This window comes from Clostridium sp. CAG:221, assembly GCA_000435835.1.
Lineage (GTDB): Bacteria > Bacillota > Clostridia > Clostridiales > Clostridiaceae > Clostridium.
The window spans coordinates 821-45,799 of record FR883428.1 but is presented as its reverse complement, the minus strand read 5'-3'; the positions used below and the strand labels follow the sequence as shown (position 1 = coordinate 45,799).

The following is a 44,979-nucleotide window of genomic DNA, read 5'->3' as shown; positions in this document are numbered from 1 at the left end:
TTACTATTACCTTAGCCATAATCTTTTCTCCTTTATGTTAAAAATTAAAGGAATTAACTTTTGCTAATTCCTTTAGTACTACAATCACAATATTTGTTTAAAATTCATCATCATTATTATGATTATAAGAATATACATTATATTCTTTCCAAATTTCTTCTAGACTGTTGAATGTAGTGGATACACTTTCCTTCTGTCTTAATCCTACTGCAATTATTAATGCATTAATAACAGACAACGGTGCTACTAATGAATCAACAAATGAAGCCATATTGCTTTGAGCAATTAAAGCATAATCTGCTCTTTGTGCAAGCGGGGATACGATGCTATCAGTTAAAGCAACAACTGTAGCTCCTCTATCTTGTGCAAAACTTAATACATCAATAGTTCTATTAGCATATCTTGGGAATCCTATACCTATTACAAGATCACCTTCGCCTACATTTATCATTTCTTCAAAAATATCAGAAATACCGTAACCTACAGTTTTTACATTTTGTAGTATTACATTTAAATAGAATCCTAAAAATTCTGCAAGAGCCATTGAACTTCTAAGTCCAACAATATAAATCCTTTTTGCTTCAAAGATATTATTTACAACATCTTCAAAGGTTGAGTAATTTATTTTTTCCATGGTTGCTCTGATATTTTCCATATCAGCTTTTAAAACCCCTTTAAGTGTATATCCATTACAAATATAGTCGTTAGATAAATCAAGTCTTTGAACAGTTGTAAGCTTATTTTTAATTAGCTCCTGTAAAGATTTTTGTAAACTTGGATATCCAGAGAAACCTAGTTCGATAGCAAAACGTACAACTGTGGATTCAGACACCCCTACCGAACTTCCAAGTTTAGCTGCAGTCATAAAAGCAGCTTTGTCATAATTTTTAAGTATATATTCAGATATTAATTTTTGACCCTTACTAAGTTTGGGAAACTTATTATGAATAATGGCCATTAAATCTTGAGCTTCATCATTGTTGGTTTTATCCATTGTTAAATCCTTTCTTTTTCAAATAATCAGCTTAAATTATTTTAGCACTTATAATAAATATTATCAACGATATTATAAATTTAAAATTTTATTTTTTCAATATAATGTAAATTTTATTTCTTTTCTATGACTATTAATAATGGTGCTGTTTTTGCTCTATTTAAATATTCATGAAGCATTACCCCATATATGTTTTTAGGTAAGTTTCTCACATACTCCATAATGAAGTGTTCTTCATTCTTTCCTTCTGCATGACCCCTATAAACTGCAATAGTCATTATTCCATTACTATCTAAAAATTCTAATCCCTCTTCAATACTTTTCATAGTTGTTTTTGCTAACGTAGTTATTTCTTTATTACCTCCTGGAAGAAATCCTAAGTTATACATTATGCAATTTACCTTATCTTCTAGAACATACTCCTTAAATTTATGATGAGAATCATTAATAACAGAGACATTCTCCTTATTTTTAAGTTTATAATTTAAACAAGCTTCTTCTTGAACATCAAATGAGTAAACTTTTTCAAATCTTTCGCACAGAAAATCTGTATCATAACCATTCCCTAAAGTAGCATCAATGGCTACAACTCTTTTTTCTAAATGATTTTCAATAATACTATGAGATAAATCACTAATATCAGAAACATATTTAAACATATTTTATAGCTCCTTTATATATTGAACTTCTTCTTTTGTCAGTTCTCTATATTTCCCCTTTTGTAAATAACCTAGTTTTAATTCACCTATAGACACTCTTTTTAGAGATATAACTTCATGATTAAGAGATGAACACATTCTTCTTATCTGTCTATTTTTTCCTTCGTGAATAGTAATTTCTACAGTAGATATATATGAATTTTTTACTAAATCTTCTGAAATAATTCTTATCTTTGCTGGCGCTGTAACATATCCACCAATGTCTAATCCTTTTTCAAATTTTTCAATATCTTGTTTTGAAAATATACCTTTACATTCAGCTATGTACTTTTTATCGATTTCAACTCTTGGATGAATGATATTATTATATACATCACCATCATTAGTTAATAATAAAAGTCCAGAACTATCGTAATCAAGTCTTCCTATTGGATATACTCTTTCTTCAACCTTAACAATATCTAAGATGGTCTTTCTTCCTTTTTCATCTTTAGCAGATGTAATAACTCCCTCAGGCTTATTAAGCATTATATACACTTTATTTTCTTCTGGAAGTATTCTTTTCCCTTCGTATTCAACTATATCATCTAAAGTAACTTTAGTACCTAGTTCATTTATAATCATTCCATTAACCTTTACTTTTCCGGCTAATATTATTTCTTCACATTTTCTTCTAGATGCCACACCACATCTAGCCATATACTTTTGTAATCTTTCTTCCATGTTTGTCACTCCATATTTATTATTCAAGCTAATTATATATTTTACTGACTGTTAATACAACATTTAAATTCCATATAAATTATTAGCTTTATTTATATTTAAGTTTATATCGTATTTTTCACTACCATATGGTAAAATATATAAATAATTGAAATAAAAATAAATTTTATAAAAATTTGGGGTGGATTATGTATATTGATGAAGCAAAAAAAGCAAGAAGAAGAATTGAGAATATTATCGTTAAAACACCATTATTACATAGCGATATTTTTAGTAAACTTTCTTCAAATGATGTGTTTATGAAGTGTGAAAATCTTCAAGTTACAGGGGCTTATAAAATCAGAGGAGCTCTTAATAAAATTTCTCAACTATCTGAAGAGGAAAAAAAGAAAGGAGTAGTCTGCTCATCAGCTGGAAATCATGCTCAAGGAGTAGCCTATGCATCTTCACTGTTGGGAATTGAATCAACCATTGTAATGCCTAAAACAACACCATATTTAAAAGTTCAATCAACAAGGAATTATGGTGGAAATACAGTGTTATTTGGCTCATGTTATGATGATGCCTTCCTAGAAGCAAAAAGAATTGAAAAAGAAGAAGGAAAGGTTTTTATTCCTCCATTTGACGATTTCGATATAATCTATGGTCAAGGAACTATTGCATTAGAAATCTTAGAGGATTTACCAGAAGTAGACTATATAGTATGTCCTATAGGTGGTGGTGGCCTTATAAGTGGTATAAGCTTAGTTGCCAAATCTATAAATCCAAATGTAAAAATTATAGGTGTACAAGCTACTGGGGCTCCTTCAATGTATGAAAGTATTAATAGAGGTGAAAGAATTACATTAGATGAAGTAAACACCATAGCAGATGGTATAGCTGTAAAATCTCCTGGTGAAAAGACTTTTGAAATAGTTGGCAAATATGTTGATGAAATAATCACTGTAACAGAAAGTGAAATTGTGGATGCATTCTTATTATTAAGTGAAAAGCATAAGCTTTTAGGTGAAGCTTCAGGAGTTGTTTCTCTGGCGGCACTAAATAAGATTGATTGTAATGATAAAAAGATTTGTTCAGTAATAAGTGGCGGTAATATTGATATGCTTACTATATCAAACCTTATAAATAACGGACTTGTATCAGGTGGCAGATTATTCTGTTTCTCAGTTGAGCTTCCAGATGTTCCAGGACAATTGGTGGAAATTTCTCAAATATTATCAGAAGAAAATGCCAATGTAGTTAAGCTTGAACATAACCAATTTAAAGCAATTAATAGAATTAATAATGTTTTACTTGAAGTAACGGTGGAAACTAATGGTCATGAACACATCAATCAAATAATCAAACATTTTAACAGTAGAGGATATAAAATTAATATCATGTATAAAGGATAAGTGATAATTATGAATGATGAATGATGAGTGATGAATTGCAGTATAAACTCCTTAGGGAGTTCATCATTCATTTTTCATTTTTCATTCTTAATTTTACATTTATTAAAGAAACTCTCTGAGTTTCATCCTTAATTCATCATTCGTAATTCATCATTCGTAATTCATCATTCGTAATTCATCACCCATCATTAAAAAAAGCAGTATCAAATACTGCTTTTTTTCTAAGCTCCATAGATTGAATAATATTCTTCTATTCTAGCTTTTATTTCATCATTAATATATACTTTTCCATTAATTTCTCTATTATATAGATATTCAACTACTTCCTTCATTGAAACAATTGCATAAGTAGTGATACCAAAAGCTTCTTTTATTTCTGCTTGAGCTGATTTATCTCCTCTACCCTTTTCCATTCTATCAACTGATATAACTAGACCTTGAATCTTCACATCTCCTTGAGCCTTTAATATAGGGGCTGTTTCATATATAGAAGTTCCTGCTGTCATAACATCTTCAACAATAACTACTCTCTTAGTTTCATCTAATTTAGCACCTAATAGTATTCCACCTTCACCATGGTCCTTTACTTCTTTTCTATTAGAGCAGTACTCAACATTTAAATCATATAATTTGTTCATTGATATTGCTGTTGTAACTGTTAAAGGTATTCCTTTATAAGCTGGTCCAAAAAGCACATCAACTTCTTTACCAAAATGTTCATTTATAGCTTTTGCATAAAACATTCCTAATTTATCTAACTGTTCACCAGTTGTATAATTTCCTGTATTAATAAAGAAAGGAGTCTTTCTTCCACTCTTTGTTATAAAATCTCCAAATCTTAAAACATTGCTTTCCACCATAAATTCGATAAACTCTTGTTTGTATTGTTCCATTATAAGCTTCCCCTCTCAAACACGTATATTTTTCTAATTAATTGTAACATTAATCGCGAAAAAAGCCAATAACTTTATTTTTTTCAACAAATTCTAGGTAATTGTTCTCCTTTCATTGGAAGACATTTAACTTTTGCACCAATAACTGTCTCTAAGTACAGATTCTTCTTACCATCACCAATAACTTCTCCAATAATAGCAGCCTCTCTTCCTTCTTGGCTGTTTCTTAACAAGTTTAAAACCTCCATAGAGTCTTCTTTTGAAACAACAATGATTACTTTACCTTCATTGGCCAGATATAGAGGATTTAAGCCTAATAACCCACTGAATTCTGCTACTTCTTCACTAATAGGAAGCTTATTTTCATAAATAATCATTTCTTTATTAGAAGCATCTATTATTTCTAATAAAGTTGTAATAACACCTCCTCTGGTAGGATCTCTCATGACCTTTATTTCATAACAATTTTCTAATATCTTACCTATGATACCATTTAAACTTTGGCAATCACTTTTTAAAAGAGAACTATCACATAAATTATTTCTCTCATTCATGATGGCAGCTCCATGGTCACCTATTGTACCACTTATGATTATCTTGTCGCCTTTTTTAATACTTTTCATTCCTATCGGTCTATTTTTAGTAATTACACCTATGCCTGTGGTATTTATAAAGAGCTTATCCCCTTTACCCTTTTCCACTACCTTTGTATCACCACATACTATTTTTACATTAGCTTTCATTGCTTCATGGCTAATTGTCTTAACTATTTCCTTTAGTTCATCTATAGCAAGTCCTTCCTCAATAATAAAGGAAAGTGATAAATATAAAGGAATAGCTCCAACCACAGACAAATCATTTACTGTTCCACAAATAGATAGTTTTCCTATATTACCTCCATTAAAAAATATGGGATCAACTACAAAACTATCTGTAGTCATGGTAATTTCACCTGGTAGTTTACCAAGATTACTGGCATCATTTTTTTGCAATAGAAATTCATTACCTAAATATTTAAAAAATAATTCTTCTATTAATTGATTAGTTTCCTCTCCACCACTACCATGTGATAACTGAATAAAATCCATCACTGCTCATCCCTTCTATACTTATAATAATTACTGCATGTACCCTCATTAGAAACCATACAAGGCCCCAATGGATTGCTTGGTGTACATATTTTCCCAAAACATTTACATTCCCTTGGAGTCTTCATTCCCTTAATAATACTTCCACAAATACAATTATTTGAAATTTCTATACTATTAAATTTAACTTTAAACTTTTTTAATGCATCATACTGCTCATAAGACTTATTTAGTTTATATCCACTATCTGTAACTTCACCAAGCCCTCGCCAAAAGCTGCTGCTTATACCAAAAACCTCTTCAATCTTTTTCTTAGCTATAATATTGCCTTCTTTTTTTACTACGCTCTTATAATAATTGACGCAAGTATATTCTTTCTTTTCAGCCATCAATGATATCTTCAAAATACTTGCTAAAATTTCTAATGAAGTAAACCCTGATATAACCATTGGTATATTGTATTTTTCAGCTAAAGCTTTGAATTCCTCACTACCGGTTATAGCACAAACATTACCTGGGCATATTAACCCATTGATTCCTATATATTTATCTTTAAGAAGATATTCAATGATAGGTGGCATTCTCTTAATAGCTACAATAAAACTCAAGTTACTTATATTTTTCATTTTTGTCTTTATTAAAATATCAGCATATATAGGTACAATTGTTTCAAAGCCAACAGCCATGAAAACTATTTCTTCATCCTTATTATTCTCTGCTAAAGTTAATAATTCTTCTGGTGAATATATAACTTCAATTTTCTTTCCTTTTGCCTTTTCTTTTATTAAACTACTATAACTACCTGGAACCTTAAGCATATCAGCAAATGTAGCTATTACTACGCCTTTATCTAGCAGAAAAATAGCATTATCTATATAATTTATTTCAGTTACACATACAGGACATCCTGGTCCAGAAATAAGTTGTATATTCTTAGGCATTACTTTATCGATACCATACTTATAGATGGACATTGTATGTGTTCCACATACCTCCATTATCTTCATGGGATTTTTAACATAATCATTGATCTTTAGTATCATATCCTTGGATAAATTTAAATTCTCCACTAGATTAAGCGCCATTTACTTCTCCTTCTAACACCTCTAATAACTCTTTAAAAATTTCTAAAGTTTCCTCAGCTTCTGCCTTTTCAATCTTAGTAATTGCAAAGCCTGCATGTACCAAAACATAATCTCCTATCTTTAAATCAGGAATTAAAGTAGTTACAATGTTCTTTTTTATAGTCCCAAAGCTTACAGAGGCAGTACCATCCTTTACATCCACCACTTCTCCCGGCATAGCAACACACATATAATCACCTCTTTCATATATTATAATTGTATAATAATGGTAATGCTTTTTAAATAGCTTTCTTTTTTATGTAAGGTTAAACAAAAAGTGAGATAATTAATACCTCACTGCTTTAAATAATCTTTATGTTTTTGTTTTTAGAATCAATAACAACTTCTACACCCATTGGTAGGGTAAGAGACGGCAAACTATGTCCACAAGCAACTCCTGCAATTATAGGCTTTCCACAAGGCTTAATCAATTCTTTAATCACTTCAGAAATTGTTAAGCTTTGATTAGGATTAGAAGGTTCACAACTTGAAAAATAGCCAAATATAATACCTGCACAATCATTTATCTTTCCTGCTTGAACTAGTTGAAGAAGCATCCTATCAACTTTATAAGGCTCTTCTCCAATTTCCTCAATGAAAAGGATCTTATTTCTAGTATCTATCTCATTTTCTGTACCCAAAGATGAACATATTATTGAAAGATTTCCTCCTATAAGATTTCCTCTTGCCTTTCCCTCAACAATACATTTAATTTCTTTATTCCTTGGATTATATATATTACCTTTTAAATCATGAGCAAATATCATTTTTTTTAAACTATTTAATGTGAATTTATCTGCTCCTTCGTATAATTCCGTTGCTGGCATTGGTGCATGATAAGTAATCATATTGCAACGTTGATTGATAGCAATATGAAGCATAGTAATATCACTATAACCAAATAGTGCTTTAGGATTTTCCTTAATTGCTGTGAAATTTATCTTATCAAGCAATCTTGCGCACCCATATCCCCCCCTTAAGGAATACACAGCTTTTATATCCTTATTCTGAAACATTTCATTTATATCATCAGCTCTAAGATTATCTTTTCCTGCCAAATACCCATGCTTTAAAGTACAACTTTTACCTAATACCACCTTAAGTCCTAGGCATTCTAAAGCATTAATTGCCCCCTCTAGTCTCTCTCTTACTATTGGACCTGCGGGAGCAATATACCCTACCTTATCACCTTTCTTTAATGGATCTGGCCTTAGCACATAACCACTTCCTTTAGAAAAATATCTTTCTTTGTAAATATATTTAAATAAATAATATTTAGAATTACTAAAATAATAAAAAAATAGGGGCTAAAAACACTAATGACTTATCTATCTTATATGCATACACTAATTGGAATAATCAAGATTGTTTCTCCTTCAACTTTACACTTAGGTTGACTAGGTAATATTATCCCTGAATCATTTATATTATTACCTATATCACAACAACAATTAAGTAAATTTTCATAAAATTGAGGATGTCCTGTTTTTCTTAGTAAATGAATATGCTCATTTTTGCTACATATCTTAACTATTTTCCCTATAACTTTACAAGGGCATTCTACTTCGTCAAATATATTTGAATAAGTATCAAAGAAGTTCTTATTATTTACTATTACAACAACATCATTACCTTCAGTTTTAATAATTAAATCCTTTGTATCATTGCTGGTAAGTAGTGTATTTAGATGCTCCATCTGCTTAAACACAAGCTGAAAATTATTTAATATCTTTTCATCGCAAGTACAGTATTTTTTCATTTCAGATATTCCAATACAGTTAACAGCATCATAAAATACATCTAAATATGATAATACCGACTCTGAACTTATGGTTCCTGTAATTTCAATATAATCACCAACTTTTAAATCCTGATTATTTCTCCAATCACCTGTAACGCTTTTTAATAAATTAGAATCTATCAGACTATTCATAAGCTGTGAATGTAATTCAAAGCTTGTATAAATTCTTGTAAGCTCTTCTTCACGCCTACAAAATCTACGACCATCTAAATTCTGTCTATTTTCTTTTCCTTCTGTGGTGTTACAGGCGTTATTATAACTCTTTCCTTTATAACCATCTCTTTCATCTTTCATTTGTCTATCTTCCTGAAAATATAAATCTTTATCTGTAAAATCAACTCCAGCGGAAATCGTTCTATCTTCTATCCACTTTGAAGTTCGTTTTTCTATATATCCATTTATAATAAGAGAATTCAAATTTTTAGTAAGGCCTTCATCAAGGTAAATTAGCAAGTCAGTGATATTCAAGATTAATAACACCCTTCCTTAGAGTATTTATTATAGATATTTTATTCCATAGCAAAAATAAATGTTACAGTAACAAAATAAATACCTATGCTTATTTATTTCAGCATAGGTGCTTACTATTATATGATCTCTATTGAATTCATATCTAACTTATAAGTTACATCTTTTCTTTCAACAATTAAATTTATCTTATCTTTTAAACTTTCATCATTTTTAATTTTGCCTAGTAATTCTTTAGTAGGATTTATTGCAAAAGGACATCCAACAGATTTGAACATTGTATAATCACCAGAAGTATCTCCATAAGCATAACTTTTGCTTAAATCAATATCATGCTTTTCTACTAATTCATTAATAGCTTTCTGCTTGCTATCCGAATCCCACATTGGTACTACTTCTCCATTATATTTGCCATTTTCATCAAGCTCGTAAATAGTACCTCTATAATCATCCATATGGTATTTCTCAGACATTTCTTTAACTAATTCTAATGGAGAACCTGAAATTGCAATAACAATATGTCCTTGCTCTTTGTGCCATTTTATTCTCTCTCTTGTAAAGGTATATACTCTATCACCTTTTTGTTCAATAACTTTTCTTGCTATATGCTTGATATGCTCTTCTCCAGTTCCAATTATAGCTTCCATATATATATCTACCATCTTTAATAGATATGTATCATAATCCCCTTGCCTTTTATCCCAGCTAATATATGCAGGTCTTACTTCATTCTCCCACTTTTCTTTATCAACTAATTCATATTTAATTATCTTCTTAAATACTTCTGTTATTAAACCTTCTCTATATATTGTTCCATCAATATCAAAAAATGCTGCGATTTTACTCATATCTTTCTCCTTTGTGTATATAATTTAACTTAACTTAACTATATATTACATTAAGTATTAATTCAAGAAATATTAAAAAACAAGCGAAAGCAAAACGCTAATCAATAATATTATTACTATTATAATAAGTGAAAGTAACGTAGGTATAGTTATATTGAAGAACAGAAGAAGTAACTTTATCCCTGTAAAAATTAAGATACATCCTACGCCATATTTTATCCCTTTAAACATACTATTAAGCTTAGATAAAATAAAATAAAGGCTCCTTAGACCTATTATTGCAAAGATGTTTGATAAATATACTATTACCGCATTGGTTGTAATAGAAAATATGGCTGGAATAGAATCCATGGCAAATATTATATCTGAAGATTCAATAAGTAGTAAAATTAGAAATAAAGGAGTTGCATAAAGTTTATTATTTTTTCTAATAAAAAAATATTCACCTTCTATTTCATCGGTAAAAGGTATTATTCCTTTTAAGAATTTTACTATCTTTTTGTCGCTATAATTTGTAGAATCGTCATCCTCTTTTATCATCATTTTAAAACCACTAAATATTAAAATTACACTAAATATATAGGTTACGAAATGAAAATTGTTAATTATAGTTATACCTAAGAAAATAAATATAAACCTTAAAATCATAGCACCTATTATTCCATAGGTTAATACTCTCTTTTGATATTCCTGTGGTATATTAAAGCTGGTAAAAATCATGAGAAATAAGAACAAGTTATCTACACTTAAACTTAACTCAACTACATATCCCCCTAAATACTCTAAGGCAGATTCTTTACCCCAAATAATAAATACTATAAAATTAACAACAATAGATATGCTTACCCAAAATATAAAATTTTTTACTGCTTTTTTTGCTCTCATCATGTACCCCTTAAATTATATTCCCTAAATAATTTATATGTTGAATACATAAAATTTATTTCATAATATATTCATCTTCTTTTATTCTTCCCTTGATCTTTTGACAAATTATCAATTCAATACAAGTAAAAACTGTGCTTAAAATTAGAATTATTGTGGCACATAATAAAAAGAATTCCTTGGGCAAAGCTAATATTATTGAATCCTTTACCGTATCAAAAAGTCAGTAATCATTAGCGAAAACTATTTCATGAAATATTTTAAATAAATAATTAAAGTTAACCATAGAAAATGCTATTATTACAAAGCTAGTTACTATAGTAATTAGTAGAGATATTACAGGTATATTACCAATTGCTTTTTTAATTCTTTTTTTATTAATGAGTAAATAAATAACAAGCAAACTTATACTGAAGATAAGAAAAATATAAATTCCTATAAATATTTTTCTTACCTCTACAAAGTGATAAAGAGCATTATTACTTAATGTAAAACTTTCAAAACTCAAATCAGTTGTTTTTGGATTATTTATAAAATCTATTATTCTGCCATATTCAGCATATAATTTATTCCTTGGTATATTAAGGTTTTTGTCAATATGAAAAATCTTATTAGCTATCCTATAAGTCCCTTTGCAGTTTAGTACTACAACCGTTGCTAATAAGATGTTAAAGATTGATAAATAAGTTCCTTTTAAAAACTTCTTTAAGTGCTGCATAATTTCACTCCCTTCTCTTTATTAATTATACCCATTTTATTCCATATAAAAAAGAAGCATTGTTAAATGCTTCTTTTTCAAAATATTTAAGGTTAATGTATTGATTTTCCAGAGTCAGTTACTTGTATCAGTCCATCTGGATAAGGGTGAAAAAATGTTTGATCCTTTAAATTCTCTATATCAAATCTAATAATGTATCCTTTTATCAAATATTGCAAAACTGAAAATGGAACAATTCCATTTCTATATTTATCTATTGTACTCCAAATAAATTTTACTTCTTCATCAGAAAGTTGTTCCCTAAATTGTTCTATGGCACGAAGGCATACATTTATATTAGATGTATATCTAGGTGTTCTACTTAACAAAACATTTAACGTGTTTTCATATTCTTTTATTAAGGTTAAAAAATCATCACCATTATAATTATAGATTAATTCATCTAATAGCTTTGAATATTTCTGACTATAAGAAATGAATAACATTGAATTCTTTAAATGGAACTCTCTTAGAACTTCAAAGCTATTGGATTTCTTTACTTCTCTAAAATCTGATAATATATAAAGGTTTGTTAAAAATCTCTCTCTAATTTTATAGTTAGTGAGCCTACCTTCACTTTCAACTAGTAAATTAGGATATTTTTTTATTACTTCATCAGAAAACACTCCATTCCCTTTTTTGGTAAAACAACACTTTTCTATTTTAGGATAAATTTTTGCATCTTTTATACCACAAGTAGGTGACTTGCTTTTTAAGATAAATCCATCCACCTCTCCTAATTCACTTAAGAATTTTGAAGTAAACTCTTTTAACTCTTTTGTAAATATCATATTAGTCTTATTTTGTACTACATTATATCCATCATCATTTTCAATAATCTTCAAGGAATCTCTAGGCGTAGGGAGTCCACAACCTTGTTCAGGACATACTTTGATGAAATCAACATAATCACCCAAAATTTCAATAAAACTATTAGGTTCCATGCCTCCATTATATCTACAAGGTTCAAATCCAAGACATTTACTTACAACTATTATTGGTTTTCCACTATTAGACATTCCTTAACCTGCCTTTCTATACTATTCCTCTCTATTCATTAATAATAAAAAGATAATCTTCTAAGCTACTTATTTTGAATATCTAGCTTTAATTTAAATATTTCTTCTTTTAATTTTTCAATAACTAAATCTTTTTCCTTTAGCTTTTCATTAAATCCTCTTTCACTTTCTATGATTTCTGATTTAAATTCATCTTTAAGCTTTGAAATTTCCTCAGTCTTATCATTTAAAATCTTATGAATTTTATCATTTAACGAATTGCTATATTCTCTATACTCTTTTATTTCAGCCTTTAAGCTTGTAATTTCCTCTTTACTTTCTTTAAGATCTTCTTTTGTTATTTCCAGTTTTTCTTTTATTAGATCGTAATCTCTATATTTATCATCTAAAGACTCTAACTTAGCTTTATATTCTTCAGCAGCTTTATTATTACGTTTCTCTTCTTCAAGAAGAGCATTTAAAGACTCTATATGCATTTGTGAGCTTTTAATTATATCTGCTTTTTCTTTCAATTCCTTTTCAACAGTAGTTAATGCCAAGTTAACTCTGGAAAAGCTATCTTTTACAGTGTTAAGCTCCTTATTATTTTCTAGCAATGTATTTTCCATACCTTTTAGTTTCTCTTCTTTTTTAGTTATGGTTTGTTGAAGCCTTACAATTGTTTTATCACGGTTTTTAATTTCCACCATTGATTTTTCTATTTGTCTTTCCTCTAGAAAACTAGCCATTTCTAAAGAATTAATATAACTATTCTTTATTGAATCTAAAAGATATGTAAACTTTTCAATTTCCGTTTTTCTATCGGCAAATCTAGTGTCTTCAGTAATATTAAAGACTTCATACTGATCTAATAATGCAGAAACCATACTTTCTGCATCAGCAAACTTGCTTTGTAGCTCATTTAATCTATTTTTAGTATTTCTTTTTAGCTTAAGGCCTTTTGTTTCTAACTTTTCAGTTATTTCTTCTAATGTTTGTATATTTTCCTCAGTATTATTATTTTCTTTTTTGTTTTCATTATTACTATTTAATGCATTTTCCATAAAAACTCTCCTATCTACTTTTCCAACTTAGTTAACCACAGTTAACTAAGTTATCTTCAGTTAGCTATTAATACTATTATAACATAAATATAAAATTTTACAATTCAAATAAATGGTAAAATAAACTATAAAAAACTGCGTCTTTTCCAGAAAAGACGCAGTTTTTTTATAAACCTTGATTTTAAGCCATTTATAAGATATACTATTTTTATTAAATGGTAAAATACGCAGTATAAAAATACAAATGCGCAGTTTTTAAAAATATAAATTCAAATTTTGAGCAGAAAGGAATTTTCAAATGGATTTAAATGATGAAATGGTCGAGATGATGAAATTCTATGAATTTTATAAAAAAATAAAAGCAAGTGAGGAAAAAGATAAGTTAACTAATAAAAATAATGAATTATTTAAAAAAACAGAGGGAGCAAATAATAAAACAGAGGAAGTAAATTTAAATAGTTATGAAAAAGAAGAAAATTCTATTAATAAAATAGAGGGAGCAAATACACAGGATAAAAAGAAACTAAAAAAGAATCATATGGCCACAAGACCACTGGATAAAAATGAATATGAAGAAATTATTAAATTATGCAAAAGTGGATTTACATATATAGATAAAAAAACAGGGAGAGAAAAGACTTTTAGAAAAAACCCCTCATTAGTGTTTGCATTGGTACTTCAAGCTACTTTAGGTTTTAGAGCCAGTGATATAGTAAATTTAAAGGTAAGTGATTTTAGCAGAAATAAATTTTCCGTACAGGAAATAAAAACAGGTAAATGGCAAAACAGAGAAATAAATGATCATATGTATCAAAAAATATTGGAATATTCCATTGAAAATAATCTAGATAAAGATGACTATATATATCCCAATAAAATAAGAAATATGCAGCAACAATTAAAAATAATAACTGACTATTTAGGCTATAAGAATATTGGTACCCACTCTTTCAGAAAGTTATTTGCTCATACCATATATGAGGAGTCAAATCATGATATAGAGCTAGTAAGACATGTCTTAAATCATGGAGATATCAGAACAACCATGAGATACTTAGGAGTAAGTCAAAAAAGAGTTAAAGAAGTTATTGATAAAATTGATTTTTCTTATATATTATAATAGAAGAGGATATAGTTTTTTTACTTTAATCTATATCCTCTTCTATTATTTATTTTTTATTTCATTAACACATTCACTTATTATTTTAATACCCTCTTCTATTTCCTCCATGGTAATACGTGATAATCCAAGCCTTAAAGTATCTGACTTTTTATTATTAATATCAAAAATATCACCTGGAGCAAAAATAACTTTTCTTTCATAGCATTTTTGCAACAATTCTCTTGAATCAATACCTTCAATGGCAACATAAACATGCATACCATACTCTCCCCATATATATTTAGGCTTTAGATATTTATTAAGGCACTTTATAGCAAAATCATGTTTTTCTTTATAATACTTTCTAGTCCTTTTTATCTGTTTTTCGAAAGTACCACTTTTCAAATATTCATATAAAATAGCTTGATCTAAAAAGGATGTATGGATATTATAGCAACGTTTTACACTTTCTAAAGTATTGATTATTTTTTTATCAGCTAATACCCAACCCACTCTGATTCCAGGAAATAGTATTTTTGAAAAACTCCCGATATATATCACACCATTATTCTTTCCATCGAAGGCTGCCAAAGGTGCTATATGAGAATTATTATAATGTAACTCCTCATTAAAGCCATCTTCAATAATTGGTACGTTATATTGCTTAAATAAATTGTATATCTTAAAACGCTTTTCACCATTAATAACTATTCCTGTAGGATTATTATAAGACGGAGTAAGGTATCCTAATTTTATTTGATTATTTTTCAGTTTCTCTTCAAGATCCATTAAATCAATACCGTCTTCTGCAATATCAACACCTATTAAATTAAGCTTATGAAGCTTCATCAACTTAATGCTTGTATTATGAGTTGGATTTTCACAAATTATATTATCACCTTCACTGGTATAAGATGATAATATAAGCTGTAGCCCTTCAGTAAATCCATTAGTAATAATAAAACTCTTTTCATCAGTATTAACACCTTTCTTGTTCATATACTCATGAAGATAATCAATTAAAGGCTTATAACCCTGTGCATACCCATAGTTTAATATTTTATGTCCTTCTAATGCTATTCTATTTAAAAATGCTTTTTTAAATTCTTCCACATCAAATAATTCCCCATCAGGAGAAATACTTTTAAAGGAAATCATTCCTTTTTCCCATGGGATTTCACTTTTCACAGTATCAAGGCGGCAAGAAAGATTTGCATATTCATTACTTTTATTTGACCAATCAATATTCCATTCACCTTTTGAAGTTATGTTTTTATCAGCAACAAAGGTACCTTTACCCTTAACGGTATACAAAATGCCTTCTAACTCTAAATTTTCATAAGCAGTAATTACAGAATTGCGGCTTACCCCTATTATCTTAGCTAATTCTCTAGTTGCTGGAAGCTTACTGTTAGATGATAATATTCCATTTTCTATGGTTTTCTTTATATGCTGCTCTATCTGATAATAAATAGGTTCAGTTGAATTTAAATTTAAATTAGAAAATATCATACTTTCACCTCCAGTATTTAAAAACTAAAAAATATTTTCTAATATTAATAATATCAGTTGCCAAAGGGTTATTTCAACTAAAATAATAAAGGATGTCTATAACACCCTTTATTTTTTCTCATATTTATTTTCTTATTAGATATATTCATTACTAATAAATAAACCTTCTGACTTAAATATATCCATAATAAATTTTAAATCTTTGCATCCAAAATTAATAATTTTAACTTTCCAATAGCTTATTTCCAAACCAATTTTTAAATCATTAAATACAAAATACATTCCTTCATTTAAAATAGTTAAGTTATACATTATATCATCAATAAATCTATTTATATCTTTATAATACTCTAAAAAACTAACTCCATCTTCAAAATCATCATTTAAAAAGTAGATATTATCATCAAAAATATAAAGCTTGCTTAAAGCAGCAACAAACTTATTGGCCATATTATATTTACTATTGCAAAGTATCTGCTTTTCAAACTCATCATATTTACTATTTTTAAACCCTTTCGGTACAACCGAAATAATAAATACATTTTTACATTCTCTCTGTTTATATTTTTCATCTGTCAATTTCTGAAATAATATACGTATCGCTTTATTTTCTTTCATAGTTTCTTCTGACATTTTTAACATCTCCTTCAAGAAAAATATAATAATATCATGATTTAATTATAATACTATTTAATTATTATATAAATAAATTAAGTATATAAAACTCTATTTCTTCAATATATTTTATGATATATTATAGAATATATTATATTTGCAAAGGAAAAATTTTATGGAACAAAGTTTTGAAAGATTATTAAATATATCCACCAGCGGCAACCAAAAAAACTTTAATGAATTTATTCATTACAATAGATATGAACCAACTTCCTATTATGTACTAGAAGCCCTTCTTCACAATTATCCCCTTTTAGAAAGTGATAATGTTGTTGATTTTGGATCTGGTAAAGGAAGATTAAATTTCTTTTTAAATCACTTCTTTAAGTGTAGAGTTACTGGTGTGGAAATGAATAAGTATTACTATGAAGAGGCTTTAACAAATACTAAAAACTATTTAGCTAAAAACAAGGGCTATGATCCTTCTAAAATATCATTTGTTAACTGCATTGCAGAAGACTATGAAATAAGCCCTAATGAAAATAAATTTTATTTCTTTAATCCTTTTTCTGTACAGATTTTTATCAAAGTGGTAACTAACATCATTTATTCTGTAGTGGATGAGTATAGACCAGTTGATTTAATTCTTTATTATCCTTCCGAAGATTACATATATTATTTAGAAAACTATACCATGTTTCACTTAGTAAAGGAAATAAAATTAAATGAGCATTATGAGCAAGATAATCGAGAAAGAATCCTAGTATATAGGCTTCAATATTAAATGAAAATCACGTGATATTCATATAGAAACTCACGTGATTTTTTTATATAAAAAAATTTTAAAATTTGTTACTTGGTAAATTCATTAAGTTCAACGTACTTTTCTTTAATTATTAATATTTCTCTTAAAGGAATAGTATGTTCCTACAAAATAGCATAAATATATTCCAATCATTAAAATAACACCTAAAATTATGGTCAAAATAAATACTTCATTACCTATATAAGTATTTATGATATCCTTATAAATAATATAAAAATTATAAATAAATATTATAACCCCAATCATTGCTATAGCAATTGGAATAATAAAATACACCTAATCTTTAAGCGAAATTTCTTCATATCCAAGCATCCTTCTCATTTTGTTGAAATCACTTAATCTTATGCCTATCATGGAGATATTCTTTTGATCTATATTATAATACTCTTCTTCATTTATAAAATACTTTTTTACTTCACAATAATTATTTACATCATATCCTTTTTCATTTAGATAGTCTACAACCTCACTATAATCTAATGCTGGTAATTCATTAGCATTACTTATATTGGCTTCTGATATAAAACTATGGCTATAGTTATTTCTAATTTCTACATCAAAAGGAACCCTCATTTCTAAATATCCTAGTGCCCACTCTGCCATCACCAAAGTAATTATAAAGCTTATAACAGTCCCTAAGAAGGTAATTGAAATGGTAGCCATCAATATTGGCGCTGATTTTATCTTTGCTACCAATGTTCCCATTATAAAAAGATTTGTTCCTATAATCTTTTAATCTCATACTATATAACCTTGACCTCTTTTAGTTTTTATATAATCCTTTAATCCAATTTCATCTATTTTATTTCTTATTCGTGTAATATTCACTGTAAGGGTATTATCATTAATAAACATAGCACTATCCCACAGATATTCCATAACATCTACTCTTGATACAATTTTTCCTTTATTAAGTAGTAGATAATATAATATTTTTAATTCGTTTTTAGTTAATTCAATACTTTTTTCATTATGCTCAATGGTACTTGATAAAATATTTAATGTTAAACCATTATGTTCAACAATGTCCATATTATTATCATTAGGATACGCTCTTTTAATAAGGGCATTTATTCTTGCTAAAAGTATTTGTGTATTATACGGTTTAGTAATAAAGTCATCCCCTCCTAGAGTAATAGCCATTAATTCATCTATATTGGTATTTCTACTTGTTATAAATATTATGGGTACTTTTGAAAAGCTACGTATTTCTGTGCATATTTTAAAGCCATCATCATTAGGTAAATTTATATATACTTGCAAAATAACAATTATACAAATATGGAAATTTACTTGCTTACATTTTTGCTCAAAATTTCTTTCTCAAATATTAGTGACTTTATTTTCTATATTACACTTTAATAAATGCTAAAAAGACGTTTTAGAAATTAATCTAAAACGTCTTTTTGGTATTTACTAAATTTAATTTTCTTCATATGCAGCTTTTAACATTTCAATTTCTTTAGCATATCCATCTAATTCATTAGGTGTTTCTAAGAAAAATGGTATATTACGAAGTTTTGGGTGATTTATGATTCTCTTGATAGCTTCAAAGCCAATTTCACCTTCACCAATCTTTTCATGTCTATCCTTATGACTTTTAAATGGATTCTTACTATCATTTAAGTGTATAGCATGTAGCCTATCAAGTCCAATTATTCTATCAAATTCTTCTAAAACTCCATCTAGATCATTAACTATATCATAGCCAGCATCATATACGTGGCAAGTATCTAAACATACACCCATTTTTTCATTTAGTTCAACTCTGCTTATTATTTCAGCTATTTCTTCAAAAGTTCTTCCAACTTCTGTACCTTTTCCAGCCATTGTTTCTAATAATACAATTGTAGTATGTTCTGGTTTTAGTACTTTATTAAGCATTTCAACTATATAGTTTATACCAACATCTACACCTTGCTTAACATGGCTTCCTGGATGGAAATTATAAAGACTTGTAGGTAAATATTTTAATCTTTCTAAATCATCAGCCATCATTTCTGAAGCAAATTCTCTTGTGCTTTCATCAGCAGAACACCCATTAAGAGTGTATGGCGCATGAGCTAATATTTTAGCAAAATTATTTTCTTCCATTAACTTTCTTAAAGCTAATATATCCTTTTCATTTATATCTTTTGCTTTTCCGCCTCTTGGGTTACGTGTGAAGTATTGGAATGTATTAGCACCTATTTTAAGAGCTTCTTTTCCCATATTTTCATAACCTTTTGTAGTTGATAAATGACATCCTATGTTTAACATTTAATCCTCCAATTTATCTAAATGGTACAATATGTATCCTTTTTTTATTTTTATAATATATATCTATAATACTATAATACACTTTTATTATCAACTAATAATAATTATTTAGACAATTTAAAATACTGTATTCTTTATACTTCAAATGTGGTTTCATCTATCCAGTTGTAATTATTCTTTATATCATCTACCAGCTTAAACAATGCAATATCCTTCTCCTTACACTCAAGCATCACATCAAAATCCCTATTTATTTTCTTAGCTGAATTTATAAATTTAACAAACTCTTCTCCATTAATATAATCAGCATGCTTTCTATCAAATTCCCCTTCTCTAGGTGATGAAAAATGTATCTTAGGTGGAAGAGGTTCTTTATTCCAAGTATTAAAAATTTCATCCAACATTTCAAAGATATTTTCACCATTATTATTACAGTTATGATGGTGTATATCTAGTACCATTGGAATATTTAAAGTTTTACAAATCTTTAGAGTTTCTGATGCAGTATATGTTTTATCATCATTCTCTAAAATCACTTTGTTCTTTATCCTTTCAGGATAAGTACTAAAATTATTTATAAACCTTTCTATGCCAGCTTCCTTTCCACCTGTAGCTCCTCCAACATGCATTACCATTTTACCTTTATCATAATTCATTTCCTCAAACCAATCTACATGTATATTTAATGTGTTCTTAGCACTTTCAACTACAGCTAGATTAACACTATTAATAACATTAAATTCATCAGGATGCGTATCAACTCGCATATTAGATTCATTAATAAGTTTTCCTATATATTGAAAGTCTTTATTAAACATCTTCCTATAGTCAAAGTACTCTACTTCTGGATGTGTTATTAATGGTATTAGTGCTGAAGTAATTCTATAAAAATGTATATTATTTTCAATATTATATTTAATATGCTTTTCCAATCCATTTAAGTTGGACATTATAACAGTTTTTAGCTTTTCAAACTTTTTCTCATCTGATATAAGCTTTTTATAATTGCTATATGTTACAGTACTTGAACTAGTAGCCTTTTTTCCTAGTTTATTAGAAATAGCAACATAACCTAACCTTACAATCATTTTTATCTCACCGTCCTTGTTTATATTGTGTCCTAACTTTGAAAGTTAATTATTTTTTCTTATAATATAAAAAAGGATAGCTATTATAAACTATCAATTCTTTAAGATTATTTACTTTTCGTCATAACATATTACTGGTGTTCCAGCTTCAATTTCTGCAAATATTTTTTTAGCTAAATATTTTGGTGCATTTATACAGCCATGAGTACCATCATTTAAATATATATCTCCACCATAAGAATATCGCCAAGAAGCATCATGAAGTCCTATATTACCATTAAATGGCATCCAATAATTTACTTTAGCTTCATAGTTAGCACCACGTAAAGTAGAATTTTCCTGTTTATATGTTATTTCATATATTCCAAGAGGAGTATCGTTACCATTACTGACATTACCAGAAACAATATCACCCTGTGCTATTAATTTTCCCTGTTTATAATACCAAATATGCTGTCTAGTAATATTAATTTCCAAATAACTATCACCAAAATCATTTTCTCCTCTACAGACACCCTTTTGCAAATATTCTGGTTCTTTTTCTAGGATGGATCCATTTTCAATATCCTCTTTTAATATCTGAGCTTCTTTCTTCTTATTAATCCTCCATCCGTAGTAACCACCAGATACACTTAATGTTTTTCCAGTTGATGTTTTAAATTCACGTGCCACGCCTACAGTGTCATATTTTTTTGCTAAATTTGTAATATAATTCATAATTGCCTGAGCATCTATTGATACATTTAATTCATCATCTATCTTTATCCATTGATTTATTAATGAATAATCTACCACTTCATTTTCATCACCAAATACATAAGTTATCTTAGAAGACATGTATTGATCTATGATATTTTTAGCTTCCTTTACTTCCTTAGAGTAAGAGCAGTACTTAGGATTTACATAGCAATTAGCTTCATCTAAATTCAAAATTTCCTGACCTGTGTAAATTGACTTTACTACTTCAGTATAAACTTTTTCTTTATCGAGGTAATTACCATACACTTCATCTACTATTACAAATTCAGTATTTATAAAAATAAGACTAGCATTTTCAGGATATATAATGTCATCTTCATTAAAAAATTCTAAATTATCTATTTTATTCTTAAGTAAACCTTCATCATAAGAGTAAATATCTTTTATCACATAATTCTTCTTTTTAAATATGCTTGTTATCCATAAAAATGAATTTTGTTTTTTAACTATAGTCTCAAGTTCATTATTATCCATATATTTAAAATTTAAACCACTTAAATTAATTTCACTACTTTTTCCTCGCCCTTCTATAAGCAATTTATAATCTTCAACAGTAGTTTTTATATGATTAGATGCCTTGCCTATATTCATACAAGATATATCAATTCCATTAATACTTGTCCCAATTAAGAAATGACTTCTAAAAAAGCAACAAATCATAATATATAATATAATAAATATTACTAATAATGTTATAATCTTCTTAAGCATTATATTATCCAAATATCTTTTCATATATAATAGTCCTTTCATTTTAAATTGTCTATCAATACTATATATAATTATGTTTAATTCCATTTATTCATGCATCATAAGTAATATATATTATAGAAGAGGAGCAAAAATCCTTAAAATACTTCCACCAATTTTATATAGTAAGTTAGTATTCTTACAATCATTTAGCGATACTAATTTACATTTGTTTAAAGTTTCCTTGAAATCTTCTGATATTTTTTTAATTATATCATTCTTATAAATGAAAGTTGCACATTCAAAGTGAAGATATAAGCTTCGAAAGTCTAAATTAATGGTACCTACAACTGCCTTTATATCATCAGATACAAACACCTTACCATGGATAAAGCCTGGCATATATTCATATATCTTTACTCCACTTTCAATAAGATCTTTATAATAAGTTCTTGTAAGCATAAATACAAGTTTTTTATCTGGTATATGTGGAAGAATAATTCTTACATCTATACCTCTTTTACTGGCATAAGTAAGAGCTCTAATCATTTTACTATCAATTATTAAATATGGAGTCATTATATAAACATAATTCTTTGCAGTGGCTAATATATCTAAATAAACATTTTCACCTACCTGTTCTTCATCTAATGGACTATCTCCAAATGGCATAATATATCCATGATTTTCATTTAAATTATTTATATCATTACATATATATTTTGCATAATTTTCTGGATTTTTCTCATTTATATTCCACATTTGTAAAAACATTATTACAAAACTTTTTACTGCATCACCTTCAAGCATTACTGCACAATCTTTCCAATGACCATATTTACTTATCCTGTTAATATATTCATCACCTATATTTATACCACCGTTAAAAGCTACTTTACCATCTATGACTAATATTTTTCTATGATCACGATTATTTTGATGTGTTGATAATGCTGGCCTTATAGGTGAAAACATCTTACACTGTATTCCTTTTGTTTTAAGATATTCAGGATAATTATAAGGCAACATGGCAATGGAGCACATACCATCGTACATAACCCTTACCTCAACACCTTTCTTCACCTTCTCCTCTAATAAATCACTGATGGTATTCCACATTTCTCCTTCTTCAATGATAAAGTATTCCAAAAAAATATATTTTTCAGCTTTCTTTATTTCTTCAAGCATTCTTTTATATTTATATTCTCCCAGTGGAAAATATTCAATCTTTGTATTTTTATATATTGGATATTTACTAACTCTCTCAACATATCTAGCTAAATTGGCCACTTGTATATTACTTTTATATAGAGTATCCATTACATCAGCATTTTGTTTAACAAATATACTTGTCTCTTCTTCTAGTAATTCTAATCTTTTATTAATTATCTTTACTCCATATTGAAATTCAACAAACAAATAAAATATACAACCAAATACAGGAACCAACAAAATAGGAATTATCCATGCTAGCTTAAATGAAGGATCTTCTTTTTTATTTAAAATATAGATAACCAATATAGTTGATAATACTGTAAAAAAACTATATAAGTATATTATATAATCTGTTAGTTTTAAAAACATAATAGCTAATATTAATACTTGAATAAATAATAATATTAAAATCATAAATGTCCTTCCATATATCACATTAAACAACTTCTTTTTATGAACATTCATCATATCACCTTTCTTTCTTTAAATAACCTATTTATTTAACTGCATTATCACTTTTTACTTAATATAATTTATTTAATAATCTATATTTTTATCTTTAATAAAAAAATAGGATGCACTTCTGCATCCTATAAACTACTTGCTATTCTAATTTTATATTCATTTTCAATTATGTTATCAATAATCATATTCATTATAGTATTACATACATAACAAGCGTACCTTAAATCATGTTCATAACTGCTATAATTTTCATACTGAAATAACATTTCATTTATAAACTCAACAACATTTTCCGCTTTAATTTCTATGTTCTTTTCATCTGTAAAATTATATTCCTTTGCTACTTTATCTAAGTTCTTTTCATACATTAAATGTTCCTTTACTATATTGGCACTTTTAAATTCCCATCTTTGATGATGAGGTAAACAGAAATAGTCACAAAGGAAATGACATATTACTCCTAACTCTTGATTAAATTTATTAATAGTATAAGTAGTATATAAATCTTTAATTGATAAATTACTTAAAAACTCAATTTTATTAATTATCATTAAAAAGCTTTCATCTTTATAATGCTTCATTAGCTTGTACTTTAAAGCACAGTCAGGCTTTATATTACCCCAAATAAACTGTGTTTCTTTTAATAAAGCCTTTTTATCATAATCCATATTTTCGTATATTTTTCTGCCCATTAGCATATGAGTATTTATTAACATAATGTAACCTTCTTTATCATTTTATTATTAATATAATAGTATGTTCATCTACTATTAACAATATGTATTAAGAGGCAATTATGTCATACTTTAAATAATACTAAAATTATTTCATCTAAATTTAAAATATTCTATTTTTAACTATTTATATTTTTTTCTTATTTCTTCAAGCTTCTGAAGAAATAAATTTTTGCTATTTTCAATTTCCACATTTTCATTTTTATGTTTATTCAATATCTCTTCTTTAAAATTTCTAAATTTATAATTAAATTTAGTAGAATGGCCTGTTGGATGCCCTTGTACTAATCGTTCTTTAATAAAGTTTAATTTAGACACTTCTTTCCTTATACCATTAGACAATCCTTCTATTTTATCCTTTAATGTATCCACAGAAGTTCTTATCTTATCACCAAACTCACTAACATCACCTTCAGTGCCATCTTTAATATAATATAGCTGATTAGCTGCATTATTTAATATTAATTGAATTTCAGATTTTAATTCTTTTATTTCACTTAAAGCCTTCTCAGACCTCTCCATAAGTTTATTTATATCAATAGTAGCTTTAATGGATGTTATAGTATCAGCAATTACAATTAATGTTATTATTATAGCTGCAATCATAACAAAGTTATCATTTAATAATAATACATACTTTTCTATAGGCTTATGTATGAATTGTACCAGTAAAATAGATAGTACACCCCAAAACAATGAGCATACAAGACAAATTCTTCCCTTATATTGTATTTTGTAATAACTATAATCCCAATACCTAACCTTAAATATTATTTCCATAAGCCAGCCAGTAAAATATTCTAGAATAGTAGCTGCTATCATTCCAACAAAATAAACAGCAAAAAGATTATTCCTAAATGGTAGCGTTATAAATAACACTAATACAGCACCCAATCCGTAAATTGGCAGAAGAGGACCACTTAAAAAACCTCTATTTATAAGTTTTTTATTTTCAAATGATACAATTGTTGACTCAATGCACCATCCTAGAAAACAATATATATAAAAAAATATGAACCATTGATATATATTATATAACCCCATGTTATCTCTCCTTTCATTTCTAGATGCTTAATTTTTTAATATACCTCTTAATATACTTATTTTACCACTTTTTATTTATTTTTCCTTATTGTTCATAAATATTTTTTATTTTTATAGTACAAAAGTGGCTGGCGCCACGCTTCAGCGAAGAAAGCAACTTTTGTTAGCCAACCAAAAGGTTCTAAAAGAAAAATAAGTCCTTACAAAAATTTAATTAATTTATTTTTCTTTTACGGTTCTTTTTGGGCACTATAATTTTCTTTTTAACGCATTAGTAACAGCATATATAAGAAATGGCCAATCAATCAGTATTCCCCTATGGTAAAAATTTTATACCTTCCTAAGCGTTAAAAAAAGGAGTATTTCTACTCCTTATATAATTCCAGTATGTTCTAGTAAAATTTTTAATCCTATACAGATTAAAATTATTCCACCAAGTAATTCTGCTTTTGATTTAAATTTATCACCAAATATATTACCTATCTTCACTCCACACATTGATATTATAAGTGTTATAATACCTATGAAAATAACAGCTGGTATTATATTTACCTTTAGAAATGTAAAAGTAATCCCTACAGCCAACGCATCAATACTTGTGGCAATTGATAATATAAGCATTGACTTAAAACTTAAATCAGATTCTTCAATCTCTTCTTCGTCATCTTTGCTTAATGATTCTTTTACCATATTGATGCCTATTATAGCTAATAAAATAAATGCTATCCAATGATCAATTGCTTTTATTTTATCTTGGAATCTATATCCCATTAAATAACCTATTAATGGCATTCCAGCCTGAAAAATTCCAAAATATGCTCCAACAATCCCTGCCTTTTTAAGTGTCACTTTTTTCATTCCAAGACCTTTGCAAATGGAAACAGCAAATGCATCCATAGCAAGTCCTACTGATAGAATAATTAATTCAATTAATCCCATATTATTTCCTCATTTCATTAGTATTTGTTAAATTTTATTATTCATTTATCACACCTTACATATTAATTTCAGTTATCTCTCATAAATATAGCTGAAATTGCTATACATAAGTCTTTTTTATAAATAAAAAGAGACTAAGCGTATAGCAAATAAAGCTATACACCAGTCTCATTATTTAAGACAAGCCAGATGTAAACAATCAGTATGTTGACTTGCCACGTATCTCGTATACGCCAATTACTCCCTAGTGAGTATAACAACCATTAAATTATATCATAAAATATAAATTTTTCAATAATTTATAAAATATTTATCTATAAGTTGCTTTAGATTTAATTATTTCTATTTTATTTGAATCGTATCCATTTTCTAATAGAAAATAATATAAATCCATCTTACTTAGTTTACATTTAGGTCCAATGATGATTTCCCTAATAATAACATCATTTATATAACCTGAAAAATCAATATTACAATATGCTATAAGTTGATTTTTCCTTAAAATAAATTTTATTGGAGTTATCTTATATCCTTTTATAAATAACTCTTTTTCAAAAAATCTTTTACTTTCACATATACTTATAGGTCCGTTTATTTCTGGATTAAACATCTCTGGATCATATATTATTCTTACTTCCTTTTCTTCACTAAAGGCAGGATTTTTTATTACACAACTGATATTTTCCAATTTAGCAATTAATATTTTACAAAATATATTAAAATTTTCTTTAAAAAATCTATCAAAATCTATGCTATGCTTTTTTTCTATATTGTAATACTTTTTTTCCATAGATTTTATAGAACTTCTAACTATTTCTCCAAGTCTCTTCTTTTGCTTATCCTCTCGATAGATTACTTTTTCCACCAGTATATTTTTATTTTTGACTTGTTTAATTACTTTAAAATCAAATCCAATGGAAAGTCCTTCCCCATCTTGTCCATAAGCTCTCCATTGGCTTAGTTTGTCTTTTTCTTCAGAAAAACATGTACTTAAAATAGGTCTATTATCAAATAAAACTTTATTCATTTCCTCATTGTAATATTCTAAATAGCTTTTATTAGCTTCGTTATTTATGTAATAGTCTTTTAAATTCAAATTAATATTATAATTATTTAATTCTTCTTTAAGAACTTCTTTGATATATTTTTTACTCCAGCGCTTCTCCATATAATCGTTAGTCTTATTTAAATCAGATAATCTTATGCATTTATTTTGCATTATGAGATAAAAAGCATTGATACTACAGTAATGATAAATAAAATTCATCTATGACACATTGCTCCTTTATAACATTTTTATTAAATCTTCTTAAATAATAAAAATAACTTTCTCTTATAAAAATAGTACAGAAATATTTTTCACATTCCTGTACTATTTATATTAATTTTCTTTTATTTTAGAATTGGTTTTCTCAATAATTAAATCATATCAAAAAAACTTACTTGGTCACTTTCTGGCAGTCCCCTTAAACAATCAAATTTTTTCAATAATTCCACTGCTGAATTTCCTATTTTAGCCCTCTTTTTCAAATTATCAATTGAGCTTATAGGTATATCTTCATGAACTGCTTTAAATATTGCTTCTGCTGCAACATTTCCCATCCCTGAAATACTATTTAGTGGTGGTCTTAGTCCATCATCCTCTACTTTAAATTTGTTTGCATCTGATTTATATAAATCCATCGGTAGAAATTTGAATCCTCGTTCATACATTTCTAATACTATTTCTAAATCATCATACATGTCTTTATCTTTTGGTGCCGCTTCATTACCTTGCTTATTAATTTCCTGCATTTTTTCCTTTACCTTTTCCTTGCCAAAAATCATAAACTCTGCATCAAAAGCTTTTGCTCTTATGGAGAAATATGCTGCGTAATACGCCATAGGTATATGAACTTTAAACCAGGCAATTCTAAAAGCCATCATAACATAAGCAGCTGCATGAGCCTTAGGAAACATATATTTAATCTTCTTACAAGAATCAATATACCACTCAGGGACATTATTTTCCCTCATTAAATCTTCGTATTCAGCCCACTTTTCTGGGTCCTTCAAAGCTTTTCCTTTACGAACAGTTTCCATTATTTTAAAGGAAGTATTCTTTGGAAGTCCCATCTTTATTAAATAAACCATAATATCATCTCTACAACATACTGCATCACTTATACTAGTAATTACACCAGAATCTATTAACTCCTTAGCATTCCCAAGCCACACATCTGTACCATGTGATAAACCTGAAATACAAAGCAAGTCTGAAAATGACATAGGAAGAGTATCTAAGAGCATCCCCCTGACAAATTTAGTACCAAACTCTGGAATGCCAAATGTACCAACCTTAGAATTAATTTGTTCCGGAGTTACTCCCAATGCCTTTGTTGATGAAAAAAGAGACATGGTTTCTTTATCATCAAGGGGAATTTTCTGTGGATCAACTCCAGTAATATCCTGTAGCATTCTAATTACAGTAGGATCATCATGGCCTAATATATCTAGCTTCAATAAATTTTGATCTATTGAGTGGTAGTCAAAATGAGTTGTAATAATGTCTGAATCTGGATCATCTGCTGGGTGTTGTACTGGACAAAATTCAAATATTTCTCTCCCCTTTGGAACAACTATTATTCCTCCTGGATGCTGTCCTGTAGTTCTTTTGATTCCAGTACATCCTTTGGCAATTCTTATTATTTCTGCCTTATTTATATTTTCGTTATGTTCTTCATAATACTTTTTAACATAGCCAAAGGCTGTTTTTTCTGCAATAGTTCCAATGGTTCCTGCCTTAAAAGTTGTACCTTTTCCAAATATAACTTCTGTATATCTATGTGCTTTGGCCTGATACTCACCAGAAAAATTCAAATCTATATCTGGTTCCTTATCTCCATTAAAGCCAAGAAAGGTTTCAAAAGGTATATCCATTCCATCTTTATCAAGTTTTTCACCACATACAGGACAAATTTTATCAGGCAAGTCAAAACCATTTTTATATCCATAATCATTAAAATCAGAATATTTACATTTATGGCATCTATAATGTGGTGGTAATGCATTTACCTCTGTAATCCCTGTCATATAAGCAACTACTGAAGAACCAACAGAACCTCTTGAACCAACAAGATATCCATCTTGATTTGATTTCCATACAAGCTTTTGAGCAATTATATACATAACAGAAAATCCATTTTTAATAATTGAATCCAGTTCTTTATCAAGCCTTTCCTGTACAATCTTAGGCAATTGATCACCATATAATTCATGTGCCTTTCCATAAGCTATATCTTTAATAGTCTGCTCGCATCCATCAATATGTGGAGGGCATTTTTCTGGTGAAATAGGACTTATTTGGCTGCACATATCTGCTATTTTATTTGTATTTTCCACCACTACTTCAAAGGCTTTTTCATGGCCTAAATAAGCAAATTCTTGAAGCATTTCTTCTGTTGTCCTTAAATATAACGGTGCCTGATTATCTGCATCCTTAAATCCTTGTCCTGCTTCTAAAATACGTCTATATATTTCATCTTCAGGATCCATAAAATGTACATCTCCAGTGGCTACAACAGGTTTACCAAGCTTATCTGCCAGTTTTACTATATACTTATTTATATCTTTTAAATATTCATCATCAGGAATATCACCATTCCTAATTAAATATTCATTATTTTTTAAAGGTTGGATTTCTAAATAATCATAATATCTTGCAATACTTTCTATTTCTTCATCACTTTTTCCCTGTAAAATTGCCTTATAGAGTTCACCTTCACTACAGGCACTTCCAAGTATCAAACCTTCTGAATATTTTTCGTACATGCTTTTAAGTATACGTGGCTTTTTATAAAAATAATCAAGATGAGAGTAAGATACAAGTTTATATAAATTTCTAAGACCTGTATAATCTTTCGCTAATATTATTGCATGATATGTTTTTAACTTTTTATATTGTTGCTTTTGAGATTCTTCATTACAAGCATAATATTCAATAGAATCTAATGTAGTTACTCCTCTTTCTTTAAGTATTTCCATCATAATATTAAATACTTTTACAGTAGTATCAACATCATCTAAAGCTCTATGTGCCACCTCTACTTTTATTCCTAAATTTTTAGCTATCCTACCAAGCTTATATGTCTTAAAATCTGGGAATATATCTTGAGCTAAGATTAAGGTATCTATATAAGTAAAATCAAAATTATAGCCTAACTCTTTAGCATTATGTCTTAAAAAACCTATATCAAAATCTGCATTATGGGCTACTAACACAGAATCTCCAATAAATTCAAGTATTTTTGGAAAAACCTTATCTATGGTTTCTGCTTTCTTAACCATATCATCTGTAATGTTAGTAACTTCAACTACCTTTTGAGGTATAGGTTTTTCAGGATTTATAAAGCAACTAAACTTATCAATGACCTTACCATTTTGTAATTTCATTATTCCAATTTCAGTAATCTTTTCTCTTTTAGGTGAAAAACCTGTTGTTTCCAAATCCAATACGCAGAAGGTGGTATCTATATCTTGTCCTTTTGAATTTTTAACAGATGGCTTCTTATCTGGTGCTAGATAAACTTCTACCCCATAGATAATCTTCATATTAGGATTATCTCTTCCTAATAGCTTGTGAGCTTCAGGAAATGCTTGTACAACTCCATGATCTGTTATGGCTATAGATTTCATTCCCCAACTCATGGCTCTTTTAATTAAATCACTTGCAGAAGTCATTGCATCCATCTGACTCATCTTTGTATGCATATGAAGTTCCACTCGCTTCATTTCTGAATTATCCATTCTAATAGCTTTATTTAATCCACCACTCTCTACTATGGTGTTTGCTATAACTTCAATTTCTCCTGAAAACTTACTATAGCCTGAATTTCCATAAATCTTAATGCCTTTACTGCTTTTAAGCCTTGATAATACTTCATTAAATAGTTCTCCTTTAATAAAACTTTTACAGCTTATGGAACTTGAACCATCATATAAATCAAATGAAAGTAATATCTTTCCACTTCTTAATTCTTTACTTTCAATATTTGATATTTCACCGCATAAAGCCACAGTCCCCTCATAAGGAGTTATATCTGAAATCTTTATGATTGGTTCTTTAAAATTCGAACTTCTACCTAGTATCAACAATGGATCCTTTTTCTTTTTTGAATCATTTCCTTCAGTACTTATGTCTTTTGCTTTTATCAATTTCTCATTAATACTTACTTTATCTTGTAAATTCTCTTTGAAATTTCTATTAATACTATCCAACTCTTTTTTATCTTCAAGATATTTTGCTTCTATCAATGCTTGCTCATCAACATCATCAATGAAGTTCACTTTATACTTTATTCCATAAATACTTTGTACAAAATCTTCAATTTCCTTATGAATCTTTAAATCAAATAGTATATGAGATATTTCTAACTTAAAGATTAAATTAATATTTCTATCCTTGATTTCATATTCACATGTTTTTATAGCACCTCTTAGGAAAGGATGCTTCATACTTAGTGCACGCACTATTTCCTTAATTTCTTCTTCAATTGGTTTTTTATTTACATCTTCAGTATATTTAATTAGGACTTTAGCATCATTTAAGAGAAATCTCTCCTTTAAAAAATTATTAAAACGTTCAATTTCTTTAATTTCAATATATTGATTTGATGTTATTTTTAACTCTAAAGTCTTAGATTTTTTTCTTAATGTTACCTTTTCTATTTCCGCACATCTTATGGTGCCTCCACTTTCATAATCATTAAAAACTTCACCTAATTTTTTCATATATCCTAGACCATCCCTAAAATATTTGTTACCTTACAATTATATAAGTATAATCCATATTTTGTCATGGTGTAAATTTCTTATTTAAATTACATTTTAATAAAAAAACTCCTGATTCTATTATTTCTATACCCTTATATTACATCTTTACTTTATATTAATAATAACATTCTCCACTACAACTACCATTAATTATTTCTTTCTTTATTCTGTCTTCATATACTTCAGAATCTTTCGCTTCATCTATTATTTCTATTGCTTTCTTTAAGCCTTTAATATCTCTTTGCATATTTTCTAAGGAGTTTCCTCTGCCAACTACTTTCAAATGTGTTACACCGGCTTCCTTAAGCTTTTTTAAAGAACATAAACCACACCCGGTATCACCTATTTTATTTTTAATACCACTACATTGAGATTCTTCATACTCTATTGGATTGTCTAGTTTTTCATAATAACTTTTAAGTTTTTTATCAACTTCTTCAAAATGACAAGATTCTGAATTAATTTTAATAATTTCATATGGAAGTTTGCATAAATGTTCTAATTCATCACAATGAAAAGAACTACAAAATCCTCCAGTATAATGACATCTTTCATTTAATATGAAAGCTTCATATTGAATATCTCTTTTTTCATTGTTGCTTATACAGCTTTTAATATCATCAATAGTATTTTTTCTATGAAATATATATCTTGATATATTAAGTTGGTTAAAGAAATCAATGGAAAGCCTATTAATTTCAGCACATTCTCCACTTAAGTGTATATTGCATTTTAAACCTCTTTTATTAAGATATAAAATTAAAGAAATATCTGCTATGATAAATTCATTAAAACCAATATTTATTAACTCTTTCATGATTTCATAAATCATTTCATATTGTTCTTCAAGATAGTATAAATAATTAAATGTAATATTTACAGGAACCTTATATACATCCATCATTTTCTTAAGTATCTTCATTTCCTCTAATGAACATATCTGTACATTATAATAAAGAACTTCTCTCCTATTTAAAGGAAATAAACTACCATATTTCTTATTCCACTCATATGGAACCACTCCACAAAAGACTTCATCTGCACCTGCTTCAGCTAAGTCCTTATAATGGTCAATGGAACCTAATCCAGCTACAATCTTCATTTTTTTCATCCTATCATTATATAAAATTTAAAACAATTCTATCTATTCCATTTTTAATATATTCACTGAATTTTCCTTCATCTTTCAGTAAAGTGTCATCAAAAGCAAATAAGGAATTATATCTTCCTACCATTTTAAGATGCTTAGGATATGCAAATACATAATCCTTGCAATACATTTCACAGCCCATAACAAGCTTTTGTTTTCCTCTATCTAACTGTGTACACATTGCATGTAAAGTACAATACTGGGATGTGTTGGTAACATAAAATGGTAAATGCATACTATGATTGCCTTCTGCAATATGTACTTTATATCCACAACTTTCATACTCATATCTAGAAATGCCTTTACTCTTTAAAAATTCATTAAAATCACTGATATTAAGACTATTATCAGATATTAAAGCTATATTTTCTTCATAGCCATTTTTATAAGTATATCTAGGATCCTTTTTTCTCTTATTTAAAAGTACCCCTAAAGATATCTGAAAAAAATCTCTTTTATTTTCTAGAAGCTTTAACATTCCCCAATCATTTATGACAATTTCTAAAGGCTTTTTATTATCTTTACACCATTTATAAACACTTTCTAAAAGACTTTCGCTTCTTTCTATGTAACAATCTCTCATATAAGTAAAACATAATGTTATATTTAAATTCTCACTATTAGCTTTATCCATTATCCTTTTCAAGGTAATAATATCTGGTAATAAATTATGACAAAATTCATTACCTATATATATCCTATTAATTTTCTTTTTTCCCAAAAAAGTTTCTACCATAAAATTATTACTATAATATTCTTTGCTAAATTCTATAATATCATTTTCCAAATACCTCTTATATAACTGATAGTTATCTATCTTAATGGCAAGTTCCACTGAGTCCAATACATCTGAATTTGATAATGAATTCATAGTGCATAACATCCACTCTTTCTTTTGATCAATATAAGAGTCATAGAAATCATAATCAAGTTCTGCAGGATACGATACCATTTCTTCAGAAAATTGATTTTCATAACCATAATTCTTCATCATTACATATTTAGAATAATCTCTTAAAGTATTTCTAACTCTTTGAAAATACTCCTTATCTTTTATAGTAAATGAATATGTATAATAAAATTCTTCTTTTTTCTTTTTGTTTATTACAAAATCTTCTATATTAACTTCATCATATTTATTTTCCTTAAACATATAAAAAGCCACTACCAATTTACTAATTTCATCAGCCTCTTCTGATAAACGAACAGTAATACTCTCGGGAGATATTTTTAGTATCCGTACTTCTTTTCCATTTAATAAACAGCTGGCCAATCCTGAAGATAAAAGCTCAACTTCTTCTCTCATCAAAATTATACCTCCTAAAATTCTTCACTATATTCTTCTCTTTAATGTATTTTATATCTACAATTATACATAATTTTTATTTCTTCACCAATAATTCTCTTAAAACTATAGTAATTGATAAAAAGAAAATTCAACAATAGATTTATTAATTCTTTTGATCCACTTTTATTCATATATTTATAATAAAAAAATAAGGAGGCTTTATGAATTATTATAGTTATTTGAGTAACGTTACTTTATTAAAACTCCAATCACTACCTGCTAATTCCCTTGTTAATCCTATTATTATTGATCAATGTCGCTTTCTCGCTATAGATCTTCAATCATCACTTATAGAAGAAGCTATTGACAATTCTGTAAAGCTTTACAAGGTAGATGTTCATTTAAATAAAAGAGAAGTTCCTCTTCATTGCTTTCTAGATAAATCAAATTCACAGATTATAAATATTCAATTAAGTAATAAAGCACCATTGGAAGAAGGCGTTGAATACGAGCTAAATGTTACTTTATCTTCAGGCAATATATGTATATATATTGTAATTGATTATAACATTAATCTTGAACAATCAAATATCTTTATAAATGAAGATAAAAGAAAACTTATCCTTTGTTTAAGTGATATACATTTAGGTATAGATGATAGCTACGGTCAATTTAAATCCAACAGAAAATATCTTCATAATTTTTTATCAAAACTTCGTTTTTCTCCAAATTTAAAAGAGCTTGTGTTTAATGGTGACCTCTTTGATCAATGGTTTATACCTGGACATATAGACACTCTCAATGGAGAATCTTCTTTGAATTTTTTAGAAAGAATTGTTGAGAATAATAAAGAAATAATTAATGATATAAGAAATATCATAGCAGATAAAGAAATTAAAGTAACATATATTCCTGGCAATCATGATATGCTTTTTACTTCTGCAGAAATAAACTCTATATTTCCTGGAATAAATCAAGCAAGGGATTCCTATGGATTAGGTTCTTATACTCCAGAAGATTTGCCTAACTCTATAATAGAACATGGCCATAGATATGATTTCTTTTGTGCACCAAACCATATTTCTACCACTGAAGATAACTGTGATTTCTTATTACCTCCAGGCTATTTTTATGCCCGTATTTCTGCAACATCCTTTATAGAAAATTTACGTTATTACGATGATTTTGTTACTGACTTTACCCTTATAAGTAATACCTACTCTAATAAAAACTATCTTGAATATTTATATAAAAGCATATGTACTTTTTCACTTCGAAAATGCCCAGTAATGGAAAGTAATGATGAAAAATTTATCTATACCCTTATTAATGGCTATAAAGAAAATTACTGCATTAATGACCTTTTGCCAGATTTATTAAATGAAGATAAAAAAGATTCTAATAAATTATTTAAAGATATTACTTTAACTTGGAACAAGCGTCAAATATATAATAAAGTACCTGTAAGCATATCAACAGAAGCAGCCATTAAATATTCTATATTTCATTCTTATTTTGATAATATGGCACAAATTCAATATTTTAAAAATCCTCAATCAAAAAAAAGAATTGTTATCTTTGGACACACTCATTGTGCATGTATGATTATATCTAATAATAGTCTGGATCAAAAGACTATCTATGCCAATTGTGGAAGCTGGCTAGATAAATCTTCTTATCCTCCTTCAATGACTTTTACACTGCTTATACCTCCAAAAGATAAAACATCTCCAAATACCTTTATACATCTTTATCGTTACAAAGGTGATAACTCAATTGAAAAGCTTCAATCACAAGCTGTAACTGAGTTTAGCAGCGTATAAATCTTTCAATAAAAACAAAATTCTAAGAAAATTATACAATAATTTTCTTAGAATTTATTTTTAATCATGTTTGCTAAACAACCCTGCCCCTGCTACTATTTCTTGTTCTTCTAGTAGCTTTGACACTGCTTCATTATATTCAGCTATATTTTGAGACTTTTTAATTTTCATCGAATATTCTTTACTATTTGAAAAGATATAAATCATATATCCCCATAACTCTTTCATTCTAAATAAAGCATATTTATCATCACCAAAGAATTCTCTATAGCTTTGAAAAATTTCTTCATGAAATCCTTCAAGCATTTCCTTATTTATAAGTGCGTTATTTTTAATTTCATGCATTAATCCCGGATTTGCCAGTATTCCTCTTCCAAGCATAATTTTATCAACTGTTGGAAATAATCCTTTAATATTATTATGATCTTCAACTGTAAAAATATCACCATTATAACAAATGGAATGCTTACTTAAGCTTAATGCATCTTTAAAAATTTCTAGATTAGGCTTATTGCCATAGAAATCTTTTTGAGTCCTTGGATGAATTATAAGCTCTTCTAAAGGATATTTATTATAAATATTTAATAGCTGATAAAATTCTTCTGGGGTATCTTTTCCTATTCTTGTTTTTATTGATATTCTCATATCATCAATTTTATATATTTCATCTAAAAAAGCGTCTAATTCATCCACTCTTGCTAGAAAACCTGAACCTCTACCTTTTGACACCACAATACTAGATGGACATCCTAAGTTTAAATTAACCTCATCATATCCAAGCTGCTTTAGCTTCTTACAAGTAAATATAAAGCCTTCTGCATCATCTGTAAGGATTTGTGGAATTATATTTAACCCTCTATTATTTTCTGGCAGCATATCCTTAAACTCTTTAGTCTTTAGGCTTTTACTCTCATTAGGCACAATAAATGGGGTAAAGTATTTATCTATGTTATGAAAGCTTTTTGCATAAGCATTTCTATATATGTATCCTGTAATACCTTCCATCGGTGCTAAATAATATTTCATCTAACTTCTCCTTTGTACATTTTCTAAAAATATTATATCAGTCCTACAGAATATGAGCCACTAAAACTTATTCTGATAACATCTATTATAGCTGTAGTACTATATCATTCAATAACAAATCAATGTTTACATGGCTCGTTGTTATTAATTTTGCATTAACTTTTTTTGCTTCAAAATTAATAATATGTCCTATTGAGTGTGCAAGTCCATTAGTAACCTTAACTACAAAATCATAGTGTTTACATAACGTCTTTCCAATAAACTTTTTAACTCGCCATTTGTAAAGAATACTATTTTTTTATCTTTTAATACCTCAATTTGTTTAAGTTCATCTATTTTTTTCTTATCATTTGATTTCTTTGACTTTTTCATATTACCCCCTCTTAAACTTATTTTTATTAAATAATATTTTTATATTTATATAATAATTACTAACTTTTAAAGTAAATATAGGCTAGAAGAACACATAATTGCATTCTTCTAGCCTATATTTATTAGTTTAACTATAACTTTTTTTAATTGTACCAAATCCTCTTGAAACTGATTTACCTAACCCAAGATAATCTGGTATTTTAAAGTTAACTTTGAATTTCCCAACAAATCCAACATGAGTAATTCCTTTTAACTTCACTCTTTTCTCTTCAACATTTATCCAACAAATTAACTGTTTACTAACTGTATATCCTAATCCTTTAGACATAGAAATAATATTACCAATCAATACTTTTTTTAAAATCTCTTCTTTCTTTATTTCATTACCATATTGATATTCTGATCTGTTCTTTTGATTTATTGCTATCCAAGTGGTAACAAACTCATACTCTATGTAATCATCCGTACACCCAAATTCAATATTTTCTTTATTAATTTCTTTTTGATTAATATCATAACTAACATCTCTTATTATTAACTCATCCTCAAAAAGCCCAATTTTAGCAACAATATTTGCTGCTTCATTTATACCAATTATTGTTGGAATATTATCTATTACTTTATATTGAACTAATGGATATCTATATATAAATTTATTATCATCATGGTTATGAAGAAGATTATTGTCTATATACCTATTCCCTATATATCCTCTAATTTTTTCAGCATCTCTATTTTTCAATTTTAATTCTGAGTATTTTACAGTACAAACCTCTAAATTCAAAGTTATTCCTCCTAAATTATTACACTACTACGCCTTATAATACCTCTATTTTTATTATAATCTGATCCATTTATAAAATTACTTCCTTTTATTTCATATACCATATCTTTTACTACATCTCTATTTACAGAAATCTTATACTTATTTAAACCACGCCATCCATTAATTACATCCTGTTCGGAATAATCTTTTGAATTTTCTATTATATTTATATATTTTTCTACTTCATCATTATATCTGATTATTACATCTATTTTATTTTTATTTTCTTCAATAAGTTCAAATTTTCTGATATCTTGTAACCTTAAATTCCTAATATACTCACAATAAGTTTTGTATTCTTCAAGACTACGATTGCCTGTTACCTCTTTTACTTTGGCAAAGTATGCATTATTTATTTCCAAAAGCTCATTCTCTTCAATGACCCTTTTATCCTTAAGGATTGTTAACGTTGCTCTTAATAGAGAATTAGAGTAAACAAATGAAGCAAAGATTTTATTATTATCATCCATCAGTTTATATAGCTTTACAATTCCTGTTCCTTTAACACCATTTCTATTAGCTCTTCCTGCACTTTGGTTTATACAATCCATTGGAGCAATATCACGGTATACAATATCAAAGTCTAAATCAACACCAGCTTCTATTAATTGGGTTGAAATTAAAATATACTTATCTTTACTATCCTTTATTTCCTTTATAATTTCTAACCTAACTTTAGGAATTATCTCAGTACTTAAATAAATAATCTTTCTACTTTCCCCTAGCTTTGCCTTTAAATAATCAAATACATCTAATGTCGATTTTACTGTATTTAAAATAACTAGGATGCTTTTATCATTATTATGTTTTATATCATCTAAAACCACCTTTTTAAAGTCATTTAAATATAGTGACTTATGGGTATTATTTTCAAAAATAATTCGATTCATTTCTTTAAAAATAATATGATTATTAATAACAAGTTCTTTTCCTTCTAAGAACAATGGCTTTGTTGCGGTAACAGTAATAATATAACAATTGAAATCATCACATAATATATTAAACAAATCTTCAATAATTGGATAATATTTAGTAGGGACTGCCTGCACTTCGTCTAAAATAATTATTGAACCTGCAAGCTTATTAAATCTATGCATTATTGAATTCACTCCAGACTTAAAGATAGAGTTAAATAATTGCACAAAGGTTGTTGTAATAACTGTACTTTGCCAGTTTTCCACTAAAAATCTAGCATCATAGTTTTTATATTCTTTTTCTTCATGATCCGTATACTCAATTGGTGACATAGAATGATGTTTTAATATTAAATCTGTTGAAGTATCCACCTCATTAGCTGTTAATATTTCCTCTAAAACATCATAGTTTTGATCAATAACGCTCATAAAAGGTATGTTGTAAATAATATTTGGTACTATTCCCTTCTCTTCTATTAATCTCTCACTTAATCTAAATGCTGCTCCATAAACTGAAATTGTCTTTCCTGTACCTGTTGGTACATTTATAGATAATTTTCTATCCTTTTCTATGTCTAAGCTATTAATAGAACTTATAGCACTATCATATATTTCTTCTCTGATATTAAACAATGGTGACTTCTCAATGTCTGGTATTCTTTCAATTAATGACTTCCGTATTTTATTTTTATAATTCAAAGTAAATCTTTCACTTAGTCCTTGAATATTTTTAAAAGTTTTTCCTGTTATAAGCTGCGTTTTATCACCTGTAAGCAAAAGTGACCACAAGTATTGTAGCCACATAAATTCTTGTTGCTGTTCTTTTATTGTTTTTCTTTTCATAGTAGTTGTTCTTTTAACAAAAGCTAATTTTACTTCTTTTATTAATGAACCATCATTCATTTTACTAAAAAACTCTTCTAAATCACACTTATAAATTAACTTCAATTCTTCAATATTATTTTTTATATCTTTACTTATTTCTTTTAATGCTTCTTTATTTTCTGTAGCAAAAAAGCTATTGTTCTCTATATCAATATTGCCATGATGCCTTTTAACACAAATAAATCCTATCAGCTTCCATCTTTCAGGTAACATATAATAAGTAAAGTATGCAGATATTTCTCCATGCTTTTTTAACTCCCCATTATATTTGCCTTCTAAGTATTTTTGAAAATATGAACTTGCTTTTCCGAAGTCATGACATAAACATAATATTTCTATAACATTCATAATTTCTTTATCATCAATTCCATTTAATTGTGATGTTTCCTTTGCAATTTTCGCCACACCTCTTAGATGATCTACTAATAATTGTGATGATTTATTTTCATAAATATGTGATTTCAATTTAAAAGAAGTACACATTATAATCACCTACTTTGTATATATCACTTAACTCTGCAATAATACTTGTACCTTCTGCAAATGCAATCTTTTCATACTTTATATACTCTCTTGATTTTTCATTTTTCACTGGAATTCTATCTATACAAAGTTTAATATCACTATTTTCTTCTATTAACACCTTATCTTTAGGAATTATTGAATTTACCTTCCCCTTAGTACCTTCTAATCGCTTAGCTTCAATGATATCTTCGAAAGTAATCTTTGCAATATGCTCGCTTGCTCCTAAATATGGAGTAAATGTAAAGTTTTTAGTTGTTATGACATCCCTTATTTGAAATAGTTTATCTTCATCATCAATTACTGTAATCCTATAACTTACATCTCTTAAAAACTCCACTCTTGATGGGAATGTTGCAGCTCCATTACCACCGCTTTGTGGTACTAAGTTAAAACTTTGAGTATCTTTTTTTAAAGGGTTCAGCACCTCTATAGCTATCTTCATTCCTTTAGTATATTCAAATAATTCTGCATAATCTATTCCCATAATAGCACCAATAAGGCCTTTTACTGCAATAGGATGTATAACAGAGTAAGTTAATGCTGATGTAGTAGTATATGAGCATCTAAACCTTGCAAAATCTCCTGTGGCTTTAAATATTAAAGCTTTCATTTTTACACCTCAAAGTTTCCTAAATATACTCAACATTAAATTTTTCTGATAAATTTTCTACATTTACTTTAGGGTGAAGGTACACATTTACTTTTTCTACAACATCATTATGTGATTCTACAAAGTTAACTAATTCATTAAAATCAAAGGTAAATTCATCTATAGATCTAATAGCTAAATCATATTTATTATATTTTGCTTTAACATAATCTAATTCCCCATCTATATAGTTTCTATTGTATACTACTTCCACTAATGCTCTTGGCATCTGATTTTTTGAAGTGCTTTTATAGCTCCTTATTCCTGCTACTAGTATATCTTTAAAAAGTTCAATATCTTCTTATGTTACGTTAATATTTTGCCTTTTGGCACACTTATCGTTATACACCATATATGTTTTAAATAATGCATATGGTGTATAATATTTATCCCACATTGTCCCTTGTGATTTGTTTTCTTTTGACGCAAATGCTGCTGTTCCTTGTGCAAATTTTATTTCTGCCTCATGAATACTCTTACTCCACATAACTTGAAGCGGCCCTATAATATTAAATTTAGGTTCAGTTACAACAGCTCCAAACAATTTAACATCTATATATTCTTCCTTTAGTAATCCTTCTAGCTTATCCTTTCCATCTTTAGCATTTCCAAAGTTATCTTCAATGATTTTTTTTGCAACACCTTTACAGTCTAGGTATTTCCCATCATCTTTTTTAGTTGGTCTAACAAATACCTTTAATTCCCTATTATCTGCTTCTTCTCTAAAGTATCTTTTTATTCTTACATCAGACATTTCAAGCTTTCCTGTACATTCATCATATCTTGGTCTATTTTCGTTTATCATATCTCCATTAGGATTTGCCATTGTACAATCTGTAAATAGTAAAAATTCTCTTGTATTTGCCATAATTAATTATCCTCCCCATTTTTAATATCTTCATTATTTCCTTCTCTCTCATAAGACTTTTTAAAGTTACTATCTATTCCCCAAAAGAATATATATTTTGCTTCATCTGAGCTTAATTTTCCATTTTGATTTGCCATAAATAGCTTTGCATCTGTAGTAATTTCTTTTAACCATGGTGAATTAATGTTATATTTTATTGTCTTATCACTTAAAAGATTAAAAAAATATATAAAATCTTTAAAATCAAATTTTCTTGCAAAGAAAAAGTTTTTATCTAAAGATGTCTTATCAGCTAACTTTCCTTCTTCCATTGAATTTTGTTTTTTCATCCTATAATTAATATAGTTATATGCCATACCAATTAAAAACCAAGCTTTCTTTTCATTTATGTCAAAATAGCTTGGATTATTGTTAAATAAATCTTTGTAGTCTTCATATTTAGTCATTACATCAAATCCTCCTTTTAAACACCCTGTCTCCACTAAAAAATTATATACTTTACCTATGTTTTCAGATGTAAACTTTGAATTTCCATTTATATAATCTTGTTTGTATACCATCATTGCTCTTGTAAAAAATAGATTTCTCTGAATTTTTCTTCCTGTAAAAATCGCTTCAACAATTCTTAATTTCTCTTTATCTGTAGTTTCTATCCCTTTAGTTCCAACTTTAATAGCTGTTGAGTATTCTATTATTTTGTATAACTTTAGTTTATACTTTTTTAAATAGTTAGCTAACTCTCCAAATCTTGAAGGTAACATACTTTTTATTGTGTGATAAATATAAAATGTTTTATTTGCATCTTTTTCAAAAAAAATTATATCAGTCTCTGTATTTCCACTACCTAGCATTTCAAGAACAAGCTCTTCATCTTGACTTATATTTGAAATGAAATTTTTCTTATCATCACTTGTTAAGGTAGAATTTTCATAAATACTTTCTAACTCTTCATTGAAATCATGTGGTATAAACATAACATTTTTACCTATCCAATAAGTAGTTAACTTATCTTCCACGTATTTTTTGCCAATAAGCACATCATTTAGACAGTTTTTACACATTACCACACCGAATTTTTCCTTATTATCTATACTTCCATATACTTCTTTATCATTGGTATAAAATTTGTAAGTTGTTGTATTAAATACTTCACCTTTTTTACTACAAAAATGACATATGTGCTTATTAGATATTCTTTTATAAGTAGTAGAATACATTTTGTCTAAAAATTTATTTTTAAATATTTCATATGGATATCTTCCATTTTTAAGTATCACTACAAAAAAATTCTTACCTTGGTTTTTGATTTTTTCATAAATTATTTTTCTTACTTCATCATATTTATCTTCTTCTCCACAATAGGTTAATGTATTCTTTATTTTTTTATCAAACTTTTGCTTCTCTTTTTCCTCATCTTTAAAAAAATCAGCCCTTAACGCACCACCCAATGCGCCATTACCTGATTGATAATATAAAGCTTTTGTTGTAATTTCAGAATAAAACTCTTCACTATTTGTTATTATTTCACTATTATCTTTAATATCTATAGTTAGTATTTCATTAATGTTATTGCCTTCTATCTTATTAACTAAACTTCTAACAATATCCTCTTCTGAAACACCATTGTTTTCTCTTAAATAAGAGCCAATATCCCTTATTGCATTAATCATCCTATCACCTCCAAACTATAATAAATCACACTTAGTATTTTACTATATCTTTTCATATTTTATACATAATTAACATATATTTCATTTTATCAAATCTAGTTTACTTATTTATTTTTTACTATAACTTTATCTAAGGTTTGATTAGTTATATACTTATTACAAAACTAAACCCTTGTTTTAATGGAACTTTATCTTAAAGAGGAGAGAGTGTTGAATATCATACTGTTC

At 27.6% G+C, this 44,979-nt stretch carries 40 protein-coding genes and 1 pseudogene; 4 read left to right on the top strand and 37 right to left on the bottom strand.

Features of this window, described 5'->3' with window-relative positions; translation table 11 throughout:
• Nucleotides 1–97 precede the first annotated feature (97 nt).
• The 3 genes from Q5O44_RS13895 to Q5O44_RS13885 form a co-directional block, all read right to left on the bottom strand.
• On the bottom strand, nt 98–994 hold the full coding sequence (locus tag Q5O44_RS13895) for a MurR/RpiR family transcriptional regulator (protein WP_022169050.1): 897 nt from the start codon (nt 992–994) through the stop codon (nt 98–100).
• Between the two features lie 113 nt (nt 995–1,107).
• Entirely contained in the window at nt 1,108–1,653 is a 546-nt protein-coding gene (locus tag Q5O44_RS13890) for a class I SAM-dependent methyltransferase (protein ID WP_022169049.1), read from the bottom strand.
• Nucleotides 1,654–1,656: 3 nt separating this feature from the next.
• Nucleotides 1,657–2,376: a pseudouridine synthase gene (locus Q5O44_RS13885; protein ID WP_022169048.1), complete on the bottom strand. Its 720-nt coding sequence runs from the start codon at nt 2,374–2,376 to the stop codon at nt 1,657–1,659.
• Nucleotides 2,377–2,564: 188 nt separating this feature from the next.
• Here Q5O44_RS13885 and ilvA point away from each other — a divergent pair, with 188 nt between their 5' ends.
• The gene (ilvA, locus tag Q5O44_RS13880) at nt 2,565–3,770 is read left to right on the top strand and encodes a threonine ammonia-lyase (RefSeq protein WP_022169047.1); all 1,206 of its coding nucleotides are present in this window, start codon (nt 2,565–2,567) and stop codon (nt 3,768–3,770) included.
• A gap of 221 nt (nt 3,771–3,991) precedes the next feature.
• On the opposite strand, the gene pyrE is transcribed toward ilvA, so the two are convergent.
• The 11 genes from pyrE to Q5O44_RS13825 all read right to left on the bottom strand — a co-directional run bounded on the left by pyrE (nt 3,992) and on the right by Q5O44_RS13825 (nt 13,696).
• Entirely contained in the window at nt 3,992–4,663 is a 672-nt protein-coding gene (gene pyrE / locus Q5O44_RS13875; protein ID WP_022169046.1) for an orotate phosphoribosyltransferase, read from the bottom strand.
• Nucleotides 4,664–4,746: 83 nt separating this feature from the next.
• A complete protein-coding gene (gene hypE / locus Q5O44_RS13870; protein ID WP_022169045.1) occupies nt 4,747–5,751 on the bottom strand; it encodes a hydrogenase expression/formation protein HypE in 1,005 nt (334 codons plus the stop codon).
• Nucleotides 5,751–6,836, bottom strand: coding sequence for a hydrogenase formation protein HypD (hypD, locus tag Q5O44_RS13865; RefSeq protein ID WP_022169044.1), 1,086 nt, complete (start codon nt 6,834–6,836; stop codon nt 5,751–5,753). Before hypD ends, hypE begins: the two co-directional genes overlap by 1 nt.
• A complete protein-coding gene (locus Q5O44_RS13860) occupies nt 6,826–7,065 on the bottom strand; it encodes a HypC/HybG/HupF family hydrogenase formation chaperone (protein ID WP_022169043.1) in 240 nt (79 codons plus the stop codon). The genes hypD and Q5O44_RS13860 overlap by 11 nt, the downstream gene beginning before the upstream one ends.
• 112 nt (nt 7,066–7,177) lie before the next feature.
• On the bottom strand, nt 7,178–8,092 hold the full coding sequence (locus Q5O44_RS13855; protein WP_022169042.1) for an LD-carboxypeptidase: 915 nt from the start codon (nt 8,090–8,092) through the stop codon (nt 7,178–7,180).
• Nucleotides 8,093–8,208: 116 nt separating this feature from the next.
• Nucleotides 8,209–9,144, bottom strand: coding sequence for a hypothetical protein (locus Q5O44_RS13850; protein WP_022169041.1), 936 nt, complete (start codon nt 9,142–9,144; stop codon nt 8,209–8,211).
• A 119-nt stretch (nt 9,145–9,263) separates the two neighbouring features.
• Complete coding sequence (locus Q5O44_RS13845) at nt 9,264–9,992, bottom strand: HAD-IB family hydrolase (protein WP_022169040.1); 729 nt, start codon at nt 9,990–9,992, stop codon at nt 9,264–9,266.
• Between the two features lie 72 nt (nt 9,993–10,064).
• Nucleotides 10,065–10,877, bottom strand: coding sequence for a TerC/Alx family metal homeostasis membrane protein (locus Q5O44_RS13840; protein WP_022169039.1), 813 nt, complete (start codon nt 10,875–10,877; stop codon nt 10,065–10,067).
• A 223-nt stretch (nt 10,878–11,100) separates the two neighbouring features.
• A complete protein-coding gene (locus tag Q5O44_RS13835) occupies nt 11,101–11,595 on the bottom strand; it encodes a DUF1461 domain-containing protein (RefSeq protein ID WP_022169038.1) in 495 nt (164 codons plus the stop codon).
• 92 nt (nt 11,596–11,687) lie between these two features.
• A complete protein-coding gene (locus Q5O44_RS13830; protein ID WP_022169037.1) occupies nt 11,688–12,653 on the bottom strand; it encodes a DUF523 and DUF1722 domain-containing protein in 966 nt (321 codons plus the stop codon).
• A 65-nt stretch (nt 12,654–12,718) separates the two neighbouring features.
• Nucleotides 12,719–13,696: a hypothetical protein gene (locus tag Q5O44_RS13825; RefSeq protein WP_022169036.1), complete on the bottom strand. Its 978-nt coding sequence runs from the start codon at nt 13,694–13,696 to the stop codon at nt 12,719–12,721.
• 298 nt (nt 13,697–13,994) lie between these two features.
• On the opposite strand from Q5O44_RS13825, the gene Q5O44_RS13820 reads away from it, so the two are divergent.
• Nucleotides 13,995–14,816 carry a tyrosine-type recombinase/integrase gene (locus tag Q5O44_RS13820; RefSeq protein WP_022169035.1) on the top strand — a complete coding sequence of 274 codons (822 nt, stop codon included), beginning with the start codon at nt 13,995–13,997 and terminating at the stop codon, nt 14,814–14,816.
• A 45-nt stretch (nt 14,817–14,861) separates the two neighbouring features.
• Here the strand turns inward: Q5O44_RS13820 and Q5O44_RS13815 are convergent, their stop codons facing one another.
• Complete coding sequence (locus Q5O44_RS13815; RefSeq protein ID WP_022169034.1) at nt 14,862–16,310, bottom strand: PLP-dependent aminotransferase family protein; 1,449 nt, start codon at nt 16,308–16,310, stop codon at nt 14,862–14,864.
• A 135-nt stretch (nt 16,311–16,445) separates the two neighbouring features.
• The gene (locus Q5O44_RS13810; protein WP_022169033.1) at nt 16,446–16,943 is read right to left on the bottom strand and encodes a hypothetical protein; all 498 of its coding nucleotides are present in this window, start codon (nt 16,941–16,943) and stop codon (nt 16,446–16,448) included.
• Nucleotides 16,944–17,100: 157 nt separating this feature from the next.
• Between Q5O44_RS13810 and Q5O44_RS13805 the strand changes: the two genes are divergently transcribed.
• A complete protein-coding gene (locus Q5O44_RS13805; protein ID WP_022169032.1) occupies nt 17,101–17,709 on the top strand; it encodes a methyltransferase in 609 nt (202 codons plus the stop codon).
• Nucleotides 17,710–18,027: 318 nt separating this feature from the next.
• Here the strand turns inward: Q5O44_RS13805 and Q5O44_RS13800 are convergent, their stop codons facing one another.
• The 13 genes and pseudogenes from Q5O44_RS13800 to Q5O44_RS13740 all read right to left on the bottom strand — a co-directional run bounded on the left by Q5O44_RS13800 (nt 18,028) and on the right by Q5O44_RS13740 (nt 35,211).
• Entirely contained in the window at nt 18,028–18,456 is a 429-nt protein-coding gene (locus Q5O44_RS13800) for a hypothetical protein (RefSeq protein WP_022169031.1), read from the bottom strand.
• Nucleotides 18,457–18,489: 33 nt separating this feature from the next.
• Nucleotides 18,490–19,002, bottom strand: a pseudogene (locus Q5O44_RS13795) (response regulator transcription factor); the annotation flags it as partial.
• A 171-nt stretch (nt 19,003–19,173) separates the two neighbouring features.
• Nucleotides 19,174–20,010 (bottom strand): deoxyribonuclease IV, encoded by an 837-nt coding sequence (locus Q5O44_RS13790; protein WP_022169029.1) that lies wholly within the window; start codon nt 20,008–20,010, stop codon nt 19,174–19,176.
• 134 nt (nt 20,011–20,144) lie between these two features.
• Complete coding sequence (gene uvsE / locus Q5O44_RS13785) at nt 20,145–21,098, bottom strand: UV DNA damage repair endonuclease UvsE (RefSeq protein ID WP_022169028.1); 954 nt, start codon at nt 21,096–21,098, stop codon at nt 20,145–20,147.
• A 111-nt stretch (nt 21,099–21,209) separates the two neighbouring features.
• Nucleotides 21,210–22,592, bottom strand: a complete 1,383-nt coding sequence (locus Q5O44_RS13780) for a L,D-transpeptidase family protein (protein ID WP_022169027.1) — start codon at nt 22,590–22,592, stop codon at nt 21,210–21,212.
• Between the two features lie 90 nt (nt 22,593–22,682).
• Nucleotides 22,683–24,176 (bottom strand): cardiolipin synthase, encoded by a 1,494-nt coding sequence (gene cls / locus Q5O44_RS13775; protein ID WP_302638197.1) that lies wholly within the window; start codon nt 24,174–24,176, stop codon nt 22,683–22,685.
• 176 nt (nt 24,177–24,352) lie between these two features.
• Nucleotides 24,353–24,943, bottom strand: a complete 591-nt coding sequence (locus tag Q5O44_RS13770) for a zinc dependent phospholipase C family protein (protein ID WP_022169025.1) — start codon at nt 24,941–24,943, stop codon at nt 24,353–24,355.
• Between the two features lie 141 nt (nt 24,944–25,084).
• Nucleotides 25,085–26,005, bottom strand: coding sequence for a hypothetical protein (locus Q5O44_RS13765; RefSeq protein WP_022169024.1), 921 nt, complete (start codon nt 26,003–26,005; stop codon nt 25,085–25,087).
• Between the two features lie 372 nt (nt 26,006–26,377).
• Nucleotides 26,378–26,944, bottom strand: coding sequence for a manganese efflux pump MntP family protein (locus Q5O44_RS13760; RefSeq protein ID WP_022169023.1), 567 nt, complete (start codon nt 26,942–26,944; stop codon nt 26,378–26,380).
• 310 nt (nt 26,945–27,254) lie between these two features.
• Nucleotides 27,255–28,211 carry a DUF2971 domain-containing protein gene (locus Q5O44_RS13755; RefSeq protein WP_022169022.1) on the bottom strand — a complete coding sequence of 319 codons (957 nt, stop codon included), beginning with the start codon at nt 28,209–28,211 and terminating at the stop codon, nt 27,255–27,257.
• A 152-nt stretch (nt 28,212–28,363) separates the two neighbouring features.
• The gene (polC, locus tag Q5O44_RS13750; RefSeq protein WP_022169021.1) at nt 28,364–32,713 is read right to left on the bottom strand and encodes a DNA polymerase III subunit alpha; all 4,350 of its coding nucleotides are present in this window, start codon (nt 32,711–32,713) and stop codon (nt 28,364–28,366) included.
• Nucleotides 32,714–32,870: 157 nt separating this feature from the next.
• Nucleotides 32,871–33,857: a U32 family peptidase gene (locus tag Q5O44_RS13745; protein WP_022169020.1), complete on the bottom strand. Its 987-nt coding sequence runs from the start codon at nt 33,855–33,857 to the stop codon at nt 32,871–32,873.
• Nucleotides 33,858–33,873: 16 nt separating this feature from the next.
• Nucleotides 33,874–35,211, bottom strand: a complete 1,338-nt coding sequence (locus tag Q5O44_RS13740; RefSeq protein ID WP_022169019.1) for a hypothetical protein — start codon at nt 35,209–35,211, stop codon at nt 33,874–33,876.
• Nucleotides 35,212–35,414: 203 nt separating this feature from the next.
• On the opposite strand from Q5O44_RS13740, the gene Q5O44_RS13735 reads away from it, so the two are divergent.
• On the top strand, nt 35,415–37,016 hold the full coding sequence (locus tag Q5O44_RS13735; protein ID WP_022169018.1) for a metallophosphoesterase: 1,602 nt from the start codon (nt 35,415–35,417) through the stop codon (nt 37,014–37,016).
• A gap of 60 nt (nt 37,017–37,076) precedes the next feature.
• Here the strand turns inward: Q5O44_RS13735 and Q5O44_RS13730 are convergent, their stop codons facing one another.
• The 8 genes from Q5O44_RS13730 to Q5O44_RS13695 form a co-directional block, all read right to left on the bottom strand.
• Nucleotides 37,077–38,042 carry a tRNA-dihydrouridine synthase gene (locus tag Q5O44_RS13730; protein ID WP_022169017.1) on the bottom strand — a complete coding sequence of 322 codons (966 nt, stop codon included), beginning with the start codon at nt 38,040–38,042 and terminating at the stop codon, nt 37,077–37,079.
• A gap of 222 nt (nt 38,043–38,264) precedes the next feature.
• Complete coding sequence (locus Q5O44_RS13725; RefSeq protein WP_022169016.1) at nt 38,265–38,414, bottom strand: hypothetical protein; 150 nt, start codon at nt 38,412–38,414, stop codon at nt 38,265–38,267.
• Nucleotides 38,415–38,541: 127 nt separating this feature from the next.
• The gene (locus Q5O44_RS13720) at nt 38,542–39,198 is read right to left on the bottom strand and encodes a CRISPR-associated endonuclease Cas6 (RefSeq protein ID WP_022169015.1); all 657 of its coding nucleotides are present in this window, start codon (nt 39,196–39,198) and stop codon (nt 38,542–38,544) included.
• Between the two features lie 11 nt (nt 39,199–39,209).
• Nucleotides 39,210–41,522 (bottom strand): CRISPR-associated helicase/endonuclease Cas3, encoded by a 2,313-nt coding sequence (locus Q5O44_RS13715; protein ID WP_022169014.1) that lies wholly within the window; start codon nt 41,520–41,522, stop codon nt 39,210–39,212.
• The gene (gene cas5b, locus Q5O44_RS13710; protein ID WP_022169013.1) at nt 41,506–42,174 is read right to left on the bottom strand and encodes a type I-B CRISPR-associated protein Cas5b; all 669 of its coding nucleotides are present in this window, start codon (nt 42,172–42,174) and stop codon (nt 41,506–41,508) included. Before cas5b ends, Q5O44_RS13715 begins: the two co-directional genes overlap by 17 nt.
• 19 nt (nt 42,175–42,193) lie before the next feature.
• Nucleotides 42,194–42,427 (bottom strand): hypothetical protein, encoded by a 234-nt coding sequence (locus tag Q5O44_RS13705; protein ID WP_022169012.1) that lies wholly within the window; start codon nt 42,425–42,427, stop codon nt 42,194–42,196.
• Between the two features lie 87 nt (nt 42,428–42,514).
• Entirely contained in the window at nt 42,515–43,081 is a 567-nt protein-coding gene (gene cas7b / locus Q5O44_RS13700) for a type I-B CRISPR-associated protein Cas7/Csh2 (protein ID WP_022169011.1), read from the bottom strand.
• A gap of 2 nt (nt 43,082–43,083) precedes the next feature.
• Nucleotides 43,084–44,751, bottom strand: a complete 1,668-nt coding sequence (locus tag Q5O44_RS13695; protein ID WP_022169010.1) for a TIGR02556 family CRISPR-associated protein — start codon at nt 44,749–44,751, stop codon at nt 43,084–43,086.
• Nucleotides 44,752–44,979: the final 228 nt, after the last annotated feature.

Bases quoted from the DNA above. Each gene is read 5' to 3' on its own strand.
- Q5O44_RS13895 (WP_022169050.1), bottom strand. From the start codon at position 994: ATGGATAAAACCAACAATGATGAAGCTCAAGATTTAATGGCCATTATT.
- Q5O44_RS13890 (WP_022169049.1), bottom strand. From the start codon at position 1,653: ATGTTTAAATATGTTTCTGATATTAGTGATTTATCTCATAGTATTATT.
- Q5O44_RS13885 (WP_022169048.1), bottom strand. From the start codon at position 2,376: ATGGAAGAAAGATTACAAAAGTATATGGCTAGATGTGGTGTGGCATCT.
- ilvA (WP_022169047.1), top strand. From the start codon at position 2,565: ATGTATATTGATGAAGCAAAAAAAGCAAGAAGAAGAATTGAGAATATT.
- pyrE (WP_022169046.1), bottom strand. From the start codon at position 4,663: ATGGAACAATACAAACAAGAGTTTATCGAATTTATGGTGGAAAGCAAT.
- hypE (WP_022169045.1), bottom strand. From the start codon at position 5,751: ATGGATTTTATTCAGTTATCACATGGTAGTGGTGGAGAGGAAACTAAT.
- hypD (WP_022169044.1), bottom strand. From the start codon at position 6,836: ATGGCGCTTAATCTAGTGGAGAATTTAAATTTATCCAAGGATATGATA.
- Q5O44_RS13860 (WP_022169043.1), bottom strand. From the start codon at position 7,065: ATGTGTGTTGCTATGCCGGGAGAAGTGGTGGATGTAAAGGATGGTACT.
- Q5O44_RS13845 (WP_022169040.1), bottom strand. From the start codon at position 9,992: ATGAGTAAAATCGCAGCATTTTTTGATATTGATGGAACAATATATAGA.
- Q5O44_RS13840 (WP_022169039.1), bottom strand. From the start codon at position 10,877: ATGAGAGCAAAAAAAGCAGTAAAAAATTTTATATTTTGGGTAAGCATA.
- Q5O44_RS13835 (WP_022169038.1), bottom strand. From the start codon at position 11,595: ATGCAGCACTTAAAGAAGTTTTTAAAAGGAACTTATTTATCAATCTTT.
- Q5O44_RS13830 (WP_022169037.1), bottom strand. From the start codon at position 12,653: ATGTCTAATAGTGGAAAACCAATAATAGTTGTAAGTAAATGTCTTGGA.
- Q5O44_RS13825 (WP_022169036.1), bottom strand. From the start codon at position 13,696: ATGGAAAATGCATTAAATAGTAATAATGAAAACAAAAAAGAAAATAAT.
- Q5O44_RS13820 (WP_022169035.1), top strand. From the start codon at position 13,995: ATGGATTTAAATGATGAAATGGTCGAGATGATGAAATTCTATGAATTT.
- Q5O44_RS13815 (WP_022169034.1), bottom strand. From the start codon at position 16,310: ATGATATTTTCTAATTTAAATTTAAATTCAACTGAACCTATTTATTAT.
- Q5O44_RS13810 (WP_022169033.1), bottom strand. From the start codon at position 16,943: ATGTCAGAAGAAACTATGAAAGAAAATAAAGCGATACGTATATTATTT.
- Q5O44_RS13805 (WP_022169032.1), top strand. From the start codon at position 17,101: ATGGAACAAAGTTTTGAAAGATTATTAAATATATCCACCAGCGGCAAC.
- Q5O44_RS13800 (WP_022169031.1), bottom strand. From the start codon at position 18,456: ATGGGAACATTGGTAGCAAAGATAAAATCAGCGCCAATATTGATGGCT.
- Q5O44_RS13790 (WP_022169029.1), bottom strand. From the start codon at position 20,010: ATGTTAAACATAGGATGTCATTTATCAACTACAAAAGGTTATGAAAAT.
- uvsE (WP_022169028.1), bottom strand. From the start codon at position 21,098: ATGATTGTAAGGTTAGGTTATGTTGCTATTTCTAATAAACTAGGAAAA.
- Q5O44_RS13780 (WP_022169027.1), bottom strand. From the start codon at position 22,592: ATGAAAAGATATTTGGATAATATAATGCTTAAGAAGATTATAACATTA.
- cls (WP_302638197.1), bottom strand. From the start codon at position 24,176: ATGATTTTAATATTATTATTTATTCAAGTATTAATATTAGCTATTATG.
- Q5O44_RS13770 (WP_022169025.1), bottom strand. From the start codon at position 24,943: ATGTTAATAAATACTCATATGCTAATGGGCAGAAAAATATACGAAAAT.
- Q5O44_RS13765 (WP_022169024.1), bottom strand. From the start codon at position 26,005: ATGGGGTTATATAATATATATCAATGGTTCATATTTTTTTATATATAT.
- Q5O44_RS13760 (WP_022169023.1), bottom strand. From the start codon at position 26,944: ATGGGATTAATTGAATTAATTATTCTATCAGTAGGACTTGCTATGGAT.
- Q5O44_RS13755 (WP_022169022.1), bottom strand. From the start codon at position 28,211: ATGAATTTTATTTATCATTACTGTAGTATCAATGCTTTTTATCTCATA.
- polC (WP_022169021.1), bottom strand. From the start codon at position 32,713: ATGAAAAAATTAGGTGAAGTTTTTAATGATTATGAAAGTGGAGGCACC.
- Q5O44_RS13745 (WP_022169020.1), bottom strand. From the start codon at position 33,857: ATGAAGATTGTAGCTGGATTAGGTTCCATTGACCATTATAAGGACTTA.
- Q5O44_RS13740 (WP_022169019.1), bottom strand. From the start codon at position 35,211: ATGAGAGAAGAAGTTGAGCTTTTATCTTCAGGATTGGCCAGCTGTTTA.
- Q5O44_RS13735 (WP_022169018.1), top strand. From the start codon at position 35,415: ATGAATTATTATAGTTATTTGAGTAACGTTACTTTATTAAAACTCCAA.
- Q5O44_RS13730 (WP_022169017.1), bottom strand. From the start codon at position 38,042: ATGAAATATTATTTAGCACCGATGGAAGGTATTACAGGATACATATAT.
- Q5O44_RS13725 (WP_022169016.1), bottom strand. From the start codon at position 38,414: ATGAAAAAGTCAAAGAAATCAAATGATAAGAAAAAAATAGATGAACTT.
- Q5O44_RS13715 (WP_022169014.1), bottom strand. From the start codon at position 41,522: ATGTGTACTTCTTTTAAATTGAAATCACATATTTATGAAAATAAATCA.
- cas5b (WP_022169013.1), bottom strand. From the start codon at position 42,174: ATGAAAGCTTTAATATTTAAAGCCACAGGAGATTTTGCAAGGTTTAGA.
- cas7b (WP_022169011.1), bottom strand. From the start codon at position 43,081: ATGGCAAATACAAGAGAATTTTTACTATTTACAGATTGTACAATGGCA.
- Q5O44_RS13695 (WP_022169010.1), bottom strand. From the start codon at position 44,751: ATGATTAATGCAATAAGGGATATTGGCTCTTATTTAAGAGAAAACAAT.